Source organism: Bacillus sp. PK6-013 (genome assembly GCF_054161445.1).
The window spans coordinates 3170337-3226634 of record NZ_CP096417.1; the positions used below are offsets into that span (position 1 = coordinate 3170337).

Consider the following 56298-nt stretch of genomic DNA (forward strand, 5'->3'; position numbering starts at 1 on the left):
TCAAGCGACCGTTTCAGTTCACGCAGCTCGATGTATGCCTGAGCGGTTTCCTGCACCTTCCACTCATATTCATACGCGGTGTCCGCATTGAGGATATCGCATTCCTCGATTTTCAGGCGCCCAAGCCCCGCTTGAACCCGTCCGTTAATCTGGTGAAGCTGATCAGTCAAAGACGCGATTTTTTCGGAATACGACTGGTAAAACGGATATGCTTTTAAAAGCTCTTCCGCTTCGTGCTCGAGAAAGTCTTCAGCCGGTGCAAAAGCGGCGGCCCGCTGTTCCAAACGGCGCTTTTTCTCTTCCAGCGCCTTCAGCTGAGCCGCTTTTGGATGCAGGTGGGATTCGAGCTTTTCAAGCTCAAAAAGTCCGCCTTCGGGGAAACGGCTTTCCCCTGAGCCGCCGAAAGATGCGAGCTGCTCTTCCAGCTGGCGTTTTTCCGCGGCTGCCGGCAGAATCTCAATCGCCTGCTCGATTTGTGAGACGAGATGCTCAAGATCTTTTAGCAGTTGTCCGCTGTCCTTTATTGAGGCCTCAGCGCCTTTTTTTTCGTTTAACAGGCGGTGGTAGTCGCCTTCCCGCGCTTTCGCTTTTTTCAAATCTTCGGAAAGCTTTTTTAACCGGTCGAGCTCCTGATTCAGTTCAGGTTTCCGGCCGTTCGGTTTAAACAGCTCTTCCTGCTTTTTCACGAGGCCGGCATCCATCTTTGAAATCGCTTCAGAGCCGAACAGACTCGAAAACAGCAGAAAACGGCCGATTTTGTCGCGGTTGAATTTATGAATTTCCTGAAGGCCGAACACGTCAAATGAATAGATCGCTTTATACAGCTGTCTGTCGACGCCTGACAGCAGCTCATTTAAAAAACCTTCCGGCTTCGTGCTGCCGTCTTCCAGATAAACGGTGACCCGCTCAGGCTTTCCGGCCGTTCGTTCGATCCGGATCTGCCCCAAATCAGGGTGCCCGACCTCAAGCATCCCCCCGTAAATAACGCCCGTTTTCGGCTCATACCGTTTCGTCTTCGGAAAACCGAACAGCACGCTTTCAATAAACGACATGAGCGTCGTTTTCCCGGCTTCATTGAGCCCGTAGACCAAATGCAGATTTGAAGGAGACAGGCGAAATGTCTGATTGGCAAATTTACCGTATCCGTATATATGTATCGCATGTATATTCACCCTGCACCCTCCCTTATCTTTTCAATGTCTTCAGTTCATGAAGCAGCAGTTTTTCCGCCTGCGCGCGAATGTCCCGGAAGTCTTCTTCATGAAACCGCTCTCCGTGCCTTCTAAAGACCGGATGCCGCTCCAAATCGTCAAAAATCAGGCTGAAATCCTGAAATTCCTGCATTTCTTGCAATAGCTCCTGAAAAAAAGCGTCCCGTTCAATTCCAGACAAGGCGGCATCTGTTTGATCTTCGATCGCGGTAAGCCAGATGAACGCGTCTTCCTCCCGCTCTTCTTCATGGAAGATGTCAAGGATCTCGTCCACGATGCCGGCCTGTCCTTCCGCCAAATAAGAGGGTGTTTCTCCTGTCAATACCACCTTGACGCATGCCGGCTTGCCTCTGTTTCTGAAAGATTGAAGGGCATCCTGCATCAGGCTGATCAGCTCTGTCATCTGCTTTGTCTCTGAGATATCGATGCTGGCCGTTTCCCACAGAACATCCGATAAGGCTTTAAATTCGAAGGACAGTTCTCCGCCGCAAACATTGACGAGATAGCAGCCTTTCTCTCCCGTTTCCTTCATGTGCCGCGATTGCGTGTTTCCCGGATAAATCACCGCCGGTTCGGAGGCTGAAATGACCTGTCTTTTATGTATATGGCCAAGCGCCCAGTAATCCATCCGGCCGTTTTTTAAATCTTGAAGGGAAAAAGGACAGTACGGATCATGGCCGCTCTCCCCGGAAAGCGTCCCATGAATCATGCCGATATGCAAGGGCGCGTCGGTCGTTTTTTTGATTTCAGCAGCCTTATTGGCAAAAACAGAGCGCTCGGGATAGCTGTAGCCGTAGATGCTTGCGGCGAGCCGGCCGTCTTTGTAAAACGATTTTTCTTCAATGTCTTCCGACGAGAAAATGTGGACGTTGTCCGGCCAATCAATCGGCGTCCAATCGCCGCCCAGATGATCGTGATTGCCAAAAATCACATAGACTTGGATGTTGTTCTCTTTCAACTTTAAAAATTGCTTTCTCAAAAACATCTGTGCTTTTAAACTGCGGTTTGCTTCGTCGAAAAGATCGCCGGCAAGCAAAATGAAGTCGGCCTCTTCATCAATCGCAAGCTTAAACACATTTTCAGCGCTTTTAAATGTGCTGTTTTTGATCCGCCGGTAAACCTCTTCGGGTAGCCGGCTGATGCCGTGAAACGGACTGTCCAGGTGCAGATCGGCCGCATGAATGAAAGTGATGTTTGTCAATCTTCTGCTCCTTTTCATAAAATATTCTGCTCCCATTCTATCACGGGTTGAAAGCGAATGCACGTTCTACTCTTTGCACGAAAAAAGCAGCTTTTCTTTCAAGCTGCTTTTCTCTTTCATTATCGATCTTTTGACAGACGAAGCGCCTGTTTGATATTTTTCAATCCGCCGCCGCTCGTGTACATGAGCACGCCGCCTTTATACACCCTCGCCCCGATGACGGCGAGAATCACAATGGTGAGAGCGGTAATGCCGATGCCGAGTGCCGCTTCCCAAAACGGAATATCAAGCACGCCGACTCTGAGAAACATGATCATTGGCGCAAAGAACGGAATGAATGAAGTAACGGTAATGAACGTTGAATCTGGTGTACTTAGCCCGACCATGGCAATTACGAATCCTGCGACGACCAGCAGAATCATCGGCGAAATCATCTGCTGAACATCTTCAATCCGGCTGACGACGCTTCCGAGAAATGCCGCAAGAGTTGCGTAGAGGAAGTAGCCGAGCATCAAGAAAATGGCCGCGTACACAAGCGTTGCAGTAGGTACGCCGGAAATGTCAAGAAATCCTTTAATCATATCGGCTGCATCCCCTCCCTTTTCCTGGCTGGACTGGAGCGAAAGATAGCCGACAAGAAACAGTGCGGCAATCTGTGTCAATCCTAACAGAGCGACGCCGAACAGTTTGGCGAACATTTGCTGGACAGGCGGCACGCTGGAAATTAAAATTTCCATCACGCGGGAAGACTTTTCCGTCGCAACTTCTGTCGCGATCATTGACGCGTACGTCAAAACCGAAAAATAGATGACAAACAGCACAACATATACAAGTCCTGTCGCCTTTTGAAGCTCTTCCTCGGTTTTCGCGCCTTCTTTCAAGGCGACACTGTTGACTTTTACCGGTGTAAACAGTTCACTCAGCTTTTCCTGTGGTACGTTCAATTCAGCCGTTCCAACGGCAACCTTTGCTTGTGAGAGCGCCTGTTCAATCGTGGAGACAGCTGTGGAATCAGCGATTTCGAGCGCTTTATACGTTCCTTTCAGCACGCCTTTTTTATCTCTGTCCAGGATTAAAATGCCTTCGAGCTTTTCGTCTCTGACGTCTTTTTCAAGCTCTTTTTCCGGTTTATCCGCTTTTTCGACTTCCAGCGCTTCATCAGTGTCGAGTGCTTTCACTTGCTGGGCAAACGTGTCGTACAGCTGATTTGAACGGTCAATGACGGCGATTTTATCACCCTCTCCGCCGTCATCAAACATGGAAATAATCGATCCCAGATTTGTGACGAGCACGACAAGCGCAAGCGTGATCACCGTTGAAATGATGAACGACTTTGTTTTCAGCTTGCTGAGATATGTATGAAAAAGAACAATCCAAAACTTATTCATAACGGGCACCTACCTTTTCGACGAAAATATCATGCAAAGAAGGCTCTTCAAGTTCAAATTTTCTGATAAACCCGCGTCCTTGAAGCATTGTAAACAGTTCTTGAGAGACTTCTTCATTTTCGACCTGCAGGCGGACTCCTTCGGAATGATCCCGCCATTTGACTATACCGTCCGCCTCTTTCAAGAAGCTCAAGTCGCCGTCTGCGTGAATCGTGACATTCTTTCTGCCAAAAGAACGTTTGATTTCTTTTAATTTCCCTTGAACGACAGGCGTCCCGCGCTGCAAAATGCAGACGTGTTCGCACAGCTCTTCGACATGCTCCATTCTGTGGCTTGAAAATACAATCGAAGTGCCGTCGTCTTTCAAAGAAATGACCGCGTCTTTTAATAGCTCGACATTCACCGGATCGAGACCGCTGAACGGCTCGTCGAGAATCAAAAGCTCCGGCTTGTGCAGCACGGCCGTGATGAATTGAATTTTTTGCTGGTTCCCTTTCGAGAGCTCCTCAACCTTTTTGTCGGCGTATTCCGTAATATGGAACCGTTCGAGCCACTTCTCCATTTCCTTGAGCGCATTTTGCTTTGTCATGCCTTTCAGGCGGCCAAGGTATACGAGCTGATCTTTCACCTTCAGCTTCGGATACAGTCCGCGCTCTTCGGGCAAGTAGCCGATGCTGTTTGTGATACCGTAGTTAATCGGCTGTCCTTTCCATGTGACAGTACCCTCTGTCGCATTCAAAAGGCCTAATATCATTCGGAATGTCGTCGTTTTCCCTGCTCCGTTGGCGCCGAGCAGACCGAACATTTGCTTGTCTGGAATCTCCAGCGTCAGATCGTTTACAGCTGTAAATGAACCGAACTTTTTCGTGACGTGATCGATTTTGAGCATAATAACTCCTCCTTCCAATTTACAATCATACGTTAGTCATACCATTTTAAAAAGGATTTTTTTGATTTTTATATAATTTTAAACAAATAGATCATATTTTGAGAAAGGGGAAGAGAAATGGAAAGTTATTATGTAACCGTTTTCAATACTGGTGGAGAAACGCTTTTGAATGAGCGATTTGAAGCGGCCGATGATGAAGAAGCGAAAGAGAAAGGAAGAGGAATGCTGAAGGAAAAGCAATTTTTGGAGCATACACACCGGGTAGTACATTCGTCCGGTAAAATCATTGTTTTCCGGAGCTGACTAAAATACGGGGCAAGGCGGCTCTTTTGGGGAAGGTCTCCCGCTGCCGCCTGCCCTTTAATCCGCCAAACACTAGTGGATCATCATAACAATGAGCAGTCCCATGTTGATGAAACAGAGTAAAAACGATAAGCAAGCGACGCCTTTATTTTTTCGCAGAAAATAAAGGCCATTGACCGCCAGCACACAGATGATGACGGCATCAAACAGTCGAAACAGCAGATCCTGCAAGCTGTAGGCCGGAGCGAAAAAACAAATCACAGAGACGATCAGGATGAAAAGGCAAGAAACTGTAATATACATCGTCCATTCTTTCGCTGCGTCAGCCCGCTCATTCTCAGATGAAATCATGTTCTTAAACTCGGGCCTCCTTGTCAGTCGTGATCATTTTGTCCGCGTACAAGGAAGGAGCTTTTCCCACATCTGCCAAAAAGCCTGAAGACGTTAACACAACAGCCAGCGACACCGCGACGAACAACAGTTTAGCTTTCATACAACGCATCTCCCCTTTTGATTTTTCGTCTTGCCTGAGCGCACTTCTCATAGTAAAAAATGGCATCTTCAAGCCGCTCCATTTGATTATAGTACTGGGCTGCGTCTAAAGCCAGCTCTTCAACAGCGGCATATAAATGGTTTGACTCCAAATAATCAAATCCGATTTCCACGGCTTTCCGATCCCCGCCGTCCAAATACAGCCCGGATAGAATGTTAAGCTTGGCCGCGTGTTCTTCATCTCCGAGCGATGCCGCACTTCGGATGCCTTTTTCATAACAGTCGGCCGCTCCGACATGATTTCCCTGTTTTAGACGGACGTACATTAAGTTGTACAGCACTTTTGGAATATATGATGAACTTTCCTGTTCAAAAATGGAAAGGGCGCTCTCCATATGATCTGAGGCTTCCCGGTACGATTCTTGATGGAAATAGCAATTTCCCAAATTAAAATGAGCGGCTGCCGTCAAATGGCTGTTTTTGATTTTCGCGGCGTCTTCAAGCGCGTTGGCCAGGCTTTTCAGCGCTGGTCCGTATGTCATCGATTCAACCCAATTGCCGGCAATGATAAAATCGCAGAAAATCTTTTTTTCTTTTAGCGTCTCATACCGGTTAAAAATGTCGGAAGCGAGCGTCGCATAGTTGATCGATAAATATCTCTGGCTGATATAATAGTAGATTTCCGCCAGCTTATAATAAAATTCCGCTTTTTCAACCTCGTCTTCCAAGGCGCTGACTTTTTGTTCAGCCGTTTTATAGCAGCCGATTGCTTTGACAAACCGCTTTTGTTTGAACTCATACATCCCTTTAAAAAACCAGTAATAATAGTTTAGTAAACCTGTCATTTGGTCCTTTTTCTCTTCTAAGTCGCGGAGGTTTTTTTCAATATTTTCAGTCTTTTGTGGTTTCAAATAGCTGAGCATCAGCTTATGCCTAAATTCGAGCAGCGAATAGTAGAGCAGGACGTCCTGATTTTCTTCCATGTCTTGAAAATCATTTAAAATTTCCGCTTTCAATGATTCACTGGCGGCGATCTGATTTTTCCGAATGGCGTTGTACCAATCATTCAGCTTACTAGCAACGTATTCAGATGGAATCTTCTGTTTCAATTTCCCCGCCTCCCAAGACTTCGTACAGACCTGTGTCCTTATGAATCATTTTATAGAAACTTAAATTTTTTTACAATTGCTTCTGCACATCATTTCCCAAGGTCAATTTCCTGTCGGGCCCTCTTGTTATACTTGCTGACGGTTAAATTGCGGCTGGCGCTTTTCTAAAAATGCGCGGATTCCTTCCTGATGGTCGCTTGTCAGCCTCATTTTCATTTGGGCCGCTTTCTCGAGTTCAAGCGTTTTCTGCAGCCTACCGCCATTCAGCGCCTGATAGATCTTTTTTGTCTCAATCATCGCTGCCAGCGGAGCGTGCAGAAGCTTTTCAAGATAGATGCGCGCAAAACGGCCGGAGTCCCCGCTGAACACGGCGTCTGCGATCCGAAGTTCGTGCGCTTCGGCCCCCGTCAATTGTTTCCCGCTCCAAATCAATTCTTTGGCCGCAGCTTCACCGATTCTCCGCTCTAAAAAGAAGTGTCCGCCTCCGTCGGGAACAAGCCCGATGCCGATAAAATTCATCGCCAACTTCGCCTCTTTTTCGACCAGCACATGGTCGCAGCTGAGCGCGAGGCTCAATCCCAGACCTGCGGCCGCCCCGTGGACAGCCGCTGTCGTCATCTTCGGCATGCTGTAAAGCTTCACCGCAATTTCAGAAATTGTGTCAATGACGCGGGCAGAGCTGTCTTGATCTCCGGAAGACAGCATCATCTTAATGTCTCCGCCTGCCGAAAATCCTTTGCCGCTGCCTCTCACAAGGAGAAGCAGCGATTCGCTTTCCTCTGCAATACGCAAAGCTTCATTCAGTTCTTCAAGCATTTTTTCATTCAAGGCATTGTACGCCTCAGAGCGATTCAGCACAATTTCAAAAATCCCGTCTTCGTCTTTCCATTTGATATACTCCATCTTGCACCTCCGTGAATACGTTTACAATTGATACTGTTTAAACTATTCCACCTTCGCCCTTTAAAACCTTTTTTTGTTGCCGATTCCGGTTTGATTCCGCAATAAAAAAGCTGCCGGCGATACCGGCAGCAGCTTCTATTCCTGTTGAGAACCGCTTTTTGCCTCCTTCTGAAAAAGCTCAGACAAGTAGCGGATTTTTTCGTTTGTATAGTGTTCAAATCTGTCATTGTACGTTTTCGGGTCTTTCGGGTTGGAGAAGTGTGTGATCTTTCCCGTTTCCGGATCGACGAATTTGCTCGCAGCTCCGCAGCCGATCCCGATAATCGTCTGTTTTTCCTCCATGATCATGATGTTATAGATGCTTTCCTGGCCGGGAAGGGAATAGCCTATATTCTCTAGGTTGCCGAGAATGTTTTTCTGCCTGTACAAATAGTAGGGATGGTAGCCGTGCTGTTTCGTCCACGAGACAGCGTCATCCATCATCGCGACAATCTCCTCGCGGTCAGCCACCTTATACTTATGTTTGTTTTTCGTCATTTCAGACGCGCGCTTAAATGACAGCGTATGGACGGTCAATGATTCGGGCATTAATTTTTCGGTTTCGGAAAGAGAGTTTCTGAATTCTTTTACCCCTTCGCCCGGAAGGCCGATGATTAAATCCATATTGATGTTCGACATGCCGGCATTTCGCGACAGATGATACTTTTCGATCGTTTCTTCGACCGTATGGTGGCGTCCGATCGCTTTCAGCGTTTCATTCTCGTAAGACTGGGGATTAATGCTGATTCGGTCGATGTTCCATTTTTTTAAGACTGCGAGCTTTTCCTCTGTGATCGTATCGGGCCGTCCAGCCTCAACTGTGACCTCGCGGATGTTTTTTACATCGGGAAATGAACGGTACATTTCTTCATACAATAGATCCATTTCTTCAGCGGTAATGCTTGTCGGCGTTCCGCCGCCGAAATAAACGGTCGTTATTCTGACATCGTTCTCCTTGAGCCATTCGCCGATTTTTTGCATCTCATAGTGAAGCCCCCACAAAAATGAGCCGACCCGTCCGGCTTGTCCTCTGATCGCATACGCCGGAAACGTGCAGTAGGCGCACTTCGTCGGACAAAACGGGATGCCGATGTAAATGCTGACTTCTTGACTCAGCTCATACAAATCGGGTACCGCTTTCAGCTGACGGTCAATGATGTTTTGCATCAGTTCGATTTTTTCGTCGTGAATTAAATAATCCCGTTTCAGCTCGGCATGTGCCTCTTCCTTTGGCATGCCGCTCTCCAGCTTTTTATGAAGCAGCTTTGTCGGACGAACACCGGTGAGAATCCCCCATTTCTGAATGATTCCGGTATGCTCCTGAAGCATGCTCAAAAAAACGTAGGAAACGGTATTTTTCACCTGCTTAAACGCTTCCTTTTCCGTCAGTTTGGGGTCAATGTTTTTTGCATATTCCGCTCTAATGTCCGTATCTTTTATCATACCCGAAGCCTTGACGCCGTTCTCTTCCCGGTCGTAGCCGAGAACGATCGCAAGGTCTGCCGGCGCTTCTTCGCCAAAAGCGACTTCGCTTTCTTCAAAGAATAAGTTGGCTATATGCTCAAGCGGTCTCTGGAACCTTTCATCTTGGAGCCCTTCTATATAAATGCGCAATGTCATCACCTTTTTCGTTTCAAAACTTTCTTTAGTGTACAAAAATAAATGGCCAAAATCAATCCGGGAAACAAACATTCCTACGTGGCAGCGATGAATGAATAATCCCCGCATTCGAGTTGAAAGCGGGGATTCTATCAGAATCAGACTTTTTTAATATGGAATTTTTTAAGAAACCCTTTGCTTTGCTGCATTCTGAAGTATTCTTTAATCATATAAGCGACGCCCTGTTCATCATTGGAGCGCGTCACCCAATCCGCTTTTTGTTTGACTTTCTGAGGAGCATTGCCCATTGCGACTCCGAGTCCGGCAAGCTCGATCATCGGGAGGTCGTCGATTTCATGGCCGATCGCAACGACATCTTCCATTTTTAGACCGAGGTCGGCGGCGAGCATCGTCAAGCCTGCTTCTTTGGAAACCCCTTTATGGACAATCAGCATTTTTTCCCCCGCTCCAATGATGTCGACGAGAGGAAATGCATTTGTGATCGTCTGCCTGATTTCTTCGGACTGTCCTGTTGAGCAATAAACCTCGATCACCGGTGCGCTGACCGGTTCATCCATCAGCATGTCGCTCAGCGAATCGACAAACTGGACGGGATAAAAAATCGGGTCAGACGGGTGAATCATCGTTTTCCCCAGCAGGTTTGAATTCGTTTTTTTCCGGTTTCCAATCGAATATTTTTCATGGAGGATTCTGATATTGCAATCATAGCTTTCCAGTATTTGAACAAGGTTAAATGTCTGTTCTTCGGAAATCCTTTTTTCTAATAAAGGATCGTCGATTTTGTCCGCTATGATGGCTCCGCTGTGCGTAATCAGCTTCGTATCCAGCTTTAAAGATTTGGCGATTTTTTGAGCGGAGCGAAAATGTCTATTCGTCACAAGCGTAACATATACACCTTTCTTCTTTGCATATTCGATCGCTTCCTTCGTTGCGGGATGAAGCCGTCCGTTTGTCCGAAGCAGCGTTCCGTCTATATTCAGCGCAAGCATTTGTTTTGACACCAGGAGGTCCCCCTTCTTTGATGACTGAATCTGTTATAGAGGATATGTCCCGATCTCTTTTTTTAGAACAGCCCTCTTGATGCACATACTAAAAAAGCCTGTTTTCACAGACTTTTTACTTCGCATCTTGTGGATACGATCATGATTCTCCCTCATATTCAAAACAGTGAATTCAACGCCCCTTTCGTTCAATTCACCGTATATTGATAACCCCTTTATTTGACCAGCAGACGTGCTTTCAGTCTGTTAATTTCCTCTATACCCCTTATCATTTTGCCGCCAGTCCGTTTTTCATGATCGTATCCCGGCAAAAAAATGAAAGCACTTACATTTAATATTATCGCAACTATTTCATGAATTGACAAGTCTTTTTTTAAATCTTTATGAACGTTATTTGTTCACTTAGTGAAAAAATCCCCTCTTGCCTTGACAAGGGGGGATTTTTTATCAGCTCTCTGGGTTTCCGTAAAGCTCTTCCAAAGGCTTCATGATGATTTTGTTTAATTCAGCAATCAGCATGCTCATCCGCTGTTCCGCTTCCATCAGCTGCGAGATTTTATCATGCTGCTGGACGAGCGCCACGGATTTTTGCGCTTGTTCGACTTCTTCCTGTGTGATGTCTTCGCCGTTCATCTGTTTTTGCTGAAGGTTCATTTGAATATCGCGAAAGTTATCAAACATCTTTTTAGCAGATGGGTCGCCATTCACCTCATCATAAAGATTTTTCAATCGGGAATATTCATCGCTTTGTCGCAAGGCTTGCCCCAAGTCATAAGCCGAGTCATGTAAATTGACCGTCATCCTAATCCGCTCCTTTCCTGCCTGTATTCTTCTTATGGAATCGGCACCACTCCACTATAACAAACTATGGAGCGTTTTTCACAGTTATACGATAATTCCGTTTGAACAGGCCGTCTTCAGCCTCAGATCAAAATTACAAAGATGGCTTGCACGGCTCCGATAATTCCGCCAAGCAGACCGCCTAAATACGTGATCATTTTGAACTCCCGCCTGGAAATGGACAGCACCATTTCTTCAAGACGTTCAACAGGGAAGTTGTCCACCTGTTCCTTGACGATTTGCTCGAGCTCCAGCTGCTTGAGCACTTGATCCAGGCGGCGGCCCGCCTCTTCGAGAAGCCGGTCGGCAATCTGCGGCAGGCGCAAAGCGATCTCCCGCTCAACACTGGCAATAGAGGAGCCAATCGTTTTTTCGAAAAACGGCTGAAACGAGAATCGTTTCAAAAGCTTTTCCTTCAAATCGAAAATGAGAGATTTGAGATTCCATTTGTCATCCGCTTCCTTGAACGTATATTCTTTCAGCTTGTCCCATTCGTTTTCAAGCAGATCCGTTAAAAGACGCGCGGTCTCGCCGTTCTTTAAAAACTTCACAATCTCCGGCTGAACGCGGTCAACCAGACTGCTGTTGCCTAAAAACATCTGCACCATGCTGCCGAGCATGCCCCGTTCTTTCAAAAAATCGTCAATCATATGTCCGAGGCGTTCCTTTCCTTCGCCGCTTTCAAAGTAGGTGACAGTCCGGCTTAAAATATAGCCGGACACCATCGGAATTTTCTCTTTCAGCTTTTTCTGGGCCTCAAGAGGGATAAGCTCTTTGAGCGGTTCATTTTCATATGCCTCTAACAATGCGGACAGCTTCTCATCCGTCCATCTGGATACCGCCCGATCCGCTTTTTGGGCGGGATTTGAAATTCCGATGCTTTCCAATGCTTCTTCAACGGTGGCCGTTGATTGCGAGAGGTGCGCCAAGATCCGCTCCCCAACCTGCACCGCCTGGCTTTTAACCGCATCGGATGCAAGCTTTTTTTTGATCCCTTCTGTTGTCAGCAGATGGCCTGTGACCATCTGTCCCATCTGTCTCGCCAATTCATCGCGCCTTTTCGGAATTAATCCGGGTGTAAAAGGAACCCTCTTTCCAAATATGTAGACCGCTTTATATGGGCGAAAAAGCATTTTAATCGCAAAATGGTTCGTTACAGCGCCGATAAGTGCACCGACTGCAATCATAACGGCAAAAACCCCAAATACATACATGTTCTTTTCAACTGCCTTCCTTTTTACCTGACATCTTAGCTGCACAGCGTGGGCCTTATGGTCGATCCTCACCGTCTTGCCTAACGTTATTATAGTAGCTGAATAAAAGACGGGCAAATAACGGAATGGAGCAAGCCGCTTCAAAATACAATGGGTCAGATGGCAATTGTATGAAGGGCGCTCTAAAATTTTTAATCATTTCCAATTTACAAAAGCCTATTTCTGCAATCTCAAGCGTATCATGAAACAGAAGTCTATATATTAAAGTTTGCCCGAAGTTTGACAGTCTCAGCCTGTTAAGCCTTGTTTTTCATGAAGGAGGTATAATCATGATGACGCTTGGATTTATGTCGCTGTCGCACGAACATGAAAAAGCCTATGCCGAAGAACTGGCCAAAATGGCTTCGGACTATGGAATCCGGTTTATCCGTTTCACGCCCCTGGATATTTCCCCCGGTTCCCTGCTTGTGAAAGGGCTCTCCTTTCACCCGAAGTCAGGACAGTGGAATGAAATTGAAAGAGAAATCCCGGAATTGATCTATGACCGCTGCTTTTACGGCAGAGATCAGCAATCGAAAAAAGCAAAACCGATTGTCGAATGGCTCAAAAAGTATCCTAAAACAACATTTTTAGGACTCGGACTTCCTGACAAATGGACGGTTTTCAAAGCATTGAATGCCGATCCCGTCATCAAGTCCTACCTTCCTGCCACATCGATTGCAGAAAACGCCCAGGATATCCTGCGCAAGCTTGCAAAAGAAAAAGCGTGCATCTTGAAGCCTGCATCCGGATCAGGAGGCCGCGGCATCATTCACCTCGAGCTTACGGGAAAAACGGTCAAGGCCGCCTACCAAACCGGAAAACACAAACAGCTGAAGTCATTTTCGAAACAGGCTTCATTTGAAACGTGGTGTCAGAAAGTTCTTCAGCACCGCTATTTGCTGCAATCGTTCCTCGATATTCAAGACAAAGACGGTTTTCCGTGCGATATCAGGCTGCTGCTTCAGAAAAACGGCAGTGGAGAATGGGAAACAGCCGGCAAAACGGTAAGGCGGAGCTATCAGCACGGACTGCTTGCAAACCTGGCCGGGGGCTCAGAGGCGGTGAGCTTTGACAGCTGGCTTTTATCCGTGCCGAAAAAGCGCCAGGCCGTCCTTCTCGATGATTTAGAGACAATGGCGCAGGCCGTACCCCTGGTGCTTGAATCAAATCACGGACCATTATTCGAGCTCGGCCTTGATATCTGCCTGACGAAAGACGGAAAAGTCTGGCTTCTGGATGTCAATTCAAAGCCCGGAAAGCACGCTTTTATTAAGCACTCTCCTGAAAAAAGGGAGCTTTTGTATAAAGGTCCTTTGGAGTACTGCTCATTCTTAACGGCTTCAGCCGGCGCGAAAGGGGCTGAGAAAAGATGACCGGTCAACCGCTGACCGTCGGCATCCACCAGACGAGCGAAAACACGATGCTCCTGCCCGCTTCTTTTAAACAGGACGGTTTGTTATTCGCAGCTTTCGGTACAAGTGTTGAACGTTGCCACGTCTCATTTGACAGCCATTTGAAGCGCACCGTTTTATTATCTGAAAATCTGTACAAAAACCTGCGGATTCCGTACCGCGGCAAAGCCTCCCTGATTTTCCGCGACAATACCGTCTATATCGGACCTTTAATCGGGATTTTCACGGCCGGTTTTACAAAATCGCAGCTGGACCCTGTCAGAGGGAGGTCTTTATTTTTTTCGAAGCTTTTGACGATGGATCTCCCGGCAGGAGGCTACAGCTATCTGTTCGGAGCGCACCAGATAGATTGGGAAGAAGGTACAGTGCAGGCTCTCATTTTCAGGGAAAACGGCTGGGAGGAGGCCACAGTCCCCCTTCCCAACGTCGTTTACGACAGACTGCCGAACCGCAAAGCGGAAGAATCCGCCGCTCTGCGGGAAACAAAAACCCGCCTTATGGATGAATACCGGATTCCGTGGTTCAACCCGGGCTTCTTTAACAAATGGGAGATCTATAAATGTCTGCAACAAGACGAGAGGACAGCGGAATTGCTTCCATTTTCGGCATTCGAGCCCGATGCCGGTAAAATCGAAGACATGATCGGTCAATACGGCTTCATTTATGTAAAGCCCGCCGGCGGCAGTTTGGGCAAAGGCATACTCCAGCTTTCAAAACGGGAAGAAAACGGAATTCTCGCCAGACATGCCGAAGGCGTCACATCTTATTCGTCCGCTGCTGAATGTTTAGATGAATGGCAGAGACTGCACAAACATTCTTCTTATCTCGCCCAGCAGGGCATCGAACGGATCGAAGTGGATCATCATCCGGCAGACTTCAGGGTTCATACAAACAAAAACGGAAAAGGCCAATGGACCGTCACAGCCATCGCGGTCAAAATCGCTGGAAAAGACGGAATTACAACCCACATGTCGAGCGGCGGTGCCGTCAAAACGCTTGCAGAGCTATATGATGATCCTCAGGAAAGGCTTCACACTCTGCAAAAACTGACAAAAGCGGCGCTCCTCCTCAGCCGGGTCCTTGACGAAAAGCTTGACGGTTTCATCGGGGAAATCGGCTTTGACCTCGGATTGGACCGTTCGGGAAAAGTATGGCTGTTTGAAGCCAATTCCCGGCCCGGCAGGGGGATCTTCTCCCATCCCCGTCTGGCATCTGTCAGCAGCTTAACGAAGAAAAGAAGCTTCGAATATGCTTCCTATTTAACTGAACAGTCCATCCTTAATCCGGAGGACATGTGGCATGACCTCAAGCCGTGAAGAACCTGCTTCTTCACGGTATTTTTTTGAAAAAGCTCCACTTGAAAAGAATCTATGATCTTTTCTGTGAATGAGATACAATGATAACAAATCAACGTGTAGACAGCTCGCTGGATTTGACCCACCTGAAATCAATGAAGGAGCGTGGCGTTTATGATTTCTCATTTTCAATGGAAGCCGCTGTTTAAAAAAGAAAGGCTTCCCGGCTGGAAAATATCGTTTTATCATAAAGGGATTCACTATGAAGGAATCTATCATAAATCAGGGGAAATCGAGTGGGGCAGCACCTATCCCCCGCACGATGACGAGCCTTCCCTGAAAAGCGAAATTCATGAATTAATGCTCTTCCATATTTACGAATAAAGAAAAGGACGTTGTCGTATGCTGGAGAAATTAAAGACGCTTTACGGTGAACGGATGATTGTATCTGAGGCTGTTTCAAAACACGATGCATTATGGTTTCAAACGGACGAAGGCGAGACCTTCGGCGTTTTGAAAAACGCGGTCACCGACCGGGAAAAAGAGCTGCTCCATTGCCTGTTCCGGCCTTTCTCAGAACCGCGTCCCGAACAGCAGCTGACAAAGCGGGAGAAAGAATGGCATCAATATTTTTTTCGCAATGCCCCCCTTCCAAACCCAGGGAACATTCAGCTGATGCAAGGACATTTTTTTAAAATGGAGCATGTACCTGAAGAAAGACAGGCGATCAAAGAAGCGGTCAGCGGCTTTTTTAAAGACCCGCTTGTGGTATGGTACGACCGGCACGAAGCTGTCATCGTCCACGAAAATCCTTCGCCGTTTCTCGCCAAAAAAGAGCTGTCCGAGCTTGCGCATGCACTGACAAGCGATTTCATGGCAAACCCTGTGTTTTTCAGCGGCCAGCTTCATCCAGTCAACGGATCGCTTCAAGGCAAAATCCGCTTTGAAAAACAAATGTTTCATTATATGCTGGAAGCGGGTGACATCGGAAACGTCGCCACGTTTTGCCAGTGTCTCCCGTCTTTTTTGACGGCAAAACCCGAGCGGGTTCATGCTTCTTCGTTTTCGGACGCCGTAAGAGAGGCGCTGTCTGATCCCGAGACATCCCTGACCATCAAAACGTATATGAGATGCAACCTGAATGCCTCTCTTACAGCAAAACGTTTGTTTATCCACCGAAACAGCCTGCAGTACAGAATTGATAAATTCATCGAACGGACCGGGATTGACATCAGACAGTTTGAAGAAGCAGCCGCTGTTTATTTGATGATGTATCTCCTTTAGCGGCTTTAGCAACTTGCACGAAAAGAAATTGTGCACCATGTCCATTTACACCGACCTGCCGTTTTTTATAAACTAAGACCAGATAAAGCGCTTACATAAAAGAGGGGGAGAAAAAATGGCGGAACTCGTGCTCGATCGGATATACAAAGTGTATGACAACAAAGTCACGGCTGTGGATAATTTTAATCTTCATATCGATGATAAGGAATTTATCGTCTTTGTCGGACCGTCAGGCTGCGGCAAGTCGACAACGCTCAGAATGATCGCAGGACTTGAGGAAATTACGGATGGCGAATTCACAATCGACGGGAAACGGATGAATGATGTCGCTCCCAAGGACCGCGACATTGCGATGGTATTCCAAAACTATGCCCTTTATCCGCACATGAACGTCTATGACAATATGGCTTTCGGCTTAAAGCTGAGGAAGTTTCCGAAGGATGAAATCAAACGGCGCGTCCATGAAGCGGCCAAAATTCTGGGCCTTGAACAATATTTGGACAGAAAGCCAAAAGCGCTTTCCGGCGGACAGCGCCAGCGCGTTGCCTTAGGCCGGGCAATCGTTCGGGACGCAAAGGTGTTTCTGATGGATGAACCGTTATCAAACCTTGATGCCAAATTGCGCGTACAAATGCGCGCCGAAATCACAAAGCTTCATCAGCGCCTGCAGACGACGACCATCTATGTCACCCACGACCAGACTGAAGCGATGACGATGGCTACGCGGCTCGTCGTCATGAAAGACGGAATCATCCAGCAGGTCGGCGCGCCGAAGGAAGTCTATGAAAATCCGGAAAACGTGTTTGTCGGCGGCTTTATCGGTTCTCCCGCAATGAACTTTTTCACCGGCACTCTAAAAGAAGACTTGTTTACATTTGACGGCGTTTCGGTTCGCGTGCCGGAAGGAAAAATGAAAGTTCTGCGCAGCCAGGGCTATGCCGGCAAGGAAATCATCATGGGAATCAGACCTGAGGATATCCATGACGAGCCTGTTTTCATTGAAGCGTCAAAAGACTCAAAAATCGATGCGAAAATTGAGGTAGCTGAGCTGATGGGCGCCGAAACGATGCTTTATTCGCAAGCCGGCACGCAGCCGTTCATCGCCAGAGTCGATTCAAGAACCGACGTCCAGGCCGGCGATACGCTTCCTCTTGCGCTTGACATGAATAAAGCCCACTTCTTTGATAAAGAAACGGAGCTTCGCATCCGTTCTGAAGAATAGCGGATTTAAACACTCTCCATGACCGAAGCATGCTGCGGCCCTCCGTGCTGCTATGCTTCGGTCGTTTCAATTTCAACGGTTTCTTCATAAGTACAGTCCTGGCAAGTATATAAATGAACGCATACGGTTTGCGTTTGTTTAAATGAATCAAACTCCATATACGGACTGTACGGACCGAAAAAATCGGTTGCTCTCCCCGCGTCCGCCATTTCCCCGCCGCACTTCGGACAATGCCTTGTCTGGACGAGAATCCCATTGCACACTGGACACATCATCTGCTTCATCCTCCTGCTTTTTTCCTTAGCTTGCCCCATTCCCGGCCTTTTCGCCTTTCAACATTTACCAGATTGAAGCACGCATTTATTTTATCGAATCCACCATAATACGTAGTACAAACCAACATTGGGCTTTAGCCGAGAAGGCAGCGGTTTTCTTTTGGTGAAAGCCGGCAGCTGGTGCAACTCCAGTCAGCCCAACCATACCATTTTTATAAAGGAGTTTGATACAAATGGCTAATCAAAATTCTTCAAATCAACTGGTTGTCCCAGGAGCAGCTCAAGCGATCGAACAAATGAAATTCGAAATTGCTTCTGAATTCGGCGTAAACCTCGGCGCTGACACGACTTCCCGTGCAAACGGTTCTGTCGGCGGAGAAATTACAAAACGTTTAGTTTCCCAAGCTCAAGCATCTATGGGCGGTCAACAATTTTAAACAACTTCATATTCATGGATAACAGAAGGTGCATATCCTGCACCTTCTTTAGCGTGTCGACAAACTTTCACATTCATTGCCGGGGCGGCGGCCCGCACCTCTGGCATATCTTATGAAAGCCCGCACCCGCTTCTCCTTTTTTCATATGCTGATATAAAGGAGGAGTCGGCATGCAGCTGATGTTGAGCATCAATTGGGAATTAATTCAATTTGTCGGGATTTCTCTATTGAATGAGTATGTCTCAAATGTCCACCCTTATCATGGAACTTTTTGCTTTCGCGGGGCTTTTTCTTCCGGACGATCTGACGTATGATAGATCCGATGGGAGTGATTATGTTGAAAATTGCGCTTTTTGGAGGTACAGGCCGTGTCGGACAGGCCTTTCTCAATTTTGTTGAAGAGGATGGGCGTTATTCCGTTTACGCACTTGTTAGGAGGACGGAAGGCGCCCGCATTACGGATAAATGCTGCCAAGCGCTTGCAGGGAACGCCAGGAACCAGCATGACGTCGAGTCTTTAATAAAAGATTCGGATATCGTTGTCAGCTGTTTAAACACAGATGGAGACGATACATTGACCGTCTCCATCGAACATATGATAAATGCCATGAACGCACATCGGATTAAACGGCTGATTACCATCGGAACGGCCGGTATTTTAAACGCGAGGCAGAACCCGGACCTTTACCGCTTTGAAACAAACGAATCAAAACGGCGCTCGGCGCGCGCAGCGCAAGAACATGCCCGTGTGTACGAACGTCTCCGCGAGTCTGAATTGGATTGGACGATCGTCTGCCCGACATATCTCCCCGACGGGCCGGCATTGAAGACATACCGTTTTGAACAGGATGTTCTGCCGGACGGCGGAAAAGAAATATCGACCGGCGACACCGCCCATTTTCTTTTCAAACAGCTTGAATCAGACCAGTTTGTCAAGGCAAGGGTGGGGCTTGCTTATTAAAGCCGGGTGAAGATCCGGCTTACCCTGTCAGGGTTCCTTTTCCCTTTTGCAGTTCATACATTTGATAGTATTGTCCTTTTTGCTTCATCAGCTCTTCATGATTTCCCCTTTCGATAATCCGGCCTTTTTCAAGAACGAGAATCTGGTCGGCGTTTTTGATCGTTGACAGCCTGTGGGCGATGATAAAGGTCGTTCGCCCTTGTTTAACAACATCAAGCGCTTTTTGAATGACCGCTTCTGTTTCCGTATCGATATGGGCCGTTGCCTCGTCTAAAATAAGAATAGCCGGATCATATGCCAACGCACGCGCAAACGAGATCAGCTGTCTTTCCCCTGACGAAAGGGTGCTTCCTTTTTCGATGACCGGCTCGTCAAGACCTTTCGGCAGGCGGGCGAGCATTTCAAGTGCCCCAACCTGTTTCAAGGCGGCTTCTATTTGATCTCTGGTCAAATCAGCATTGTCAAGGCTGACATTTGAAGCAATCGTGCCGGAAAATAAGTAAGGATCCTGGAGAACGATGCCCATCTGCTTTCTGATTTCCTGCCTTGACATATCGTATATGCTTCTGCCGTCGATTTTGACATCGCCCTTTTCAATATCGTAAAAGCGGAAAAGTACATTTAAAATGGAGCTTTTTCCTGAGCCTGTATGGCCGACCAATGCAACGGTCTCCCCTTGCTTCGCTTCAAATGAGATGTTTTTCAGCACATCTTCACCGTCATGATAGCGAAAAGATACATCTTCAAATACGACTCGCCCCCGCGCTCTTTCGCTGCCCGGCTCTTTGACGTCGACGCCTGGCTCATCCAGCAGGCGGAAAACCCGCTCCGATGATACGCGAGCCAATTCAAGCTTGGCAAACTGGTTGACAATGCCCGTAATCGGCTGAAATAAACGATTCAAGTAATCAACGAATGCATAAAGGACGCCGATTGAAATCATTCCTTCCGCGTTCAGGGCAGCTCCCCCGAAATACCAGATTAAAGCGGTGAACATCACATTTCTGAGAATGTTGACCAAGTTGTGGGACATAAGCGAATTCAATTTCAGCATTTTATTTTGGTAATGAAAGTGGCTCTCGTTCAGCTGTTCAAATTCTTCTTTTGTGTCCTGTCCGCGACGGAATGCCTGAATAATCGGCATGCCTTGAATCGATTCATTCATTTTGGCGTTGATCTCGCTGTTGATTGACCTGAGTTTATGATTGTAGCCAGAAGCGAATTTTCGATAAACGGCCGCCCAAATGACAATCAGGGGCAAAATCAACAGACAGACGCCGGCCAGCCTGACATCAAGGAAAAACAGCGCGGCGAATATTCCGGCCATATAAATGATATTTGTGACAAACGTCGAAAGAACGGTCACATACAGGTCGCGGATCGCTTCGGTATCATTCGTCACCCTTGCAACGATTTTTCCTGCCGGCAAATTATCAAAATAGCGGATAGGTAGCCTTTGAATGTTGGCGAATACATCCTGCCTCATCTTTTGAATGATGCGGTTTGCGCTCATCTGCAAGAGGTAGAATTGGCCGTAATGGAAAAAGATCGAGAAGACGAGAAGGCCGAAATAAATAGAAACGAGTGAAATCAGCCCTCCTATTTCAGGCTCGTAAAAAGCATACACTTCTGACAAAGACAGGCGATCGGCCTTGTAGGTTTCCGTCCGGTCTCCGCTTGTCATTCTCAGCTCTTCTCCGGATACCGTCCGCTCTCCGTCAAAGGAAACCGGTTCCTCCACAAAGTAGTAGTTCATGCCGACTTGAAAGATGTGAACTTCCTGCAGCTTTTCAGCTGAAGAGTCTGTCCTGTCCTCCCTGATATATTCCTTTCCTTTATAGGAAACGGTATATTTCGTCTCCTCTGTTGTTTCATACCACGTTTTTTCAATTCCGAGAATATGATCGTCAATCATCTTTTTGGCGATCATCGGTCCCGTCAGCTCGGCTGTGACGGCAATCGTCAGCATGACGAGCGCCCAGATGAGAATTTTTTTGTAAAGAAGCGCATATTGGAAAAGCCTTTTTCCTGTTGTCATGCTACAGTCCCCCCTTCTTCTCCCGAAGGAAGCTGCTGTGCTTCGTATTGTTCAAAATACCAGCCTTTCCGGCTGATCAGTTCCTGATGCGTCCCTCTTTCAACGATCCTTCCATTTTCCATGACGAGAATGAAATCGGCGTGTTCGACGGCCGACATCCGATGTGATGTAATAAAGGTCGTTTTGCCTTTCCGCCTGCTGCGGATGTTTTCAATAATCGCCGCTTCCGTTTTCGCATCGACGGCGGACAGCGAATCATCCAAGATCAAAATATGGGGCTCCGCAATCATCGCTCTCGCAATTGAAATCCTTTGTTTCTGTCCCCCGGATAAAGCGACGCCCTTCTCTCCGACCATTGTCTCCAAACCGTCTGAAAGCATCTCAATATCCTTTTTCAGATGTGCTGCAGAGATGACATCGTATAAATCGCGTTCCTCGGCGAGTCGTCCGCCGAACAAAATATTGTCTTTCACCGATTTTGAAAACAACACGTGGTCCTGAGGCACATACCCGATCCAGCTGCGAAGCTGATCAAGCGGCAGGCGGTCAATCGGCACGCCCGAAATGGTGATCGTTCCTTTTCCTTTCGGGTACTGCCTCAGCAGCTGCTTGACTAACGTCGTTTTGCCGCTTCCCGTCTTTCCGACGACTCCGACCGTCTGTCCTTCTAATACGGTAAATGAAATATCGGCCAGGTTTTCCGACGCGGAGCTCGGGTACGTAAAAGCGACCCCGTCAAACACAATATCGCCCGGTTCCGCTGCTTCAGGTTCGGCGGGCTCTCTCACATCAGGCTCATATGCCAATGTTTCATTTACTCTGTCAAGCGAAGCATTTCCCCTCTGCATGACATTGATCAGTTCTCCGATCGCAAACATCGGCCAGATCAGCATGCCGAGGTACACGTTGAAAGAGACGAGTTCACCCAATGTCAGCTGGCTGCGGAAAACAAGATAGGCGCCGTAGCCAAGACCGATTAAATAGCTGATCCCGACCAAAAACTTCACCGTCGGTTCGAACAGCGAATCGATCAAAGCGACTTTCATATTTTTCTTGTACACATCAGCCGTCATGCTGTTGAACCGGCTGACATCATTTTTCTCCTGTACATAGGCCCGGATCACCCTTACCCCTGACACGGACTCGAGCACTCGATCATTTAAAGCGCCAAACGCATCCTGCGCTTCCGTGAAACGCTCATGAATTTTTTTCCCGTAGATGCTGATGGCAGCCGCCATCAGCGGAAGGGGAATGATCGAAGCAAGCGTCAGCTTCCAGCTGATCAAAAAACCCATCGTCAAAAGAATCGTCAGCATATACATCGTCGAATCGACCAAGGTCAAAATGCCGAAGCCCGCCGTCATGGAAATCGCTTTTAAATCATTTGTCGCCCTCGCCATCAAATCCCCTGTACGGTTTTTCTCGTAAAAAGACGGGGTCATTTTCAGCAAATGGCCCATCAGCTTGGATCTGAGGATTTTTTCGACCAGGTTCGCTCCCCCAAACAGCTGATACATCCAATAATAGGACAAGATATAAACAACTGCGCCAAGCGCGAGAAATAAACCGATATAGCCGAACATGCCGGCCTTTGAAAAAGTGCCTGCCTGCATGTCGTCAATCGCGTTGCCAAGCAGCTTCGGCGGAAACATTTCCAATACGTTTACAATAATCAATAGGACGACTGCTATCGTGTAGCGCCGCCAAGAGGCTTTAAAAAACCAGCCCAGCTTCCATAAAACAGAAAACATCTAATATCCTCTCCTTTTTTAGCCGCCTTCAAGTTTTTCCTTACAATCTTTGATTTCGTTTTTTCTGATACTCGGCATAAAAAATTCCTCCTTATGTGCGGTTTATTTATTAGAAAAACATGCTGCTCCGCATCGGGAACAGAATGTTTTTTCTCAGAAAAAAAGGCACACTGTGTACCAGCATGCCTTTTTTCATATAAAAAGGCGCATGTACGCTTGTTCACGCGACATGCGCCTTCCTTTTGAAAATTGTTAAAGTGAAACAGAGCCCTGATCGTAAGGAAGGTATAAAAATGTCACGTTAAGGTGCTTTTGTTGTTGAACTGATGCTTTGATATTTCTAAACATGACGATACCCTCCAATCTTATTAATATTTTCCATCTTATAGTACGGCCCTTTATTTGTCAATTTGTTTTTTTGGCGAATGGCGGGCTTTTGATTCATATTCTCATATTTCGTTAGATTTGTTGGGAAAACGGGTAATATAAAAGTAAATCCATTCTGAAAGGAATGATCAATTTGTTTAAAGCTGACCGGATCATTGTCGCGTTTGACGGAAAAGAGGAAAGCAAAAAAGCGCTGAAAAAAGCGATCGACCTCTCGAAAAGGCTCGGCTCGCAATTGACCGTCGCCCATGTCCATGAACCGAGGCAAGTGAGAACAGAGGCTGCGACTGAAAGACCCGCTGCCGGCGCGCCATACCTTTACAGCGGCTTCCCGGCCGCGCCCCGGGTCCCCCACGATTCAGACTTGGCCGGTGAACCCATGATCTATGAGGACAGCGCGGAAGAAGCGATTGCGGCAGCGAAAATCATATTAAGCGAAAACCAGTACGACGCGGAAATAGAGGTGTTGGAAGGCGACCCGGCCAACGCAGTTCTACAACATGCGGAAAATATCGGCGCTGACCTTGTCATCACGGGTACGCGCGACCAAAACCGCCTGAAAAAGCTCCTGTTTGGCAGTGTCAGTGACAAGATATCGACAAAATCGGAGATCCCTGTGCTAATTGTAAAATAACGATTTTAAAAGAGGCCGGTCAAATGTCCGGCCTCTCATCATGTTACGATCTTCTCCTGTTCATAATATAGATCATGCCCCACACAATGGATAGGAAGACTCCTAATACTAGGACCGCATTTATTATTGAATCAATGCAATCTCTCCTTCTCTATGAAAACATACTTGTAGAAAGACCTGTTTTTGCAGTCATACATAAGCATTTGCATCAGTATAAAACTGCAAGGGCACTGTTCCCGCGAATGATCCTCTACTGCTATATACAACGCCAATTGATTTTTTCCTGCTAAGCCGAATGGTTACCTTTATCCTCTAGACTTTCTTCACTTTAGACGTTTCCCTTGAAATTTGACTTTCACTCCACATGACTTACAATTGATTTCTTTCTCCGCCTTGCCCCGCATTCTTGGTTTTACTTAGTGTCCCCCCTCTCTTCAGTCCCAACGATCTTTATATCAATAAACTGCCGCAAAATAAAAGCCCCTCTCCAGCGAAATCCAATAACAGGAAAAATAGGCGTTCAAATTAGTAACAACCACCTAACAGACCTCATAATTTGATCTTGTGAGTACCCGGGGTATTTGACTTAATCTGACTTTGCTTATGTTTCATTCTTTTTTTATTGTGTTTTGGTCAAAAAATTTTATCGATGAGGGGGATATTAAATGCAACCATTCCATGATGAACTGCAGTCGTTGGAGATGGATCAATTCCAGGCAGAAGATATGACGCATTGGGATGCGGACCGTCATCACGCCAATGTTAAACACTGCGCAAGCTGCTGGAGCTGCGGAAGCTGTGCCAGCTGTTGGAGCTGCATGGGTCACAGCTGTTGGAGCTGCGCGGGTCACAGCTGTTGGAGCTGTGCGGGCCACAGCTGCTGGAGCTGTATGGGCCACAGCTGTTGGAGCTGCATGGGCCACAGTTGTTGGAGCTGCGCGGGCCATTGCTGTTGGAGCTGTTGGCGCGGAGGCATGTAGTTTTTTTATAAAAAAGAAGACTTCCCCTGCCTCTTTTGCCGCAGGGGTCTTCTATTGCATAAAGGACAAACAAAATTACATATAATGGTATGCCTTGTTTTTAAAACATTGAAGGAGGAAGAGCATGACACACCTGACTGCTTCCGCTCGCCTAAAAGTAAACCAGGATACATGGTTTCTTCCTGATCCGAACGGCGGCGCATATTTTAGAAATAATTCCGGGTCGTTTCGCATAAAAGGATCTTCGATTGCTCAATGGATCGAAAAACTTCTGCCGATGTTCAACGGGGAACATTCGCTTGAAGACTTGACAAAAGGGCTGCAGGCTCCGTACCGAAAGAGAGTATATGAAATCGGAGAAATGCTTTATAAAAACGGGTTCGTTCGCGACGTAAGCCGGGATCACCCGCACAAACTGGAAAGCTCAGTGCTTCAAACGTTTGAAGCCCAAATCGAATTTATTGAGAGCTTTGCCGATTCCGGCGCTTACCGCTTTCAGCTGTCGCGTCAAACCAAAATATTGGCTATAGGGGCCGGCTCCTTTCTCACAAAATTGGTCCGGTCGCTGATCGATTCCGGTTTTTCAAGAATCCGTGCGATCGTGACGGATGCATCCGGGCGCGCTTTAGACGAACTGGCAGAAATATCAGGGCAAACCGAAAGCGGACTGGAGATTGGCTGCGCCGAAACGCAACACTGGCGGGAAGCGGTGCGATCTGCCGATTGGGTTCTGTATGTCTCTGACCGCGGCTTCACAGATGAGCTCCGCGATCTTCAAACGTTTTGCCTCGAAGAGAACAAAGGCTTCATACCCGGGATCTGCCTGAAACAAGTCGGACTGGCAGGCCCTGTCTTTCATCAACAAGGAGACGGTTGCCTGAAGGATGCCTGGAGGCGCCTCCATCGGCCTGCGCTCCATGAAGAACGGGCTCTTCGAACTTTTCCTTCGGCAGGGAAAGACATGCTGGCAAACGTTATTGTGTTCGAATTGATGAAAGCAACTGCTGAGATTGCACCATTATCTAAGAAGAATCAAGTGTATCTGATTGATTTGGCAACGCTCGAAGGCGGCTGGCATATGTTTCTTCCGCATCCGGACTTCGCTTGCGGCAAGGATTCGCCTGAACTCATCTGCGACCTTGAAGCGAAACTTTCGGAGCGCCCCGGAAGAGAAGCAGAAAGCAGGTTATTTCAATGTTTCAGTGAACTGACCTCACCTGTAACGGGCATTTTTCATCTGTGGGAAGAGAAACATTTGCGGCAGCTTCCTTTAGCACAATGCTTTGTTCAGACAGCAGACCCGCTCTCTTCCGGACCTGCGGAGCTTTTGCCCGAGACGGTGTCGGTCGGTTTGACCCATCAAGAGGCGCGGCGGGAAGCCGGGCTGACGGGTATTGAAATGTATGCATCAAGGTTGAACCGTTCTTATCCGAGTAACGGGGAGTTGTTCGCGATCGCCGCCGGGGAAACGCTGGCTGAAGGCGTATTAAGGGGATTGGAGAAATGCTTGGAACACCGGTTGCGAGAACGGATCAAAAGCGGAAAAGAAACGATTTCCCTCGTTCAGCTAGGCGGAATGGAAGACCGGCATACCGCATTTTATTTAAAAGCGCTGACAGTCTTGTACGGCAAACCGGAAATCGGTTTAGGAAAAAACATACAAGGCTTCCCTGTCGCATGGGCGGGAATTCGCGGCCGCTGGTACGGAAGTTCTGGACTCAACATCACATTCGCTCTCAGAAAAGCGCTCGAACGGGCGCTGACAGACAAAGACCCTGTGAAAGGCGCGGATGTTTTGCTGGAGTCTAGTGACCTGAAGCTTGCTACCCCCGTTTCCGCTGATTTGCAGCAAACACTGCTTTCCGCCTTGAAAAACAACTGCGACTTGCAGCTTTATGTCTATGAGCTGCCTGCTGAACCATTTTTCAAAGAAAAACTGGCAGGCATTTACTGCGTGCAGTTGCGAAAGGAGGAATCTTGATGAACCGCTGCATTTTGGTCATTGGCGAAGGATTGATGGCAGAAGACGCATCACAACAATTATCTGCTGAATATAACATTATCCGAAGGTCTGATTTTGAGAACAGCATACCGGAGGAGACTGCGTTCGCTCTTGTGCTGCACGATGCTTGGCGGCCTTTATTATACCGCGAGGCGGAAAAGGTGCTAAGGGCAGCAGAGATTCCGTGGCTTCGCGGGTTTGCATCTTTTGGCGAAGGGGTCATCGGACCGCTCGTTATTCCGTCAGCGTCAGGATGTTCCCAATGCGCCGATATGAGGCGGTATATCTCCGGCCCCGACAGCAGAGAGACCCTTGAACTGGAACAAAAAAGCAATGGCATAAGCCGCGATCCGTGGATTTCAAAGACCGGCTGCCGCCAAATGGTCAGCCTGATCTGCACAGAAGTCGACAACATCATGAACGGCGGGTGCGGCCGGTTGAAAAAAAACCTTTACATCGTCAATTTGAAAACGTTAGAAAGTTCGCTCCACGCTTTCATCCCGGAACCGACATGCCCTATATGCGGCAGTCTGCCTGAAGACGGAGCGGAATCCGCACGGATATCGCTTCGGCCCAGTTTGAAAACGAACCCGGACAGCTTTCGCGTGCGAAACACGGACGATTTAAAACAAACGCTCGCCAAAGACTATCTGGATCATAGAACGGGGATATTCAACGCCAAAATTTATGACGCGATTCTGCCGTTCGCCGATATGATCGTCAATATGCCTTTATGGACGGGAAATGAAGGTGTCGGAGGGCGGAGCCATTCGTATGAAGACAGCGAATTGACCGCCATTTTAGAGGGTTTGGAACGTTATTCCGGAATTGAACCGCGCGGCAAACGGACGGTCGTACATGACACCTATGAAAATGTAAAGGATCGTGCGCTCAACCCGGCAAAAGTCGGGCTCCATCAAGCGGAACAATACATGCATCCCGATTTTCCTTTTCAGCCATTTCACCCGGCCCGTCCTCTTCACTGGGTATGGGGCTATTCATTTTTGCAGAAACGGCCGATTCTCATTCCTGAATCGCTCGCCTATTACAGCCTGGGGCGCGAAGACAGCTTCGTCTATGAAACATCGAACGGCTGTGCACTTGGAGGGAGTTTGGAGGAAGCGATTTTCCATGCCATACTAGAAGCCGCTGAGCGCGATTCATTTTTGCTTGCCTGGTACGCCAGGCTCCCACTTCGGCAGCTGGATCTCGGCTCTTCAGAAGATCCGGAATTACGCCTCATGACAGAGAGGGTGCGAAGTGTGGCGGGATATGATCTGCATGTCTTTAATTCAACGATGGAATACGGCATTCCAAGCGTTTGGGCGATCGCCAAAAACAGAAAACGGGAAGGATTGAATCTGATTTGTTCCGCAGGGGCCCACCCCGATCCCGTAAAAGCGGTGAAAAGCGCCCTTCATGAGCTGGCAGGCATGATGTTGAAGCACGACCGCAAATTTGAATCTGAAAGGAGCAAATATCACCAGATGCTCCGCAATCCTGCTTTAGTGCAGGAAATGGAGGATCACAGCTTCATGTACGGACTGCCTGAAGCTGAAGAGCGACTCCGGTTTTTGCTGAATCAAAGCCGGCCTCTACAAACATTCGACGATGCCTTTAAAAAAAGAAAGAAACACCTTGATTTAACCGAAGATCTCTGCGACCTGCTTGAAGCTTTCCGGAGTCTCAATCTTGAAGTGATTGTCGTTGACCAGACTTCCCCTGTTATCAAACGGAACGGACTTTACTGTGTGAAAGTGCTTATCCCGGGCCTGATTCCGATGACATTCGGACAGCGCTTCATCCGCCTGGAAGGACTTGAGAGAATTTTCACGGTGCCGAAGGAGCTCGGCTTTGCAGAAGAGCCGTTAACACCAGAACAGCTGAACCTGCACCCGCACCCGTTCCCTTAAAATTTAAGAGAATGACTTTTTTTCCCGATTGTTCTGCTTTATGATCATAAAGCAGAACTTTTTAGGCGGTGGATAATATGAAACAGGAATACAAGCGGCCGCTTCTTTTCATTGCTTCCCTTTTCACGGCCTTTTGCACCGTTTATTTCGGCGGCAGACTGATCGGTTTCTATATGACGGAATACCCGAAATGGAACGGACAAAGCGCAGATGGAAATTGGGAGGCCGTGATCAAAAAGATAGAAGGCCGCACGCTATTTGGCGGAGACCTCTATTGGACAGGCGACCGCGGGGAGCTGGACGATATATATTTGGAAAAGTTGGTCGTAAAGTTTGGTGATGAAATCGTTTTGAACTCCCAAGTCGAGACGCCGATGAAAGATTACGCGGGAGGCGAATTCCCCGGCGGAGGGTCAAAAGAACAATCCGTTTCTTTTTTGGAAGAGCTTGAAGAAGCCGAATTCGCCGGCCGCAAGATCACGGTTCAATTGGATTGGAGAGAGGGCAAACAAGCGTCCCATACAGCATTTACCCTTGATAAAAGCTCATGGTAAAAGGCGGAATATCGATTATATTCCGCCCACCTCAATTTTGCTTCGCATCGTCAGCTCTTCCTGCGGTCCCAAATCCCGAAATCCGGTCACATCCTTCGGAAGGTTGAGGTTCGGTGCATTCGTCATCCAAGTATATGGCTCTATACAAAGCAGGTCATCCTGATCAGATGTACCGTTAAACACAACCCAGTGCTTAAAATGACCGTCGCATTGGTAGCGGACGCGAATGCCGGCGAGGCTGTCCGCAATGACGGCCGCGCTGTTTCCTTCCTGGTCTTGTTCAGCTGCCAATATATCGTCAAGCCTTTCTCCCGCTGCCATTTTTCCCGCTTTGAACTCCTCTGTCACCCGATACTCGCCTGTCGGCAGCATGCGGTCTGTCAGCGTCCATCGCTTTGAGGCAGGAAGAGTAAACAGACACCTTTCTTTATCTCCTGCTTCGTTTAAAGGATAGCGGAAAGATGTGTGGTACCCCAATCCGATCGGCATCGGGTCTTGACCGCGGTTGACAGCCGATGCATCGATTTTTAGATGCTGTCCTTCTAACGTGTAAGTGATGGTGATGGAAAACGAGTGCGGAAAGATCGCTTTAATATCGGGATGATCATCAGAGTCCAGCTTCGTCTGCACGATGATCCTCTCTTCTGTTGCCTCCACTTTTTCGACCGTCCATTTTTTATCGTAAAGAAATCCGTGCAGGTGGTTTTCGAGCGGCTTTTCATTGATCGGCAGCTCGTACGTTCTTCCCGCATATGTAAATCTTCCGTGATCGATCCGGTTGGGAGGAAAAAGAACAGGAATTCCGAATAAAAACGGATTCGCGTTATATTCTTCCTTTGTTTCAGGCGTTTTCAACAATTTCAAACCGCTCGGCTTCCACTTCAGTGAAATTAAATTGCTTCCCCACCCGGGCACAAGTACAGCCTCTAAATCATCATTTTCCAACCAGATCGCTTCCTCATCTAAAAACCGGCTTTTCTGAACAGTGTAAGACATTCGCATTTCCCCCTATTTTGGCTAAAGGATCAGTGAAACGTGTATCAAGTACATGCCTATCTCCAATCTATTATATCTTAAAAAAGTCAGCGCTTTCAAAATAGAATGGGCGAACCTTTGAAAAATGTTTGAAATATTTTAATTTAAGTATATAATCTATTTTTCTGTTATAATACGTTTATGCACAAAAGCATCAAAGTATTAAAGAGAGATATTTCTTCTAATGAGGTGTGTGACTTGTCAAACGAAAAACGTCTATCGTTTTCCATATCGGCTCTATTGTTTTTAGCCATATTGTTCATTATTTTCACCTGCTTATTCATATTTAAAGCAGAAGCGCACATACCGCTGTTGATTTGCGTTGGTTTTTTAGCTGCGGTCGGCGCGGTGAAAGGCCATTCCTGGAAAGACCTTGAAAGCGGCATTGTCTCAGGCATCCGGAATGGCGTTCAGCCGATTATCGTCCTTTGTTTAATCGGCATCTTAATCGGAGTCTGGGAGTACAGCGGCGCGATTCCGACGGTAACGGTTTACGCGTTGAATCTGATTGAACCGCAGCACCTGCTGCTCACCGCACTTTTCAGCTGTCTTGTGATCAGTTCATTGGTCGGCTCCAGCTTTACGACGGTCAGCACGATCGGCGTCGCCCTCCTCGGCGTGGCCGCAGCGGCCGGCGTTCCACTGACATGGGCGGCGGGAGCTGTGATTTGCGGCGCCTGTTTCGGCGACAAAATGTCTCCGATGTCTGACACGACCAATTTTGCCGCAGGAGTCGGAGAGCTTCCCATTTTCAAGCATATTAGACATATGGCGGGAACGACGATCCCCGCTCTTTTGATCACGATTTTGCTTTTCTTTTTCATGGGCCGTTCTTTAACGGCGGCACCGGCTTCTACCGAAAACATTCAAGCGATCATAAACGGAATAGAAAGTACAGTCAACATCAGCGTCTGGGCGCTTCTGTCGCCTCTTCTTGTGATTGTACTTGCTGTCAGACGAACGCCCGTCATTCCGTCGCTTGCAGCGGGGATCGTTTCCGCCGGAATTCTTGCCGCGTTGATACAGCCTGACGCCAGCATTTCATCGTTTTTGTCAGCGATGCAGAATGGTCCTGTTTTCTCAGCCGACACTGAAGCCGTTGAGAAAATTTTAAACCGCGGCGGCCTTCAATCGATGATGGGCTCTGTTTCCCTGATTATCATCGCATTCGCGCTCGGCGGTCTCATGGAAAAGATCGGCCTGATTACAAGCCTGCTTGAAGGTGTGATCAAGGGCATTCATACGAAAGGCCGGCTTGTGTTCTCAACCGTTTCATCAAGCATCGGCATGAACCTGGCGACAGGCGAACAGTATTTATCGATCTTGATTCCCGGACAGTCCTTTAAAAAGCTGTATGACAAGCTCGGAATCGACCGGAAACATTTGTCGAGATCGCTTGAAGACGGAGGGACATTAATCAATCCGATGATTCCTTGGGGAGTCAGCGGCGCGTTCATGTCCAGCGCGCTCGGCGTTCCCGTTATTGAATATTTGCCGTTTGTGTTTTTCCTATATTTATCGCCGCTCTTTTCAATTTTGTTCGGTTTCCGCAAGTAAAAAAACGCCGTTTCCCCATGGAAGCGGCGTTTTTCTTTGTTAAACCGGTTTGGCTGTCTCTGACAAAATGCTGTTTTGCAATGCGGTCTGCACATTTTTGGTGAGCGGTCCGGGCGCTCCGGAGCCGATAGTTTGCCCATCAATCGATGTGACCGGAATGACTTCGGCTGTCGTTGACGTGATGAACACCTCATCTGCATTCAGCAATTCATCCTTTGTCACCGCTTTTTCTTCATAGTTCAAGCCGTGTTGCTCACACAGCTGAAGCACTTTCATCCGCGTGATGCCGTTTAAGATGAGCGTTGTCACAGGATGGGTGTAGATAACGTTTTGCTTGACGACGTAAACATTTGAGGACGTCCCTTCCGTCACCAACCCGTCGCGAATTAAGATCGCTTCGAATGAAGAAGCTTCATACGCTTTTTGCTTGATCATTACATTGTACAACAGATTTAAACTCTTAATGTCGCATCTCAGCCAGCGCATGTCGTCCGCAGTAATAGCTGAAACGCCGTTTTGCTGTTCTTTTTCAGGCTTTTGAATAGGAAATGTATAAGCCGTCACCTGAGGCGTAAGCCCTGCTCCGTATTGGTGCTTTCTCGGGGCTTTTCCCCTTGTCACTTGAAGATACAGCCCGCCGTCCCGCATTTGATTGATGTCGACGAGCTCTTTCAGCTGGCTTTTCAGCTCGGCTTCTGAAAAAGACAAGTCGATTCCGATTTCGGCTGCGCTTTTATATAAGCGGGCAATGTGTTCATCAAGCGTGAACAAGATTCCATTGTAAATGCGGATGACTTCATAGACGCCGTCTCCAAATTGGTAGCCTCTGTCTTCAATATCAACCGCACACTCGCTCCGTTCCATCAGCCGGCCGTTAAAAAGAACTTTCATTTCTCCATCCCCTTGTTTTTTGTTGACTTCTGAATTTTCTCCATTCCATTCTAACACGACCCTGCCCTTCAAAATAGTGCAATATTTCCAAAAACTTTTCTCCGCCTTCATGATCAAAAAAACAGCATTCCCCATCGTTCAGCATTTTCTATTAAAATTTGATATATTTTTCCCTTCATCCTGTATTCATCTTCTTTCCAATCCTGTATACTTAAACATTGTGATCCATTATTTTATGAGACTAGCATTCTATAATGGCATTGGAACGAGAAAAATGATACGGAGAGAGTGACATGCGCCAAGTATCAAAAAAAACTGCCCCATCTGTAGCTTATCTGTTGACGAAAGCAGCGTGCTTTTTTGTTTTGTGTCTGATTCTCCTGTACGTATGGGACCTTTCACAGTCCTCTGCCGCCGCTGAGAAAAAAGAGCTTACGGTGTCGGAAAACAGCCAAATGAGGCATGAAGGAGACAGCGTTCCGCTCAAAAAAGCAACGCAAGGCGAACTTCTCGATCACTTGAGCACAAAACAGCAGATCGAAAAGCGCAAGCAGGAAAAAGAGAAGCAAAAAGCTGCCGCGGAAAAAAGCAAGAAAAATTGAAGGAAAAAACGGTTTATTTGACGTTTGACGATGGGCCTTCAGCCGTAAGCCAAAGGCTGCTGCAAATTTTATCCGAACATGACGCTAAAGCGACGTTCTTCATGCTCGAACCGAACATGAAGCTTCACAAAAAAGCCGTTCTCAATATGAAGCAGCAGGGCCATGCACTTGGACTTCACGGAGTGACCCATGACCAAAAGCAATTTTATAAAGGCGCCAATTCTCCTCAGCTGGAAATGAAGCAGGCTCAAAAAACGCTGAAGTCTATCACCGGGGTTGAAACCCATTTAATCAGAACGCCTTACGGGAGCAAACCTTCGCTGACCGAAGCGCAGAAAAAAGTGCTGAAAAAGAACGGATTTGTTTATTGGGACTGGAATATTGACAGCATGGACTGGAAATACAGAAGCCAAAAATTCGTTCCGGAAGTCATGAACCAGCTGAATACGCTGGAAAAGCGGCAGACAAAACAGCCGATCGTGATCCTGATGCACGATATTCCTTCAACGGTTCAATCGTTGCCGTTATTGCTGACAAATTTAAAAAACATGGGGTATTCATTTGCAACGCTTGATGAATCGATGACACCCGTTCATGAATAACACCCCATGCCTGATCCCCTACTGAAGGGGATTTTTTTATTTCCTCCCGCAAGTGTGATTATCTGACACACTTGTTGCCAAACAAACCGTTTTCTGATTATGATGCAGTTATCTTTATATCATGGGGTGAATAAATGAAAATTGAAGAGCTGCATTCGACTGCCGAATATACCAATCAATTGGCCGAGCTTCTCATCCGGGTCGTCGATGACGGGGCATCGATCGGCTTTCTGCCCCCGCTTGATGAGCAGCTGGCGGAGGCTTATTGGAAAACAGCCGTCACACCGGATTCGGTGTTATGGATTGCCAAACAAAACGGCCTGATCGCAGGAAGTGTTCAATTGCACTTATGCACAAAACAAAACGGCCGCCACAGAGCGGAAATCTGCAAGTTAATGACAGATCCCGCCTTCAGGCGGCAGGGCGTCGCCAGATCATTAATGGAAAAAGCGATCGACAGGGCGAAACAGGAAGGCAGATCTCTTCTCGTGCTGGATACAAGGGAAAAAGACCCGTCCAACCTTCTTTACGCTTCGCTCGGCTTTGCCGAAGCCGGCCGCATTCCCGCATACGCGGAATCTGCAGACGGCAGCTTCGATACATCCGTTTTTTATTATAAAAAATTGTGATGAAGCTCAGAAAAAGGCGCTCCGGTCTGGAGCGCCTTTTTAACAGTTAAGCTTCCGAACAAACTCGGCGATTTTTTGATGGATGACAATATCAAATAAATGATCGTAAGGTGTCTTATCGAGATTGATCATCGCTTTCTTCAAGCCTGGGATCAAGTGCGCTTCTTCAGGAACAAACCTGACAGGCGCCACTTCAAGTGAAGTGCCGATCACCAAAAGCAGGTCGGATTCGTTGAGGACTTCAAAAAGCGTGTCAAAATGCTGAACGGCATCGCCGAACAGCACGACATCCGTTTTTAATATGAATCCGCATTCTCTCCCCTTGCCATTGACGCGATGGCATCTTGGCACTTCTTCTTGAAGAATGTGGTCAAGACCATAGCGTGCCCCGCATTTTGGGCATGTGGCAGTTTGGATCGAACCGTGCAGTTCATATACATGGCGGCTTCCCGCTTTAAGATGCAGTCCGTCGATATTTTGCGTGAACACCTTGACATCCTTACCGCTTTTCTCGAGATCGGCTAAATAAAGGTGCCCGTCATTCGGCTGATAAGTTCCGGTCATTTTCATTTGAAAAAGCTCTTTAAACTTCGGCCAAAACAATTTTGGATATCGTTCATAATAATCACGACTCATCGCTTCCATTCTCGACAGATCTTCCGTCCATATGCCGCCGGCTGAACGAAAATCGGGAATACCTGATTCCGTGCTCATACCGGCGCCTGTCAAAACGGTAATGCGCTCGGCATTTTCGATCATCTCCACAAACCTCAGGGCTTTTTCCTCCATTTGGCTTGTCTCCCTTCCAAAAGCGTTACCTAAGCTTCTCCTTGCTGATCTTTCATTTTCTTCAACTCAAAGAGGCTGTGACCCGGAGAAACAAAATCAACCTGCTCCTCTTTCATAATATCAAGAATTCGGTAGTTGACATCCTGTCTGACGTCCAAGTTTTCGGCCCAGACCGTCGTATTGGTATAGTAGTTGAAGAAGATGCTTAAATGCGTATCCTTCAGGACGTCGAAATTGACCATAATGACATCCGGGTTGACCCCTTCGTGCGACTTGAGCATTTCTTTGAAACGCTCCACACATCGTTCGACTTTCTCGCGCGGGGTGGATGGATCGATTTCGAGCGTAAAGGTGACCTGACGCTTTCGCATTTTCGTCCAGTTCATGATCGCTTCGTTAGCCAGCACCGAGTTGGGGACGGTCACGAGAGCTTCTCCGGCCGTGCGGACTTTCGTGCTTCTGAACGATATATCTTCAACAGATCCGGTGACGATATTTGTTTCAATCCAATCGCCGATTGTAAAGGGCTTCTCCATAATAATGACAATTCCGCCGAAAAAGTTGCCGACAGTGTCTTTTGCCGCAAGAGCAAAAGCGAAGCCGCCGAGCCCGAGTCCGGCAACAAATCCGTTGACATCATAATTGAACTCTCCGGCGATGACGCTGATTCCGAGCGCTACAATGATAAAGCGGAGAATCTTGGACAAAAACGGCGCAAGAATATCATCCATATCAAGCTCAAGCCGCTTGTTGATTTTATCGAATAAAACCGACGAAGCCGCCGTTAAGTTGTATAGGCCGCTTACAATAACCAAAATCACGGACACTCTGTACAGTTTATGAACGATCGCCATATGCCCATCAAAAAACGGGGAATAAATGATGGCCAGATAAATACCGAGTATCGCAAAAAACCACCGGGCCGGCTTTTCAAACGCCAGCGCCACCTGATTAAAAAAGTCTGTTTTCGTCTTATTCGTCAATTTTAGTATTAAGTTGAACAAGTACTTCGTAAATATTTTTCGAAACGCGAAAAATAAAAGAAGGATACCGATGCTGATTCCGATATCGACAGCGAAATCCATTGTCATATACTTTTCGAACATTGCTTTCTCTCCCTTATTTCACTCATCAAGCTTTAATTATACTAAAACGAGAAAAAAATTTCTCACTTTATTGTGCACCAAAAATAACCGTCGACACGCATAAAAGGCTGCCGAACACTTCGGCAGCCTGATGATCATCATATTTTATTGTTCCAGAGACAACGTGATTCGGGCCAACACCGCTATTTCTTCTTCTGAGACTGTGTTTGATCAAGGAGAGTCGCTTTAAACATTTCAGCATCGGTTTCGATCTTAATCCGTTCTTCCACTTTAATTCTCCCTTTACCCATCATCTCGCCTCCTTTTGTCCATTATAAAATATCAGAATCTTTAGTAAATGATCCTTTTGTACCATTTTGCCGAAATTTGTCGCTTGTCTCTTCTCCCTGCCCTTTGTCCGCTTCAGTCAAATGATTTACTTGCATCGCCAAAATCGGGTATCCTTGTGATGGAAAGATTTTATCAAGAGGAGCTGACATGCTTGCATATTATCGCACATCGCGGAGCCTCGGCTTACGCCCCTGAAAATACGTTTGCCGCTTTTGAAAAAGCGGTGGAGCTCGGGGCTGATTTTATCGAACTCGATGTACAGCTGACAAAAGACGGCAGACTTGCCGTCATCCACGATGACAAAGTTGACAGAACGACGAACGGTACCGGGTTCGTTCGCGAGTATACGATGAATGAGCTCGAAAAGCTTGATGCGGGAAGCTGGTTCAGCCCGGAATTTCAGGGCGAAAAAATCCCTTCACTTGAAGCTGTTCTGGGGAAATATCACAACGAGACGGGCCTTCTCATCGAAATCAAGTCGTCCAAAACCCAGCCCGGAATCGAAAAAGCGGCCGGACAACTGATCAGCCGGTTCGGCCATTCGATGAACACGATTGTCCAGTCGTTTGACGCAGGCGCCATGAGGGCGCTTCATCACATGTATCCTTCGATTCCGACCGCCGTTTTGATCAGGCCGCGATTCGGAATGCTGCCGCGCGCCCGGCTGCGGCAAATCGCGGAGTTTGCCCGGTACGTCAGCCTGAAAGCTACGATGGTCAGCCCTTTTCTGATCAAATCGATTCACAGCTGTGATTTGAAGGCGCTGGCCTGGACGGTCAACGGGGAGAAAACGGGACGCCGCCTGAAAAGCTGGAAAATCGACGGGATCATTACCGACTACCCGGATTATTTTTGAGAAAGAAGGAAGAGTATGAAATCATCTGTTGCCGTTTTTATCGGAGGAGCCCTCGGCTCGCTGCTGCGCTACTTCGTCAATCTGCATGGCGGCACCGCCGGTTTTCCTTGGCCGACTTTTATTGAAAATGCGTCTGGAAGCCTTCTCCTCGGCCTTTTGACAGGTTTTTTTGCGGCTCGGGCAAAAAAGCCGCTCGTCCAGTTATGTTTAGGAACGGGGTTTTGCGGAGGATATACGACAATGTCCGCTTTTTCTAAAGAGACCGTATTTTTGCTGCAATCGGCCGCTCCGCACATCGGGGTTCTGTACTTGATCGTGTCGCTTGCCTGCGGGGTGTGCTCCGCATTTTTGGGCATCATGATCGGCAAAAGGATGAGCGGAGCGTCAGGGAAAGAAAAGGAGCGGTATCAATCATGATGGCAGTTGGATTTATGATCGCCGGAGGATTCGGCTCCGTTTTAAGATTTTGGCTCGGCAATATGCTCATGGCGATGTTTCCGCGCCCGCGCATTCCTGTCAGCGTGATGGTGGTCAATATTGTCGGCTCATTCACCCTCGGCATATTCGTCAGCCTCGGCATTGACAATCAAACGGTCTCTATCTTGGTCGGAACTGGATTTTTCGGAGGCTTCACAACATTTTCCACATTCAGCGTCGAAGCGGTTCAGCTTTTGGCTGCAAAACGTGTAAAGGATTCAGCGGTTTACATGCTGCTTACAATGGCATGCTCACTCGGGGGGTTCTGGGCCGGCAGCATGCTGATTTTGTGAAGATGATGAAACAATGATGCTCGTTCGGCTATGAACAGGCGCTTGCACATGTACTTCCGGTTGTCATTTTTTTTTGCGCCCGCCGTCGCAAAAGCAGTGCCCTGATTTGGATGGCATTGTTCAGAAAGGAACACCACGGACAACTAAAAAAGATACAAACACATTAAAGAATCCATTTTGAATGCTTCAAAATGGATTCTTCCCTTTTTATCCTTTTTCAATGGCCGCTGTTTGAAAGCTGTCCCAATTCGCAGAAATAACGTTCAAAACATCGTCTTTTTCTTGGTAAGCTCCAATTTGTCCCCCGTCCATCGTCACTTTATACAGGGGAAACTCATTGTGTGTCAGACCGAGGCAGAGTGCGATGCCGGCTGCATGTCCCCGCGCCGTCTGTTCGATCCAGGCGGCGCTTTTCATTTTTGCCGAATCTTCGGGATGATCGATAAAGCCGTTCTCCGTCAATATGGCGTGCATCGCTGTTTCCCGAAGAACATGAAAGTTCGCCTTCTTCATTCCCCTGTCCCTGAGTCCGTTCTGCTTGATCACTTCGCCGTGAATGATCCGTTGATAAAGAGCAGTAACCGACTCATCGGTCAAGCCGCTGTAGATATAATCTTCATACCCGTACGCCGTACCGTCAAAAGCGTTTGTATGAATGGAGACAAATAAATCGGCCCCCCACGAATTGGCATCATCTGTGCGCTCCTGAAGGGTGACCGTTTTGTCTGTTGTTCTGCTCAGCCTCGTCTCTGCGTTATCATACTCTTTTAATAGAATGTCATTCATTTTGAGAGCAATCGCAAGCGTCACGTCCTTTTCCTGCAAACCGTTTCCCGATGCTCCCGGATCACTTCCGCCGTGTCCCGGATCCAAATAAATCTTCATGTTCAATCTCCTCCTTTGATAATGGTTTCAAGACGTTTTTTGAGCCGGAGTAAAATCCAACTGATGACAAGCCAAGCCAAGTTCCGATCATCATATCTTCCTTCCAGTCCCCTGCGGTAAACAAGAGAGAAATCGAGATGCCGAAGACAATTGCACAGATGGGGAGAAATCGTTTCTGAATGCCGACAAGCTTTACCGTATGCACCAATCCCGTAATCAGCGGAACGAGCGCAATTTCAGAAAAATCCATGTTCTTCCTCTCCTTTCCTGAAGCGTTTGTCTCAAAAAATGACCGGCATTACATGTGTCAAACCTCCCCGCTGTTTAAAGCTTGTCTTTATCATAAAAGAAAAGCTGCCCTCTCCCGTGTCATCATCGCGTCAAGAACCTGAAAAAAAACTGAAGCGGCGCAGAAAAGAAGGGCTTGTTTGAGACAAGCCCTCGCATCCGTTAAATATTCGTGATCGCCGCCAAGCTGACAAGCAGCTTGTCCAGCAGCGATTTCTTCATTAAAAACAGCGTTTTTTCGCTGTAGCCGATTTCCATCGCGCATTTTCCCATGCTCCAATTATGAATATACCGGCATTCCACCAACTTCCGCTCGAGCTCATCCAATTCGGAGACAGCCGTTTCCATCGAATCAAGCAAAAATTGATAGAGCCTTTTTTCCGCGTCGATCTGATATTCAGCGTTTCTTTCTTTGACGGCGAGCCCGTTCTTTTGCTCCTTCTCCATCCTCCTTTCTAAATTGAGCACGGCGGCTTTGTAATTTTTCCAATTCCGCAAATGAAATTCGATCCGCTTAATATACGTTTTCCTCTCTTCCTCCGAAATGATTTCGTACCACAGCAAATCAATCACCTCTCAAACAGAACATTTGTTCCCATTATATACGAACAAAAGTTCCTGTTCAAATGACTTTTTTCTTAAAATCAAAAATCACCTTGAGCTATTTTTCGCTCAAGGTGACTTCGTTAACGACGACCGGATTTGCCGGTGCCAGCTCTACATGTTCTGTTGTTTGTTCCCGCTTAACTTCGACGTGCTTAATCAGACGCCCTTCCATTTCGAGAACCGTTATCGTGTAGGAGCCGATATGCACCGCCTGGCCTTCCGCGATATCTATGTTTTCTTTCAGCACAAGTCCGCCGACTGTTTCGACTTCCTCTTCCTCGAGATCGTCTTCAAACAGCTCATTGACCTGATCGATTCTCACTTTGCCGTCCATGATGTATTCATGATCGGAGACTTTTTCGATAAGCGGTTTTTCGTCTTCATCGAATTCGTCCCTGATTTCCCCGACGATTTCTTCAAGAATATCCTCGGCCGTCACAAGACCAGATGTCCCGCCGTACTCATCCGTTAAGATCGCCATGTGAATCCGCTCCCGCTGCATTTTGATCAGCAGCTTTTGAACAGGCACGGTTTCAATGACTTCAATAACCGGACGGACATAGGCTTCAAGGGACAATCGCTTTTTCTCAGCCTCTGACATCATGAGCATATCCGTAAACAGCTGTTTCGTATTGATCATGCCGATGACATGATCCTTATCGCCTTTATAGACAGGCCAGCGCGTATACTTTTCCTGCAGCATGACCGAAATGGCCTCATCGATCGGCATATCCACCGGGACAGAGGCGATTTCAGTGCGCGGCACCATAATTTCTTTGGCGATCCGATTGTCGAATTCAAAGATTTTATTAACGTATCTATATTCAGACGGATTGATTTCTCCGCTTTTGTAGCTTTCTGATAACAGGATTCGCAGCTCTTCCTCCGAATGGGATTCATCCTTTTCCGAAGCAGGCTTCAAACCGAATAACCCGGTCAGCACTCTGGCTGAGGCATTCAGCGTCCAAATGAACGGGAACATCACAACATTGAAAAAGTGCAGAGGTCCCGCCAGCCACAGTGTCATCTGTTCGGCTTTTTGAATCGCGATGGTTTTTGGGGCAAGTTCTCCAACCACGACGTTCAGGAATGTAATCACTAAAAATGCAATGGCAACTGAAAGAGCGTGCGATACAGCGCCAGAAACATGCAAGCTTTCAAAGACCGGATGCAGCACCTTTTTAACCGTCGGCTCCCCCATCCAGCCGAGTCCGAGTGCTGTAATCGTAATGCCGAGCTGGCAAGCTGAAAGGTATTCATCCAGATCCGACACCACTTGTTTTGCGCGAACCGCCTTTTTGTTTCCTTCAGCAATCAGCTGATCAATGCGGGAGCTTCTGACTCTGACAATCGCAAATTCCGATGCCACGAAAAAAGCGGTTAATGCAATCAGAATCCCGATGATTATCAGACTAACAATATCGTCCATTTAACCTTATCCTTTACAAAGGACAAGGAGTCACCTCCTGATGAATTCAAATTCCCTTAATAAGGCTGATGTGCGTTCTGTAAAAATGACTATGCAGAGGGCCCCATCTAACCACCTCCAAGCCAAATATATACTATTATCTTACTTTATTAAAAAAGAGTCAGTCAAATGTCTAAACTTTAAATCTAACAATATTTTCTCGAATATTTAGATAAATAAAGGTTTTCGCATCAATTTTACGCCTTTTTTTGATCAATTAACTTGTATAAACAGCTTCTAATATATTAAAATGTTTTATAACTATAACGTGATGGTTGAGGAGGGATGCAGATGGGGCAGAGAAATATCGCATTGGCGAATTAGCAGCTGCTGCAGGCGTAACAAAACGGACTGTCGATTATTATACGAATCTCGGGCTGTTAACGCCTGACAGATCATGTTCAAACTACCGTTATTACGATGAAGCCGCTCTCAAACGGCTGAAGTTTATTATGGACTGCAAGCAGCAGAGATTGGCCCTGTCCGACATTAAAGTAAGGCTGGAAAACCAGTTTCCCTCTTCAACTGTGAATGATGATGAAATTGGAAGCCTGACAACGGAAATTGATCATGTCAATGACAATATTTCCGTGCTCATAAACAGATTGAAACGGCTGAATCCCGATGAACGGAAGATTCTGAAAAGCCGGCTTTCTCCTGAAAAAATGACGGTCATCCAGTCCTTTTTACTGCTGCTTTAGTTAATCTTTTACTAAACAGGAGGTGTTACCTTCATTCTCACGCTAGAGTGAAGGTCCTAATTGGAAATAGTTAATTTGGTTTTTGTTGCTGTATTAATTGCTTTAACAGCATTTTTCGTAGCGTCTGAGTTTGCGATTATCAGAATCAGAAGCTCGCGGGTTGATCAATTGATTGCTGAAGGAAACAAAACAGCGGTTTCGGTGAAAAAAGTCATTACGCATTTAGACGAATATTTATCGGCCTGTCAGCTCGGCATCACTTTGACGGCTCTCGGTCTCGGTTGGCTCGGGGAGCCGACAGTTGCCCGGCTGCTTGAACCGCTATTTGTGAAGTGGAACATTCCGAGCTCTGTATCACACATCGTTTCAGTCGTGATCGCCTTCAGCTTGATTACGTTTTTGCATGTGGTTGTCGGCGAGCTCGCTCCGAAGACGCTTGCGATCCAAAAAGCGGAAGCCGTTTCCTTCCTTTTTGCAAAACCGTTGATCTGGTTCTACCGCATCATGTTCCCATTCATCTGGGCGCTGAACGGATCGGCAAGGCTGCTGACGAAAGCGTTTGGCCTTGAAGCGGTTTCTGAAAATGAAATGGCGCACTCAGAGGAAGAGCTGCGAATTATTCTGTCAGAAAGCTACAAAAGCGGCGAAATCAATCAATCTGAGTTCAAATATGTCAACAAAATTTTTGAATTCGATGACCGTCTTGCCAAGGAAATCATGATCCCGAGAACAGAAGTCGTCAGCTTTCCAAATGATATGAAAATCGCCGAGATGATCGACATCACGAAGGTCGAAGGCTATACCCGCTATCCCGTCGAAGACGGAGATAAGGACAACATCGTCGGCGTCATCAATGTCAAGGAAATACTAACGGCCTGCATCAGCGGAGAATGCTCCAAAGAAGACACGATTGAACAGTTTATCAATCCGATCATTCATGTGATCGAGACTGTTCCGATCCACGATCTGCTTCTGAAAATGCAGAAAGAACGCGTTCATATGGCGATCCTTTCTGATGAATACGGCGGAACGGCCGGACTCGTGACGGTCGAAGACATCATTGAAGAAATCGTCGGCGAAATCCGTGACGAATTCGATATCGATGAAATTAATGAAATCCGCAAGATTGGCGAAAACCATTACATTCTCGACGGTAAAGTGCTCGTCAACCAAGTCAACGATCTGCTCGGCATTCAGCTCGACAATGAGGAAATTGACACGATCGGCGGATGGTTCCTGACGCAAAAATATGACGTCCAAAAAGGCGACATGATCACCGATCAGGGATTTGAATTCACGATCAACGAAATCGACGGCCACCACGTTTCATACGTTGAGGTGAAAAAAGCTGCGGAAACGCCGCTGCTTGAGGAAGCGGAATAACATTGTGAACAAACCGGGGGATACAATGAATTTGTATCCTCTTTTTTTGCATTCAAAATATGTAACCACTTGATTACAGAGCAAAATTCAATTATCATGTAATCAAGTGATTACATTTCAGGAGGGACTTATGTCAGCACAATCTACAAGGAATCGATTAATCGAAGCGGCGCTTGCCCTTTTCAAAGAAAAAGGATATCAAGCCGCATCCACCAGGGAAATTGCCCAAAAAGCAGGCGTCAATCATTTGACCCTTTTTAGACACTTCGGAAATAAACAGAATTTATTTCGGGAAAGTGTTATTCAACATGTGTCATCGGGAGATTTTATTGGAGAACTTGAAGGAATACTGAGCGGCGATTTACGACAAGACCTCTCATTCATTGCGAAAGCATATCTAAAAGAAAACCTGGAAAAAGGTACTGTTTTTTTACTTTACTTTAATGATGCAGTACAGGATAAGGAAGTTTGCGAATTAATCATGGATATTCCCCGCCGTCTCAATCGCTTTTTAGAGACTTATTTTGCGAACCTCTATGCCGAAAAAAAAATTTCAGGCGGCAATTTTCAAATTTTAAGCCAAATGTTTTTCGGTTTGCTGAATCAATACATTATGTTTCAACATTTGCCCGCATTCAAGGAGTCGTTCGATGATCGTATTGATGACTATGTTGAGGAGTGCGTCGATTTATTTTATACAAAACTTGAAAAGGAAGTGCCGTCTTGATTACTCTGCAACCGGTTTTGCACATACCTGCAGTTTCCAAATGGGATGAAAAAATAAACCTGAAGATAAGCGGACTCCGACCGTTTGATATCATTGAAATCATCTTGACTGTGAAAGATGAAGCTGACGCAGAGTGGAGATCACATGCTGTTTTTCAAGCGAATCGATTGGGAGAAGTCGACCCTGCAGCAGCAGCCCCAATAAAAGGAACCTACCAGTCTAAAGATCAAATGGGGCTTTTTTGGTCAATGCAGGCGGTTGAATCCTCCTGCTCGTTCCATAAAAAATCGGTTAATTCCTCCGTTTACAGGATTGAGGTAAAGCAAAAAGAACGCACGATCCTGAGTAAAGAAATAAAACGAGTGCTGCTTTCTGAAACAGTAGAGAGACAGGAAGTAAGCGAAAATGGGTTGTCCGGCACATTTTTTCGTCCGCTTGCTGTCAACCGGCCTCCCGCAGTCATCGTATTAGGGGGATCTGACGGCGGTCTTGATGAAACAATGGCAGGCATGTTAGCAAATTACGGATATGCAACATTTGCAATCCCTTATTTTCAATACAAACAGCTTCCTAAAAAACTGGTTGAAATCCCGCTTGAATATTTCCGGAAAGCGATCGATTGGCTCGGACGCCAAGAAGGACTTCATCATCGTCAGATCGGAATATGCGGAAGGTCAAAAGGCGGCGAACTGGCGCTGCTGATAGGTTCCCATTTTCCTGAAATCCGTTTTGCGGTTTCTCATGTAGGCGGCGGGGTCGTCTTTCAAGGCGTTGGATTAAAAAAATTTCGGCAGACATCTTCCTGGAGTCTGGACGGCGCACCGCTCGCCTTTGCCCCGCTGCCATTGTTTTCGCTTTCTCAGCTGTGGAATATGGTGACACATAAGCTCACAAGACAGCCTCATGCTTTTACTGATCTTTACAAAAAAGCTTTACGGAAAGTGAAAGAGGATCATCCAGCAATTATAAAAGCGGAACATATTAATGGGCCTATTCTGTTAACTTCAGGTACGGATGATTTGGTATGGCCCTCCGCCTCTATGAACGAGAAAATCGTTGAACGGCTGAAAAAGAAGAGATTTCCCTATTCTGTTAAACATCTATATTTCGAAGATGCCGGCCATAATATCAGGCCTCCATACTTTCCGACATCCGGGCGGAAAAGCCGAAAAATAGCCTATGGGGGAAAAACTGAAGCCGATGCCATTGCAGCTCAAACATTTTGGCGGGAACTGCTTTTGTTTTTAGAAAAATCAACTGCCACAAACAACTAAAAAACCGCCTGGGGACAGGCGGTTTTCGCTTAGATAGCTGCCTTCGGGTTCGGCCCGTATTGATTTTCCTCTTTTACACTGTTTTGACAAAGCATGATCAGCAAAATAAATTGCCCAATAAGAGGGATCAGACCGATGCAGATCCAGCAGCCGCTTTTACCCGTATCATGCAATCTGCGGATCGTGACAGCCAAGCCCGGCACAAGAATGGCAAGCAAATAAACCATCCCTAAAAATGTCTCTATTTCATATTCCGGAAGATGCAGAATGGCTTTAAAAAAACCGTAGAGGACCAAAATCATGTATGAGAAAAAGCAAAACAGCCAAAATTCCTTTCGTCTCGCCCTTCCTGTAAATCCTGCATAGTTTTTTATTGCTTTCAAATACCATTTCATATATAAGCTCCTCACCAATAAATATCGTTCTAAAATACTGCCCAAAAAATTAAAAAACAGCTTCTGTGCGTGAGAAGCTGTTTTTCCTGTTTTTCCTTGCGTATGTTTGAATTATAGCTGCTCCAGCTTTTTCTCTAAAGCTTTAATACTGTCATTCAAAGCCTCCGTCATTTTGACCAGCTTTTCTTTTGACGAATATTGAGCGAAATCTTCCTGATTGAGCGGTTCGCCGATGACCAGTTTCATTTTACCTCTCTTGAAAAGCTCTTTTTCGTTGGAAGGACCGCTGTATGCGGCCGGCACAAGCGGCGCTTTTCCCATCTGGGCGATCGTGACAGCCCCTCTTTTCAATGGAACATCTTCAGATGATCTCGTTCCGCTTGGGAAAATGCCGACGATTTTTCCTTCTTTCAACAGCTTGATCGGGGTTTTGATGCTGCTTGGCCCGGGATTTTCCCTGTCGACGGGAAATGCGTTGATGCTTGAAAGAAAAGAACCGCTTAATTTATTTTCAAAAAGCTCTTTTTTCGCCATGTAATGAATTTCCATAGGCAAAATGCCGACACCCAGTGCGACGACATCCACCCATCCTGCATGTGTGCACGCAATAACGAAACCTGTGTCTTTAGGAAGATTTTCTTTATTGTATACTTTAATTCCGCCGCGCAAAGAAAGAATCGCTTTTGCAGCATAACCAGTAAATTTATACATATGGCACTTCCTTTATTGATGTAGTCGTATGAGGTTTCCCTTTATTATTATAACAATTTTTTTTATTACCTGGTACTAAAAAATGATTTTTCACAAAAAAAACCGGGGAATTTTCTCCCCGGTTTTCAGACTTTTTCTTTTGTCGGCGGCGCCATAAATTCAGGCCCGATCTGTTCTGAAATCGTATTGTCCAATATGTCGTCAATTGCTTTTTGATCACTTTCCGTTAAGCTCCAGCCGGTGATTTCGCTGACTGGACGGATTTGATCAGGGCGTCTCGCTCCCCATAAAGCGATACTTGCGCCGGGCTGATCAAGCACCCATCTTGCTGCCAGATGGAGAACCGATTTGCCGAACCGCTCGTTTGCAAACTCATCAAGTTTCCTGACGGCCTCCAGATATTCTTTAAAGCGCGGCTTTTGAAACTTAGGGTCCCGCTTTCGAAGGTCGTCCCCTTTGAACGTGTAGTCCTCATTCATTTTTCCTGACAGAAGCCCCCTGCACAAGCTTCCGTATAATAGCGTCGTCAGCCCTTGATCTTGCGCATACGGAAGAATGTCTTGCTCGATTTCCCTTTCAAACATGTTGTACGGCGGCTGTACGGTATGAAGCGGCGCCGCAGCTCTGAATGTGTCCATCTGCTCCGGGGAAAAATTGCTGACGCCGACCGCTCTGATTTTCCCCGCATCATACAAGTCTTTCATCGCTTCCGCCGTTTCTTCGATCAGGACGAGCGGATCGGGCCAATGCACTTGATACAGGTCGATGTAATCCGTATTGAGCCTTTTCAGCGAATCGTCAACTTCCTTGATGATCCGCTCCCTCGATCCGTCGAGGTACAGCTGTTCCTGCTTCCAATCAAGTCCTGATTTTGTCGCGAGAATGACTCGGTCGCGCTCTCCGTATTGCTGTACGGCTTTACCGACGATTTCTTCCGACTGCCCGAAACCGTATGCCGGAGCGGTATCAATCAGGTTGATTCCTTCATCAAACGCAGCATGAATCGTCTGAATCGCTTCTTTTTCATCGCTTCCGCCCCACATAAAACCTCCGATGGCCCATGTTCCGAGACCGATGCGCGACGATTCGATCGATGTACCGGATATGTTGATGTATTCCATGCTCCTCTCCCTCCTGTTGTGAGTCTGATATCATATTTTCCCGGAAGCTTTTTTTTAAAAACGTGTTTTGACTAAAAATCATCTTACAGCGGGACACTTCATATGCCTATTGCATATGATGATCCCAATAAACTAATGAAGGGACCTAGAACAAATGCATCCAAATCAATACCCATATTATATTCCTTTTTCTTATAACCCGGTTTGGTTTCACGAATCAGACTATGCAGGCGCTTTTCGAACACCCGGCAGCGAAGAACGCATCGTATTAAGAGATTATGGACAAAAGCCGTTTGCCGCTAATATCAACGAAGCGGCAAAACAGAACAAAACGTTTCGGACCGCTTTATGGACAGGAAGACATTTGCAAGTTACCCTGATGAGCCTCAACCCCGGCGAAGACATCGGATTGGAAATGCACCCTCACGTTGACCAGTTCCTTCGTGTTGAACAAGGCAGGGGAATCGTGCAAATGGGGCCGAGCAAACATCATTTGCAATTTAAAAGAAATGTTTGCGATGACACCGCTATCGTCGTCCCTGCCGGAACATGGCACAATCTCACCAATACAGGCAATACTCGACTGAAACTCTATTCAATCTATGCTCCGCCCAACCACCCATTCGGCACCGTCCATCGAACGAAAGCCGATGCGCTGGCCGCAGAAGGCCGCCGCGGTCACGGCCAATATTTTTGACAGACGATAAATACAGCTGATAATGAAGGATATCCTCTAATCAAATAGCCTTTTAGCATATAATAAAGATCTGATATGCTTAAAGGTTTATTTTGCTGCTGTGCTTTATATTTCGGCCGTTCAGTCGTTAAAATCGCCATGAAGATTAGTTTTTTTGAACGTGTTCAGTTATTATATAGGGTAGATGATTTTAAAGGTAAGAAATTGGAGGAAAAATGAGCCGTGGGCATATTTAGTGCAACTTCAAACCTTTCTTATGCGTTTATAACATAGAGGGGAGAAAAGGCAGTGACTATCGACGAAATTTACCAAATGTATATGAATGATGTTTACAGGTTCCTGCTCTCCATGACGAAAGATAAACATCTAGCAGAGGATTTGCTTCAGGAAACCTTTATGAGAGCTTACATACACATCCATTCTTACGACCACAGCAAAGTGAAGCCATGGCTTTTTCAAGTGGCACGCAATGCGTTTATCGACTATGTCAGAAAGCATAAAAAGGAAGTGACGATTTCTGACGACATGATCGGAAACCTGTTTCAAAACGCGGTGCAAAGCCCTGCTCACCAGGTCGAAATCAAGGAAGTGTTAACCTTATATATGAACCAGCTCCCCGATAACTACCGGGAAGCGCTTACGCTGTACTATTTAAAAGAATTGAACTACAAGGAAGCGTCAAGCTTGATGAATATCTCAGAGGCTAATTTTAAAAGTGTTTTATTTCGTGCCAGACAGCGGCTGAAAGCACTTTACAACAGAGGTGTTAACGATGAATGAAGATTTTAAAAAACGTTGGGAAAAATATAAAAACGGCGAACTTTCCGAATCGGAAATGCTCCGGGTCGAAGAAGAGCTTGAACAGCTTGAAGAATACCAGGACATGCTGGAACAGGAAATGAAAGACGAAGACTGGGATTTGGCGATCAGTCCTGAAAAGCAAAAAGCGATTTTAAGATACGGAAAAAATAAATCATATATGCGGATTTCCACCCTTGCTGTTATTTCTACGCTTATTATTCTGCCGATCTGCACACTCGGCAGCTATCTATACTACGGGTTGGGCGGGCATGAAAGCAAAGGGAATGAACTGGTGCAAACCGCTTCAATGACAGTTGCCGTCACAAACCCGAATATTCAAGTCGATACTGAAGCCCTTGTCAACAAAGTAAAACTCTTTGGAATCGAAACACAGTTCCCGTTAAAGAAGCAAATCGGAAACGTCACAAAAGTAGTTGGAAATGAAGAAGTGGAAATGTTCTTCGATCAGCTGAAGTCTCCGCAGATTCATCAATACAATCAGGAGCTTTCAAAAGAAGAACGTCATTTTGTCTACCCTGACGGCATCAAAGAAAAATCAGTGTCCAAAGCCGAGTCGATTTTAAAACAGCTGCCTGACGGAACCGTAACCGAAGCTTTCCTTTCCTTTGAAAAAGCATACCCGACAAAGGAGCTGTATGAAAAATTAAAAGGCTATGATGTTCGCGTTCTGTGGAATGCGATTGAAACAGAGGGCGATTTAAAAGAGCATCCATACGCAGAGCCGATCGGATTTCCCGGAAAAGATTCAAACCGGATTTTTGAAATTCAGCAACCTGCCGAAAACGATGACGAACAGTTTAAAGCGGCGCTTTCCTACATGATCAAGAACAAGAAATGGGCTGAAACCATTTCAGGCAGGAAAGACCTGAAGCTTTCCAAACGGCTTGACTATGTGGAACAGAATGGTGTGAACGTGTATGGAGCCGTCATTACCGGACCGTCAAAAGAGGTTGAACGGCTGATCAAAAAAGGGCCTGTCAAAGCAGCTAAAGTAGGTGAGGTGGAATTATGGAACTGGTAAGAATCTTTAAGGAGCACAACGTATTTGGATGGGTGTCTGTCGGCACGGCCATTCTGTCCCTGTTCGTCTTAAACTTGGCCATTTTAAGCGACACGATCGCATATTCGTATAAGATGCTTCCTTTTGCGATGGCCGCCGTTCCGCTCGGAATTATCGAGCTGTTCATAAAAAAAGGACGGACCGGTCTCGGATTTCTCGGCGTCGTCCTGAACATTTTCATTCTCGTTTGCGTATGGACCATCGTCTCCATCGATACGAATCTGCAGCTCGGCTTTTAATAACTCCCCGGTTATACCGGGGAGTTTTTCATTTCAGAGCCTTGCGAAATAGGTAGCTCGCTTTTTCATACCCCATTTTCTCTTCGTAAAAACGGTGAGCGTCTGCCCGCTGTAAGCCTGAGGATAAAGCGATTGAAGCCAATCCGTTCCCTTTGGCCCACTCTTCAACAGCGCCTAAAAGCTTCTTTCCATAGCCTTTTGAACGGTGTTTTTCACACGTCACCAGGTCCGCTACCCAAACATGCCGGCCTTGGTTCAAAGAAACCCTCGGCAAAAAGCCGGCCAAAGCCACCGGAATATCACCGTCGTACAGCGCAAATAACGTGTAGCTTTCAGCCTCCCGAGCTTCTTTGACGAGCTCCAAAAAAGACGTTTCATCCAAATGGGGCCGGAGCTGTTTCATGATCGGATAGACTTCCTTGAGCTCTGTTTCACAATGCAATTCCCTATAATCAAGCAACATCGTCATTCCCTTCTGTTGGTTATGAAACTACTTTAACCCGAAAACTGACCTTTTTAAAATGACCAGTTTTGATAAAATAAAACATACCAGATGAATTGAAAGGGCTGATCGAATGGATATAACCCCTTTTTTAAACCGCAGCGGCAGCGAGCCGCTTTATCAGCAGCTGTACACGTTTTTCAAACGAAGCATTCATTCGGGGTACATAAAGCCTGGAACAAAGCTTCCCTCCAAACGAATGCTTGCCAAACATTTAAATATCAGCCTGACAACCGTTGAACACGCGTATGAACAGCTGGCTGCAGAAGGATATTTGCTTAGCAAGCCTAGAAAAGGCTGGTTTGCGGCTGAAGTGGAAGGAGACTTTGCACAGACTGCGCCTCCTCCCCCTGCCGAAAAAGAACCGGAAGAACATGAGACGGCGGCTAACATGATCGATTTTCACCACGGCCACGTAGACCTCGCATCATTTCCTGTTTCCCAATGGAAAAAAACGCTCGCCAAAACTGTTGGTGAATCAGGGTACGACCTTTTTCAAAGCGGCCCGCCGGCCGGAGACATTCCGCTGCGGAAAATGATTGCGGTTTACCTCAGAGAGTCTCGCGGCGTGGTCTGTTCACCCGAGCAAATCATCATCGGAGCCGGCACACCGGTTTTGCTGCAGTTGCTGTGCCATCTGTTTCCTAAAGGCACAACCGTCGGTTTTGAAGATCCCGGATTTCATCGCTCGAAAACGGTCCTGAAAACCGGCGGCTTCAATGTGATGCCTATAGCAGTCGACGAGAGCGGGATTTCCGTGCAAGATCTTGAACAATATCAGCCGCAGCTCGCATACACCACCCCGTCCCATCAGTTTCCGCTCGGAATGATCATGCCGGTCGGCCGCAGGCTGCAATTGCTTGACTGGGCAGCATCGACCGGAGCTTATATCATCGAAGACGATTATGACGGGGAATTCCGCTATGCAGGACAGCCGATTCCTTCCCTTCAGGGACTCGACCGGAACCACCGGGTCATCTATTTAGGGACTTTTTCAAAATCGCTGATTCCCTCCCTCAGGATCAGCTATATGGTTCTCCCCTTTCCGCTCGTCAAAGAGGGGCTCAACATGGCATCCTTATTTAAACAAACGGTTTCCCGCCATGTACAGCATGCCATTGCTTTTTTTATGAAAAACGGGGATTATCAAAGGCACTTGAACCGAATGAGAACACTCTACCGAAAAAAGCGAAAAACGCTCCTTGATGCCATCAAGCGTGAATTTGGCGATCATGCCGCAGTCAGAGGAGAGAACGCCGGCCTTCACATCATCCTTGAGGTGAAAGACGCCCCGAGCGAAGAGTGGCTGACCCAAAAAGCGCTGGAAAAAGGGGTCAAAGTATATCCAGCCTCTGTCTCGTATGTGACTCCTCCTGAAACCCACGCGGTGCTCCTCGGGTTTGGCGGACTTTCTGAAAAAAGCATCGCAGACGGCATCAAAAAGCTGAAGACAGCATGGTTGAACGGTGGACAGTCTCGGGAATGACCCTGCACAATCGGGCACGGAAAGTCGGATGTGGGGATTCTGCTCCTGCTATTCTTGTAAACATAGGAGGTCATCAAATGGATTTGCTGAAGAACATGAATCAAGCCATGGCGTATATTGAAGAACACTTGGCGGACAGTATCGACTTTCAAACGCTTGCGAAGCTTTCTTACTGCTCTGAATATCATTTTAAAAGGATGTTTTCTTTTCTTGCCGGGGTTTCGCTGTCCGAATACATCCGCCGCAGGCGGCTTACCCTTGCAGCGTTTGAACTGAAGAACACGAATCGAAAAGTGATCGATATTGCGGTGAAATACGGCTATCACTCGCCGGATGCTTTTACGCGCGCATTTCAAAAGCTGCACGGCATTACACCGACAGAGGCCAGACACGATATCAGCACACTGAAAGCATATCCTCCGATGACCTTCCAGCTTACAATTAGAGGAGGAAACGAAATGAATTACCGAATTGTTGAGAAGAAGGCATTTCGGATCGCCGGAATCAAAAAAAGGGTTCCTGTCGTCTTTCACGGAGTCAATCCGGAAATCGCCTCGATGTGGAAAGCTTTAAGGAGTGAAAACATCGATGAATTAAAGGAGCTGTCAAATGTGGAGCCGCTTGGACTGATTCAAGCATCGGCGAACTTTTCCGAAGGCCGGATGGAAGAGCAGGGAGAGCTTGACCATTATATCGGTGCAGCGACAACGAAGGAATGCCCGGACCGCTATGAACAGCTTGAAGTTCCCGCCTCGACATGGGCTGTATTTGAAGCGGCCGGTCCGTTTCCGGACACCCTTCAAAATGTCTGGGGACGCATTTATGCTGAATGGTTCCCGTCTTCACATTACGAGCAAACGAAAGGGCCGGAAATCCTTTGGAATCAGGATCAAGATATCAGCTCCCCAACGTTTAAAAGCGAAATATGGATACCTGTCCAAAAAAGAACCGCATATAAAGACTAAAGAAAGAACGGGAGGTTTAACCCTCCCGTTTAAATTTTATCCGGCTGCTACATCGGACGGTTCAACATGCGCTTTTAAAAAGGCGATATAATGGTCAACTGTATCAAGCGTCGTGTAAGGCGAGACACTGTAGAATTTCTGGACATAAAGCGGCACGGGCAAACGGCTGTCAGCAGGATAAACGTATGTTTGCTTTTTCGTGCTGCCAAAATAGGTGTGACTGCGGTACCTTCCCAATGTTTCGGCGATTTTTTCATTGAATTTGTTAATTTTCCGCACTTCTTCCTCCGTGATGGCGCCGCTGATTTCTTCGTGATAGCGGACATTTCCCGGATAGAAGCGGAATGTCGTTACAGGTGATACATCATTGGTGACGGCTGCATTCGGAAAAGCCTGCAGGAGTTTTTTTCGAAATGCCAGGTTAACTCTGATGTAATTGGCCAAGATCTCCTGGTAGCCTTCGATTCCGAATGCGAGCAGAGAAGCATAAATCGGTATGCTGCTTCCCATTCGCGAACACTCTAGCGTATAGCTCGTATGATAGCTGCCAAACCCTCTGTTACCGACATAAGGCGTCTCATCCGGATCCAAATCAACGACTTTCAGTGCCTCACGGTTTTTCACCAAGAAAAGGCTTGTGATATACGGCGTTTGTCCAAGTTTATGAAAATCAAAGACCAAGCTGTCCGCCAGGTGCAAATGCTGAAAATGTTTTTTGTAGCGGGCAAGCGTCTCAAGCACCTCATCTTCAAGATGAAGCGGATTTCCGATGAAATCGTATCTGTTAAAAAAAACGTACATCCCGCCCATCGCCGTATCGGCATGAATATAGACAGGAGGCAAACCGTAGGCGGCCTCTATTTCCTCAGTCACTTTTTTGATACCGGCCAAATCATCGATGCCAAATGAGTCAGTTGTGCCAAGCGTTGCCAATACATAAATCGGATGTCCGCCTTTTTCAATCACGGCTTGCATTTTTTCCCGCAAATCGGCCAGATCCATCGAATGATCGCGATTCGTCTTGACCTTGATCAAATGGTCCGTCCCGATTCCGGACGCTTCCATCGATTTGTAAAGGCTGAAATGCGAAAGCTCTGAACAGAACGCGTACAGGTGATGCGGCGTTCCTTGCTGATTCGCTTCAGGGTACGCGCTTGCGATCGCCAGCCTGAGCGACTGAAAAACGGCTCCCTGCCCGCCCCATGTGGTAAAACCGCCGCTCTTGTGCCTGTCATAGCCGACAATGTCCGAAAGCATCGCCGTGATCTGCACTTCCGCCTTGGCTGCAGCGGTGCCGTCGACATCCCATAAATTGTTTCCGTTTAAAAGAACCATTAAAAGATTCCCGGCGATGCTGGCGGTGTTCGGCAAAGGTGTCGCGTTGGCCACATAATGCCTGTTTAAAAAACGGTGGCCGTCAAGCAATTTCAATAGCTCTTCAACGCTTTTTTCCGCCCCGAAGCCTTTTTCCGGCAAGGCGGCCTCTTCAATGACGCTTTGATAGTAGTCAGAGGAAACTTCAGACTCGCGGCCAAGCGTCATCCGGGCGGGATCCTTCAGCCTGTCTATTCCGGCCAATACCGCTTCAAGCAATGCCAGCAGCTGATACCGCGCCTCGTGATTGCCATCCTCGCTCGGAAACATCTGTTGAAAGTCTAACACCATATTCACCCATCTCCTGATCTTTTAAAATGAAAACACTCCGATTAAATTTAAAAAGACAAGTACAATTGCAAGCGGCACAAGGAAACGGAGAAGATAAAACCACACGATAAAAAAGCCTTTCCCCGCTTTTGATCCGCTTTTCATTTCTTCATATAGATCGTGTTTGGACAATTTCAGCGGAATAAAAATCGAAATAAAAAGCGCGCCAAGCGGCAGCAAAATATTGCTGACGACATAATCCGCCGCATCAAAAAACGTCTTCTTAAAAATGAACGGCTCATCGAGCACTCCGTAAGACAAGCAGGAAGGAATGCCGACGGCAAAAATCAAAAGGCCGATCGCCCACGTCCATTTTCCCCTTTTTGTTTGATCGCCTTTTGTAATAGCGGCAACAATGATCTCAATCATCGAAAAAGCCGAAGTCAGGGCAGCAAATAAAAAGGCCGTCAAAAATCCGATAAAAAACAGCATCCCGAATGGAAGCCGGTCAAAAACTGCCGGCAGAACCGTAAATAATAAAGTCGGACCCTGATCGGGCTGAAGCCCAAATGAAAAGACGGCCGGAAAAATCGCCAAACCGGCAAGCAGCGTGACGGCAAGGTTCATGATCACGATCGAGACCGCCGACTTCGGAAGGTTTTGTGACTTTGACAAATAGGAGCTGTACGTTACCATCACAGATACGCCAAGCGTCAACGTAAAGAAAGCTTGTCCGAGCGCAAAAAGAATCGCCTGCGGC

General features: G+C 46.9%; 61 protein-coding genes (2 of these 61 running past the window's edge). 31 read left to right on the top strand and 30 right to left on the bottom strand.

The window, feature by feature from the left end; translation table 11 throughout:
* The 4 genes from M1E03_RS16050 to M1E03_RS16065 form a co-directional block, all read right to left on the bottom strand.
* On the bottom strand, positions 1 to 1172 hold the beginning of the coding sequence (locus M1E03_RS16050; protein WP_458110511.1) for an AAA family ATPase. It extends 1789 nt beyond the left edge of the window; the window shows 1172 of its 2961 coding nt (coding positions 1-1172); its start codon is at positions 1170 to 1172; its stop codon lies beyond the left edge, outside the window.
* Positions 1173 to 1185: 13 nt separating this feature from the next.
* Positions 1186 to 2412: a metallophosphoesterase family protein gene (locus M1E03_RS16055; protein ID WP_023856551.1), complete on the bottom strand. Its 1227-nt coding sequence runs from the start codon at positions 2410 to 2412 to the stop codon at positions 1186 to 1188.
* A 119-nt stretch (positions 2413 to 2531) separates the two neighbouring features.
* Positions 2532 to 3800 (bottom strand): ABC transporter permease, encoded by a 1269-nt coding sequence (locus M1E03_RS16060; RefSeq protein WP_020450788.1) that lies wholly within the window; start codon positions 3798 to 3800, stop codon positions 2532 to 2534.
* Entirely contained in the window at positions 3793 to 4689 is an 897-nt protein-coding gene (locus tag M1E03_RS16065) for an ABC transporter ATP-binding protein (RefSeq protein WP_020450787.1), read from the bottom strand. The genes M1E03_RS16060 and M1E03_RS16065 overlap by 8 nt, the downstream gene beginning before the upstream one ends.
* A 117-nt stretch (positions 4690 to 4806) precedes the next feature.
* Between M1E03_RS16065 and M1E03_RS16070 the strand changes: the two genes are divergently transcribed.
* Positions 4807 to 4992, top strand: a complete 186-nt coding sequence (locus M1E03_RS16070; protein WP_145654175.1) for a YhzD family protein — start codon at positions 4807 to 4809, stop codon at positions 4990 to 4992.
* Positions 4993 to 5064: 72 nt separating this feature from the next.
* On the opposite strand, the gene M1E03_RS16075 is transcribed toward M1E03_RS16070, so the two are convergent.
* The 8 genes from M1E03_RS16075 to M1E03_RS16110 all read right to left on the bottom strand — a co-directional run bounded on the left by M1E03_RS16075 (position 5065) and on the right by M1E03_RS16110 (position 12210).
* Entirely contained in the window at positions 5065 to 5343 is a 279-nt protein-coding gene (locus tag M1E03_RS16075; RefSeq protein WP_020450785.1) for a hypothetical protein, read from the bottom strand.
* 4 nt (positions 5344 to 5347) lie between these two features.
* Positions 5348 to 5485, bottom strand: a complete 138-nt coding sequence (locus tag M1E03_RS16080; protein WP_023856549.1) for a hypothetical protein — start codon at positions 5483 to 5485, stop codon at positions 5348 to 5350.
* Positions 5475 to 6593: a Rap family tetratricopeptide repeat protein gene (locus M1E03_RS16085; protein ID WP_026579963.1), complete on the bottom strand. Its 1119-nt coding sequence runs from the start codon at positions 6591 to 6593 to the stop codon at positions 5475 to 5477. The genes M1E03_RS16080 and M1E03_RS16085 overlap by 11 nt, the downstream gene beginning before the upstream one ends.
* A 126-nt stretch (positions 6594 to 6719) precedes the next feature.
* Positions 6720 to 7496, bottom strand: a complete 777-nt coding sequence (locus M1E03_RS16090) for an enoyl-CoA hydratase (protein ID WP_020450783.1) — start codon at positions 7494 to 7496, stop codon at positions 6720 to 6722.
* A 135-nt stretch (positions 7497 to 7631) separates the two neighbouring features.
* Positions 7632 to 9149: a coproporphyrinogen III oxidase gene (locus M1E03_RS16095; protein ID WP_103749107.1), complete on the bottom strand. Its 1518-nt coding sequence runs from the start codon at positions 9147 to 9149 to the stop codon at positions 7632 to 7634.
* 143 nt (positions 9150 to 9292) lie between these two features.
* Positions 9293 to 10156 carry a Cof-type HAD-IIB family hydrolase gene (locus M1E03_RS16100; protein WP_016886434.1) on the bottom strand — a complete coding sequence of 288 codons (864 nt, stop codon included), beginning with the start codon at positions 10154 to 10156 and terminating at the stop codon, positions 9293 to 9295.
* A 447-nt stretch (positions 10157 to 10603) separates the two neighbouring features.
* On the bottom strand, positions 10604 to 10957 hold the full coding sequence (locus tag M1E03_RS16105) for a YlbF family regulator (protein WP_016886435.1): 354 nt from the start codon (positions 10955 to 10957) through the stop codon (positions 10604 to 10606).
* A gap of 122 nt (positions 10958 to 11079) precedes the next feature.
* Complete coding sequence (locus M1E03_RS16110; RefSeq protein WP_458110512.1) at positions 11080 to 12210, bottom strand: DUF445 domain-containing protein; 1131 nt, start codon at positions 12208 to 12210, stop codon at positions 11080 to 11082.
* A 329-nt stretch (positions 12211 to 12539) separates the two neighbouring features.
* On the opposite strand from M1E03_RS16110, the gene M1E03_RS16115 reads away from it, so the two are divergent.
* The 5 genes from M1E03_RS16115 to M1E03_RS16135 all read left to right on the top strand — a co-directional run bounded on the left by M1E03_RS16115 (position 12540) and on the right by M1E03_RS16135 (position 17465).
* Entirely contained in the window at positions 12540 to 13625 is a 1086-nt protein-coding gene (locus M1E03_RS16115) for a YheC/YheD family endospore coat-associated protein (RefSeq protein ID WP_020450775.1), read from the top strand.
* Positions 13622 to 14980 (top strand): YheC/YheD family endospore coat-associated protein, encoded by a 1359-nt coding sequence (locus M1E03_RS16120; RefSeq protein ID WP_095289929.1) that lies wholly within the window; start codon positions 13622 to 13624, stop codon positions 14978 to 14980. Before M1E03_RS16115 ends, M1E03_RS16120 begins: the two co-directional genes overlap by 4 nt.
* 144 nt (positions 14981 to 15124) lie before the next feature.
* Entirely contained in the window at positions 15125 to 15343 is a 219-nt protein-coding gene (locus tag M1E03_RS16125) for a YheE family protein (protein ID WP_171866274.1), read from the top strand.
* Positions 15344 to 15361: 18 nt separating this feature from the next.
* Positions 15362 to 16243: a helix-turn-helix domain-containing protein gene (locus M1E03_RS16130; RefSeq protein WP_020450773.1), complete on the top strand. Its 882-nt coding sequence runs from the start codon at positions 15362 to 15364 to the stop codon at positions 16241 to 16243.
* 115 nt (positions 16244 to 16358) lie between these two features.
* A complete protein-coding gene (locus M1E03_RS16135; protein ID WP_023856547.1) occupies positions 16359 to 17465 on the top strand; it encodes an ABC transporter ATP-binding protein in 1107 nt (368 codons plus the stop codon).
* A gap of 50 nt (positions 17466 to 17515) precedes the next feature.
* On the opposite strand, the gene M1E03_RS16140 is transcribed toward M1E03_RS16135, so the two are convergent.
* Positions 17516 to 17740: a hypothetical protein gene (locus tag M1E03_RS16140; protein ID WP_020450771.1), complete on the bottom strand. Its 225-nt coding sequence runs from the start codon at positions 17738 to 17740 to the stop codon at positions 17516 to 17518.
* Positions 17741 to 17973: 233 nt separating this feature from the next.
* On the opposite strand from M1E03_RS16140, the gene M1E03_RS16145 reads away from it, so the two are divergent.
* From M1E03_RS16145 to M1E03_RS16155, 3 genes are all read left to right on the top strand, one after another.
* Positions 17974 to 18177 carry an alpha/beta-type small acid-soluble spore protein gene (locus tag M1E03_RS16145; protein WP_020450770.1) on the top strand — a complete coding sequence of 68 codons (204 nt, stop codon included), beginning with the start codon at positions 17974 to 17976 and terminating at the stop codon, positions 18175 to 18177.
* Between the two features lie 170 nt (positions 18178 to 18347).
* Entirely contained in the window at positions 18348 to 18491 is a 144-nt protein-coding gene (locus tag M1E03_RS16150) for a hypothetical protein (RefSeq protein WP_023856545.1), read from the top strand.
* Between the two features lie 20 nt (positions 18492 to 18511).
* Positions 18512 to 19138, top strand: coding sequence for an NAD(P)-dependent oxidoreductase (locus M1E03_RS16155; RefSeq protein WP_318602343.1), 627 nt, complete (start codon positions 18512 to 18514; stop codon positions 19136 to 19138).
* A 19-nt stretch (positions 19139 to 19157) separates the two neighbouring features.
* Here the strand turns inward: M1E03_RS16155 and M1E03_RS16160 are convergent, their stop codons facing one another.
* The gene (locus tag M1E03_RS16160) at positions 19158 to 21176 is read right to left on the bottom strand and encodes an ABC transporter ATP-binding protein (protein ID WP_023856543.1); all 2019 of its coding nucleotides are present in this window, start codon (positions 21174 to 21176) and stop codon (positions 19158 to 19160) included.
* On the bottom strand, positions 21173 to 22927 hold the full coding sequence (locus M1E03_RS16165) for an ABC transporter ATP-binding protein (protein ID WP_023856542.1): 1755 nt from the start codon (positions 22925 to 22927) through the stop codon (positions 21173 to 21175). The genes M1E03_RS16160 and M1E03_RS16165 overlap by 4 nt, the downstream gene beginning before the upstream one ends.
* 520 nt (positions 22928 to 23447) lie before the next feature.
* Between M1E03_RS16165 and M1E03_RS16170 the strand changes: the two genes are divergently transcribed.
* The 5 genes from M1E03_RS16170 to M1E03_RS16190 all read left to right on the top strand — a co-directional run bounded on the left by M1E03_RS16170 (position 23448) and on the right by M1E03_RS16190 (position 29397).
* The gene (locus tag M1E03_RS16170; RefSeq protein WP_023856540.1) at positions 23448 to 23948 is read left to right on the top strand and encodes a universal stress protein; all 501 of its coding nucleotides are present in this window, start codon (positions 23448 to 23450) and stop codon (positions 23946 to 23948) included.
* A 725-nt stretch (positions 23949 to 24673) separates the two neighbouring features.
* Positions 24674 to 24928 (top strand): hypothetical protein, encoded by a 255-nt coding sequence (locus M1E03_RS16175; RefSeq protein WP_411674848.1) that lies wholly within the window; start codon positions 24674 to 24676, stop codon positions 24926 to 24928.
* A 124-nt stretch (positions 24929 to 25052) separates the two neighbouring features.
* Entirely contained in the window at positions 25053 to 26909 is a 1857-nt protein-coding gene (locus M1E03_RS16180; RefSeq protein WP_458110513.1) for a putative thiazole-containing bacteriocin maturation protein, read from the top strand.
* Positions 26909 to 28843, top strand: coding sequence for a TOMM precursor leader peptide-binding protein (locus M1E03_RS16185; RefSeq protein WP_025811782.1), 1935 nt, complete (start codon positions 26909 to 26911; stop codon positions 28841 to 28843). The genes M1E03_RS16180 and M1E03_RS16185 overlap by 1 nt, the downstream gene beginning before the upstream one ends.
* A 77-nt stretch (positions 28844 to 28920) precedes the next feature.
* Entirely contained in the window at positions 28921 to 29397 is a 477-nt protein-coding gene (locus M1E03_RS16190; RefSeq protein ID WP_023856536.1) for a DUF4944 domain-containing protein, read from the top strand.
* Positions 29398 to 29412: 15 nt separating this feature from the next.
* On the opposite strand, the gene M1E03_RS16195 is transcribed toward M1E03_RS16190, so the two are convergent.
* A complete protein-coding gene (locus M1E03_RS16195) occupies positions 29413 to 30393 on the bottom strand; it encodes an aldose 1-epimerase (RefSeq protein ID WP_043054255.1) in 981 nt (326 codons plus the stop codon).
* 237 nt (positions 30394 to 30630) lie between these two features.
* Here M1E03_RS16195 and nhaC point away from each other — a divergent pair, with 237 nt between their 5' ends.
* Positions 30631 to 31989 (top strand): Na+/H+ antiporter NhaC, encoded by a 1359-nt coding sequence (nhaC, locus tag M1E03_RS16200; protein ID WP_458110514.1) that lies wholly within the window; start codon positions 30631 to 30633, stop codon positions 31987 to 31989.
* A 39-nt stretch (positions 31990 to 32028) separates the two neighbouring features.
* Here the strand turns inward: nhaC and dat are convergent, their stop codons facing one another.
* The gene (gene dat / locus M1E03_RS16205) at positions 32029 to 32880 is read right to left on the bottom strand and encodes a D-amino-acid transaminase (protein ID WP_161513206.1); all 852 of its coding nucleotides are present in this window, start codon (positions 32878 to 32880) and stop codon (positions 32029 to 32031) included.
* 293 nt (positions 32881 to 33173) lie between these two features.
* On the opposite strand from dat, the gene M1E03_RS16210 reads away from it, so the two are divergent.
* The 3 genes from M1E03_RS16210 to M1E03_RS16220 all read left to right on the top strand — a co-directional run bounded on the left by M1E03_RS16210 (position 33174) and on the right by M1E03_RS16220 (position 34713).
* Positions 33174 to 33482, top strand: coding sequence for a hypothetical protein (locus M1E03_RS16210; RefSeq protein ID WP_458110515.1), 309 nt, complete (start codon positions 33174 to 33176; stop codon positions 33480 to 33482).
* Complete coding sequence (locus M1E03_RS16215; RefSeq protein ID WP_458110516.1) at positions 33479 to 34084, top strand: polysaccharide deacetylase family protein; 606 nt, start codon at positions 33479 to 33481, stop codon at positions 34082 to 34084. The genes M1E03_RS16210 and M1E03_RS16215 overlap by 4 nt, the downstream gene beginning before the upstream one ends.
* Before the next feature lie 134 nt (positions 34085 to 34218).
* On the top strand, positions 34219 to 34713 hold the full coding sequence (locus M1E03_RS16220; protein ID WP_458110517.1) for a GNAT family N-acetyltransferase: 495 nt from the start codon (positions 34219 to 34221) through the stop codon (positions 34711 to 34713).
* 39 nt (positions 34714 to 34752) lie between these two features.
* Here the strand turns inward: M1E03_RS16220 and M1E03_RS16225 are convergent, their stop codons facing one another.
* From M1E03_RS16225 to M1E03_RS16235, 3 genes are all read right to left on the bottom strand, one after another.
* Positions 34753 to 35502 carry an NAD-dependent protein deacylase gene (locus tag M1E03_RS16225; protein ID WP_458110518.1) on the bottom strand — a complete coding sequence of 250 codons (750 nt, stop codon included), beginning with the start codon at positions 35500 to 35502 and terminating at the stop codon, positions 34753 to 34755.
* A 29-nt stretch (positions 35503 to 35531) separates the two neighbouring features.
* The gene (locus M1E03_RS16230) at positions 35532 to 36608 is read right to left on the bottom strand and encodes a mechanosensitive ion channel family protein (RefSeq protein WP_106070786.1); all 1077 of its coding nucleotides are present in this window, start codon (positions 36606 to 36608) and stop codon (positions 35532 to 35534) included.
* A gap of 182 nt (positions 36609 to 36790) precedes the next feature.
* A complete protein-coding gene (locus tag M1E03_RS16235) occupies positions 36791 to 36898 on the bottom strand; it encodes a YhdX family protein (RefSeq protein WP_003180159.1) in 108 nt (35 codons plus the stop codon).
* Positions 36899 to 37056: 158 nt separating this feature from the next.
* On the opposite strand from M1E03_RS16235, the gene M1E03_RS16240 reads away from it, so the two are divergent.
* Genes M1E03_RS16240 through crcB form a run of 3 tightly spaced genes read left to right on the top strand, consistent with a single transcriptional unit; the run spans position 37057 to position 38564 of the window.
* Positions 37057 to 37794 (top strand): glycerophosphodiester phosphodiesterase, encoded by a 738-nt coding sequence (locus M1E03_RS16240; protein WP_128822873.1) that lies wholly within the window; start codon positions 37057 to 37059, stop codon positions 37792 to 37794.
* A 15-nt stretch (positions 37795 to 37809) separates the two neighbouring features.
* Complete coding sequence (locus tag M1E03_RS16245) at positions 37810 to 38211, top strand: fluoride efflux transporter FluC (protein WP_023856526.1); 402 nt, start codon at positions 37810 to 37812, stop codon at positions 38209 to 38211.
* Entirely contained in the window at positions 38208 to 38564 is a 357-nt protein-coding gene (crcB, locus tag M1E03_RS16250) for a fluoride efflux transporter CrcB (protein ID WP_023856525.1), read from the top strand. Before M1E03_RS16245 ends, crcB begins: the two co-directional genes overlap by 4 nt.
* Positions 38565 to 38771: 207 nt before the next feature.
* On the opposite strand, the gene M1E03_RS16255 is transcribed toward crcB, so the two are convergent.
* The 4 genes from M1E03_RS16255 to M1E03_RS16270 all read right to left on the bottom strand — a co-directional run bounded on the left by M1E03_RS16255 (position 38772) and on the right by M1E03_RS16270 (position 41772).
* Positions 38772 to 39449, bottom strand: a complete 678-nt coding sequence (locus M1E03_RS16255) for an N-acetylmuramoyl-L-alanine amidase family protein (RefSeq protein ID WP_009328972.1) — start codon at positions 39447 to 39449, stop codon at positions 38772 to 38774.
* The gene (locus tag M1E03_RS16260; protein ID WP_003180149.1) at positions 39412 to 39699 is read right to left on the bottom strand and encodes a hypothetical protein; all 288 of its coding nucleotides are present in this window, start codon (positions 39697 to 39699) and stop codon (positions 39412 to 39414) included. Before M1E03_RS16260 ends, M1E03_RS16255 begins: the two co-directional genes overlap by 38 nt.
* 200 nt (positions 39700 to 39899) lie before the next feature.
* The gene (locus M1E03_RS16265; protein ID WP_020450746.1) at positions 39900 to 40301 is read right to left on the bottom strand and encodes a hypothetical protein; all 402 of its coding nucleotides are present in this window, start codon (positions 40299 to 40301) and stop codon (positions 39900 to 39902) included.
* A gap of 97 nt (positions 40302 to 40398) precedes the next feature.
* Positions 40399 to 41772 carry a hemolysin family protein gene (locus tag M1E03_RS16270; RefSeq protein WP_003180145.1) on the bottom strand — a complete coding sequence of 458 codons (1374 nt, stop codon included), beginning with the start codon at positions 41770 to 41772 and terminating at the stop codon, positions 40399 to 40401.
* Positions 41773 to 42086: 314 nt separating this feature from the next.
* Here M1E03_RS16270 and M1E03_RS16275 point away from each other — a divergent pair, with 314 nt between their 5' ends.
* The 4 genes from M1E03_RS16275 (at position 42087) to M1E03_RS16290 (ending at position 45896) form a co-directional block, all read left to right on the top strand.
* A complete protein-coding gene (locus tag M1E03_RS16275; RefSeq protein WP_020450745.1) occupies positions 42087 to 42512 on the top strand; it encodes a MerR family transcriptional regulator in 426 nt (141 codons plus the stop codon).
* 60 nt (positions 42513 to 42572) lie between these two features.
* Positions 42573 to 43895, top strand: a complete 1323-nt coding sequence (locus tag M1E03_RS16280) for a hemolysin family protein (protein WP_020450744.1) — start codon at positions 42573 to 42575, stop codon at positions 43893 to 43895.
* A 130-nt stretch (positions 43896 to 44025) separates the two neighbouring features.
* Positions 44026 to 44622, top strand: coding sequence for a TetR/AcrR family transcriptional regulator (locus M1E03_RS16285; RefSeq protein WP_197407301.1), 597 nt, complete (start codon positions 44026 to 44028; stop codon positions 44620 to 44622).
* Positions 44619 to 45896, top strand: a complete 1278-nt coding sequence (locus M1E03_RS16290; protein ID WP_095289900.1) for an acyl-CoA thioesterase/bile acid-CoA:amino acid N-acyltransferase family protein — start codon at positions 44619 to 44621, stop codon at positions 45894 to 45896. The genes M1E03_RS16285 and M1E03_RS16290 overlap by 4 nt, the downstream gene beginning before the upstream one ends.
* A 29-nt stretch (positions 45897 to 45925) precedes the next feature.
* Here the strand turns inward: M1E03_RS16290 and M1E03_RS16295 are convergent, their stop codons facing one another.
* The 3 genes from M1E03_RS16295 to M1E03_RS16305 all read right to left on the bottom strand — a co-directional run bounded on the left by M1E03_RS16295 (position 45926) and on the right by M1E03_RS16305 (position 48123).
* Entirely contained in the window at positions 45926 to 46291 is a 366-nt protein-coding gene (locus M1E03_RS16295; RefSeq protein ID WP_197407222.1) for a DUF805 domain-containing protein, read from the bottom strand.
* Positions 46292 to 46402: 111 nt separating this feature from the next.
* A complete protein-coding gene (locus tag M1E03_RS16300; RefSeq protein ID WP_026579982.1) occupies positions 46403 to 47002 on the bottom strand; it encodes a lysophospholipid acyltransferase family protein in 600 nt (199 codons plus the stop codon).
* A 125-nt stretch (positions 47003 to 47127) separates the two neighbouring features.
* Positions 47128 to 48123 (bottom strand): aldo/keto reductase, encoded by a 996-nt coding sequence (locus M1E03_RS16305; RefSeq protein WP_020450739.1) that lies wholly within the window; start codon positions 48121 to 48123, stop codon positions 47128 to 47130.
* 154 nt (positions 48124 to 48277) lie between these two features.
* On the opposite strand from M1E03_RS16305, the gene M1E03_RS16310 reads away from it, so the two are divergent.
* From M1E03_RS16310 to M1E03_RS16325, 4 genes are all read left to right on the top strand, one after another.
* Positions 48278 to 48820: a cupin domain-containing protein gene (locus M1E03_RS16310; protein ID WP_161513209.1), complete on the top strand. Its 543-nt coding sequence runs from the start codon at positions 48278 to 48280 to the stop codon at positions 48818 to 48820.
* A 288-nt stretch (positions 48821 to 49108) separates the two neighbouring features.
* Complete coding sequence (gene sigM, locus M1E03_RS16315) at positions 49109 to 49600, top strand: RNA polymerase sigma factor SigM (RefSeq protein ID WP_011197692.1); 492 nt, start codon at positions 49109 to 49111, stop codon at positions 49598 to 49600.
* Positions 49593 to 50663 carry an anti-sigma factor gene (locus M1E03_RS16320; protein ID WP_039072559.1) on the top strand — a complete coding sequence of 357 codons (1071 nt, stop codon included), beginning with the start codon at positions 49593 to 49595 and terminating at the stop codon, positions 50661 to 50663. The genes sigM and M1E03_RS16320 overlap by 8 nt, the downstream gene beginning before the upstream one ends.
* The gene (locus M1E03_RS16325) at positions 50651 to 50941 is read left to right on the top strand and encodes a hypothetical protein (RefSeq protein ID WP_003180123.1); all 291 of its coding nucleotides are present in this window, start codon (positions 50651 to 50653) and stop codon (positions 50939 to 50941) included. The genes M1E03_RS16320 and M1E03_RS16325 overlap by 13 nt, the downstream gene beginning before the upstream one ends.
* A gap of 28 nt (positions 50942 to 50969) precedes the next feature.
* Here M1E03_RS16325 and M1E03_RS16330 read toward each other — a convergent pair whose 3' ends face one another.
* Positions 50970 to 51404, bottom strand: a complete 435-nt coding sequence (locus M1E03_RS16330; protein WP_025808232.1) for a GNAT family N-acetyltransferase — start codon at positions 51402 to 51404, stop codon at positions 50970 to 50972.
* Between the two features lie 112 nt (positions 51405 to 51516).
* Here M1E03_RS16330 and pdxR point away from each other — a divergent pair, with 112 nt between their 5' ends.
* Both pdxR and M1E03_RS16340 read left to right on the top strand, forming a co-directional pair.
* Complete coding sequence (gene pdxR, locus M1E03_RS16335) at positions 51517 to 52929, top strand: MocR-like pyridoxine biosynthesis transcription factor PdxR (RefSeq protein WP_458110519.1); 1413 nt, start codon at positions 51517 to 51519, stop codon at positions 52927 to 52929.
* 77 nt (positions 52930 to 53006) lie between these two features.
* Entirely contained in the window at positions 53007 to 53894 is an 888-nt protein-coding gene (locus M1E03_RS16340) for an AraC family transcriptional regulator (protein WP_458110520.1), read from the top strand.
* Positions 53895 to 53930: 36 nt separating this feature from the next.
* Here the strand turns inward: M1E03_RS16340 and M1E03_RS16345 are convergent, their stop codons facing one another.
* Both M1E03_RS16345 and M1E03_RS16350 read right to left on the bottom strand, forming a co-directional pair.
* Positions 53931 to 55559, bottom strand: a complete 1629-nt coding sequence (locus M1E03_RS16345; protein WP_429673927.1) for a pyridoxal phosphate-dependent decarboxylase family protein — start codon at positions 55557 to 55559, stop codon at positions 53931 to 53933.
* 21 nt (positions 55560 to 55580) lie between these two features.
* Positions 55581 to 56298: the 3' portion of a sodium-dependent transporter gene (locus M1E03_RS16350; RefSeq protein WP_020450728.1), read on the bottom strand. It continues 641 nt past the right edge of the window; 718 of the gene's 1359 nt are visible here — the last part of the coding sequence; its start codon lies off the right edge, out of view; it ends in the stop codon at positions 55581 to 55583.

Excerpts from the sequence above, each read along its gene's own strand:
- M1E03_RS16060 (WP_020450788.1), bottom strand. The coding sequence starts at position 3,800 with ATGAATAAGTTTTGGATTGTTCTTTTTCATACATATCTCAGCAAGCTG.
- M1E03_RS16065 (WP_020450787.1), bottom strand. The coding sequence starts at position 4,689 with ATGCTCAAAATCGATCACGTCACGAAAAAGTTCGGTTCATTTACAGCT.
- M1E03_RS16070 (WP_145654175.1), top strand. The coding sequence starts at position 4,807 with ATGGAAAGTTATTATGTAACCGTTTTCAATACTGGTGGAGAAACGCTT.
- M1E03_RS16075 (WP_020450785.1), bottom strand. The coding sequence starts at position 5,343 with ATGATTTCATCTGAGAATGAGCGGGCTGACGCAGCGAAAGAATGGACG.
- M1E03_RS16080 (WP_023856549.1), bottom strand. The coding sequence starts at position 5,485 with ATGAAAGCTAAACTGTTGTTCGTCGCGGTGTCGCTGGCTGTTGTGTTA.
- M1E03_RS16090 (WP_020450783.1), bottom strand. The coding sequence starts at position 7,496 with ATGGAGTATATCAAATGGAAAGACGAAGACGGGATTTTTGAAATTGTG.
- M1E03_RS16105 (WP_016886435.1), bottom strand. The coding sequence starts at position 10,957 with ATGACGGTCAATTTACATGACTCGGCTTATGACTTGGGGCAAGCCTTG.
- M1E03_RS16110 (WP_458110512.1), bottom strand. The coding sequence starts at position 12,210 with ATGTATGTATTTGGGGTTTTTGCCGTTATGATTGCAGTCGGTGCACTT.
- M1E03_RS16115 (WP_020450775.1), top strand. The coding sequence starts at position 12,540 with ATGATGACGCTTGGATTTATGTCGCTGTCGCACGAACATGAAAAAGCC.
- M1E03_RS16120 (WP_095289929.1), top strand. The coding sequence starts at position 13,622 with ATGACCGGTCAACCGCTGACCGTCGGCATCCACCAGACGAGCGAAAAC.
- M1E03_RS16130 (WP_020450773.1), top strand. The coding sequence starts at position 15,362 with ATGCTGGAGAAATTAAAGACGCTTTACGGTGAACGGATGATTGTATCT.
- M1E03_RS16135 (WP_023856547.1), top strand. The coding sequence starts at position 16,359 with ATGGCGGAACTCGTGCTCGATCGGATATACAAAGTGTATGACAACAAA.
- M1E03_RS16140 (WP_020450771.1), bottom strand. The coding sequence starts at position 17,740 with ATGATGTGTCCAGTGTGCAATGGGATTCTCGTCCAGACAAGGCATTGT.
- M1E03_RS16145 (WP_020450770.1), top strand. The coding sequence starts at position 17,974 with ATGGCTAATCAAAATTCTTCAAATCAACTGGTTGTCCCAGGAGCAGCT.
- M1E03_RS16150 (WP_023856545.1), top strand. The coding sequence starts at position 18,348 with ATGCAGCTGATGTTGAGCATCAATTGGGAATTAATTCAATTTGTCGGG.
- M1E03_RS16155 (WP_318602343.1), top strand. The coding sequence starts at position 18,512 with ATGTTGAAAATTGCGCTTTTTGGAGGTACAGGCCGTGTCGGACAGGCC.
- M1E03_RS16160 (WP_023856543.1), bottom strand. The coding sequence starts at position 21,176 with ATGACAACAGGAAAAAGGCTTTTCCAATATGCGCTTCTTTACAAAAAA.
- M1E03_RS16165 (WP_023856542.1), bottom strand. The coding sequence starts at position 22,927 with ATGTTTTCTGTTTTATGGAAGCTGGGCTGGTTTTTTAAAGCCTCTTGG.
- M1E03_RS16175 (WP_411674848.1), top strand. The coding sequence starts at position 24,674 with ATGACGCATTGGGATGCGGACCGTCATCACGCCAATGTTAAACACTGC.
- M1E03_RS16180 (WP_458110513.1), top strand. The coding sequence starts at position 25,053 with ATGACACACCTGACTGCTTCCGCTCGCCTAAAAGTAAACCAGGATACA.
- M1E03_RS16185 (WP_025811782.1), top strand. The coding sequence starts at position 26,909 with ATGAACCGCTGCATTTTGGTCATTGGCGAAGGATTGATGGCAGAAGAC.
- M1E03_RS16190 (WP_023856536.1), top strand. The coding sequence starts at position 28,921 with ATGAAACAGGAATACAAGCGGCCGCTTCTTTTCATTGCTTCCCTTTTC.
- M1E03_RS16195 (WP_043054255.1), bottom strand. The coding sequence starts at position 30,393 with ATGTCTTACACTGTTCAGAAAAGCCGGTTTTTAGATGAGGAAGCGATC.
- dat (WP_161513206.1), bottom strand. The coding sequence starts at position 32,880 with ATGAAAGTTCTTTTTAACGGCCGGCTGATGGAACGGAGCGAGTGTGCG.
- M1E03_RS16210 (WP_458110515.1), top strand. The coding sequence starts at position 33,174 with ATGCGCCAAGTATCAAAAAAAACTGCCCCATCTGTAGCTTATCTGTTG.
- M1E03_RS16220 (WP_458110517.1), top strand. The coding sequence starts at position 34,219 with ATGAAAATTGAAGAGCTGCATTCGACTGCCGAATATACCAATCAATTG.
- M1E03_RS16225 (WP_458110518.1), bottom strand. The coding sequence starts at position 35,502 with ATGGAGGAAAAAGCCCTGAGGTTTGTGGAGATGATCGAAAATGCCGAG.
- M1E03_RS16230 (WP_106070786.1), bottom strand. The coding sequence starts at position 36,608 with ATGTTCGAAAAGTATATGACAATGGATTTCGCTGTCGATATCGGAATC.
- M1E03_RS16235 (WP_003180159.1), bottom strand. The coding sequence starts at position 36,898 with ATGGGTAAAGGGAGAATTAAAGTGGAAGAACGGATTAAGATCGAAACC.
- M1E03_RS16240 (WP_128822873.1), top strand. The coding sequence starts at position 37,057 with ATGGAAAGATTTTATCAAGAGGAGCTGACATGCTTGCATATTATCGCA.
- M1E03_RS16245 (WP_023856526.1), top strand. The coding sequence starts at position 37,810 with ATGAAATCATCTGTTGCCGTTTTTATCGGAGGAGCCCTCGGCTCGCTG.
- crcB (WP_023856525.1), top strand. The coding sequence starts at position 38,208 with ATGATGGCAGTTGGATTTATGATCGCCGGAGGATTCGGCTCCGTTTTA.
- M1E03_RS16255 (WP_009328972.1), bottom strand. The coding sequence starts at position 39,449 with ATGAAGATTTATTTGGATCCGGGACACGGCGGAAGTGATCCGGGAGCA.
- M1E03_RS16260 (WP_003180149.1), bottom strand. The coding sequence starts at position 39,699 with ATGGATTTTTCTGAAATTGCGCTCGTTCCGCTGATTACGGGATTGGTG.
- M1E03_RS16270 (WP_003180145.1), bottom strand. The coding sequence starts at position 41,772 with ATGGACGATATTGTTAGTCTGATAATCATCGGGATTCTGATTGCATTA.
- M1E03_RS16285 (WP_197407301.1), top strand. The coding sequence starts at position 44,026 with ATGTCAGCACAATCTACAAGGAATCGATTAATCGAAGCGGCGCTTGCC.
- M1E03_RS16295 (WP_197407222.1), bottom strand. The coding sequence starts at position 46,291 with ATGAAATGGTATTTGAAAGCAATAAAAAACTATGCAGGATTTACAGGA.
- M1E03_RS16300 (WP_026579982.1), bottom strand. The coding sequence starts at position 47,002 with ATGTATAAATTTACTGGTTATGCTGCAAAAGCGATTCTTTCTTTGCGC.
- M1E03_RS16305 (WP_020450739.1), bottom strand. The coding sequence starts at position 48,123 with ATGGAATACATCAACATATCCGGTACATCGATCGAATCGTCGCGCATC.
- M1E03_RS16310 (WP_161513209.1), top strand. The coding sequence starts at position 48,278 with ATGCATCCAAATCAATACCCATATTATATTCCTTTTTCTTATAACCCG.
- M1E03_RS16320 (WP_039072559.1), top strand. The coding sequence starts at position 49,593 with ATGAATGAAGATTTTAAAAAACGTTGGGAAAAATATAAAAACGGCGAA.
- M1E03_RS16325 (WP_003180123.1), top strand. The coding sequence starts at position 50,651 with ATGGAACTGGTAAGAATCTTTAAGGAGCACAACGTATTTGGATGGGTG.
- M1E03_RS16330 (WP_025808232.1), bottom strand. The coding sequence starts at position 51,404 with ATGTTGCTTGATTATAGGGAATTGCATTGTGAAACAGAGCTCAAGGAA.
- pdxR (WP_458110519.1), top strand. The coding sequence starts at position 51,517 with ATGGATATAACCCCTTTTTTAAACCGCAGCGGCAGCGAGCCGCTTTAT.
- M1E03_RS16340 (WP_458110520.1), top strand. The coding sequence starts at position 53,007 with ATGGATTTGCTGAAGAACATGAATCAAGCCATGGCGTATATTGAAGAA.
- M1E03_RS16345 (WP_429673927.1), bottom strand. The coding sequence starts at position 55,559 with ATGGTGTTAGACTTTCAACAGATGTTTCCGAGCGAGGATGGCAATCAC.